Genomic DNA, 55172 nt, shown 5'->3' on the forward strand with positions numbered 1-55172 from the left:
CGGCGAGCTTGGTTGCCGGCTTGCCTTTCGCCGGCAGTTCTTTCGCAGGCTTGGGCGGCAGATCGGCGAGAATGGGCGTGTTGGGCAGGCTGTAGACCGGGCGCCGGGGCCCGAGATAGGGACCGACCGCAATCGGCGGCGCCGTCACCCAGCTCGCCAGCAACGGACTGGGCTCAGGCGCGGGTGCAGGCGCTCCGGGGCTGCCGGGCAGCACCTCGGCCGTATCGGCGCTCTCCGCCGCACCCGGACCGCCCTTCCTGGGCGAGCAGGCGATCTCACGAATATCGGCCGGACCTGGATAGGCCGAGGCCGGAAGCTGGGTGGCGAGCGGCGCCTTGCTGAAGAAGCCGCCACCCGAATTGGTGTAATTGGCCTCAAACAGCGCCACGGCCTGGTTGGTACGTACCTTCGGTGTAGGCGCCCCCATGACGACCGTGATCAGCTTGCGACCGTTGCGGGTGGCCGTCGCCACCACATTGAAGCCGGCCGCGCAGATGAAGCCCGTCTTCATGCCATCGGTACCGGGATAGCGGTAGACCAAGGCATTGTGGGTGCGCATGACCCGGTTGCCGGACTGGATGGTCTGGATCTGGAACAGCGAGGCATATTGCGGGAATTGCGTGATGATGGCATCCGCCATCACCGCCATGTCGCGTGCCGAGGTAATCTGGCGCGGATCGGGCAGGCCGTTGGGATTGACCCACTGGCTCTGGGCCATACCCAGCGCCCGCGAATTGGCGTTCATCTCGGCGGCGAAGGCATCCACCGAACCGGACACGCCCTCGGCCAGGGCCACGGCGATGTCATTGGCCGAATGCACAACCAGCATCTTGAGGGCATCGTCGATGGTAACCATCGTGCCGACCGGATAGCCCATCTTGGAGGGCGCCTGCCTGGCGGCGAGTGGCGAGATCGCGATCGGCGTGCCCAAGTCGACGCGTCCTGCCTTGATGGCCCTGAATACGGTGTAGGCCGTCATCAGCTTGGTGAGGGAGGCCGGATACCAGGGCCTGGTCGCATCCTGCTGCTGCAGCACCCTGCCGCTGGCGGCATCGACGACGATGGTGGGGTTCGCCATGGGATTGGCACGCGCAACGCCTGCCGCGAGTCCGAGGGCCAGGCCGACCACGAGCGTGGTGGCGATTGCGCGATTCGTAATACCCATCAGTTCCTCTTTCGGCTTCAGCGGCGGCGACACATCCACCTCAAGGGGGCATTTTAATGACCACCTGGAGCATTCGCGCGCCTGCATTGGCAGAGCGCCCAGTATCGCGGCAAAGCCTTAATGGATCAATGCGGGCGGGAGAGGATTGCAAAACACCCAATTCGAACCGGTAATACGCAGGCGCGGACATCGCAGCATGCGAGGACGTATTTGGTGTCGTTCCACTCGATTAAGCGCGAGCTTTATGATTGCCGGGCTTGACCCTGCAATCCGGACCCGGTCGAGAACTGGATGCCCGGGTCAGGCCCGGGCATGACAAAAGCCAGTGCCTTTATCTTTATAAATCAGACAAATGAGTACGATAGGCGCCTTCACATGCAAGCATGCCGCCGTGACACCCGCGCTCCGGGGGTACCTTCTTGTTTCAGGCGTCCTGGCGCCGGAGCACGGCCTGCAGCACGTCCTTGACGCCGATGGCACCGACGAAGCGGTTCTCGTCGTCGAACAGAGCGACAGGGGCCGTGTTCGCCTTGTGCATCGCCAGCATCACTGTCTTGAGCGAGGTGCCGGGGCTGGCCCAATAGCAGGGACGCTCTTCTTCGGGCACCGGCTTTTCGCATTCGGAGCAATGCACCCAGGCGCCATGCACACCGTCACGCTCGGCTTCCACGACGTGGCCGCCGTCATCGAGACGGAAACGCGTGGTCTGACGGGTGTCGAGCCAGATCCAGCCATCTTCACCGCGATGAAGATCGCGGGCGTCCTGCATCACGTGCCAGGCGGTGAGCACGCTGAGCGGATTCACATTGGCGATGAATTCCTGGACATACTCGTTGGCCGGACGCAGCACGATATCCTCGGGCGGCCCCGACTGCACGATGCGCCCGCTTTCCAGGATGGTGATGGTGTTGCCGATCTTGAGCGCCTCCTCGAGATCGTGACTGACGAAGATGATGGTCTTCTTCAGCTCCTTCTGCAACTGCAGCAATTCATCCTGCAGCTTGGTGCGGATCAGGGGGTCGAGCGCGGAGAAGGGCTCGTCCATCAAAAGGATCGGCGCCTCGGTGGCGAAGGCGCGGGCAAGGCCCACGCGCTGCTGCATGCCGCCGGACAGCTCATGGGCGAACTTCTTCTCCCATTGCTTGAGATGGACCAGTTCCAACTGCTTGTCGACCTTGGCCTTGCGCTCGGCCTCGGGCACGCCGGCAAGCTCCAGGCCGAAGCCGACATTCTCCGCCACGGTGCGCCAGGGCAGGAGGCCGAACTGCTGGAACACCATGGCGACGGAATGCTGGCGGACATGGCGCAGGGTCTGCTCGTTGCAGCTGACCACGTCGACCATCTTGTCGTCGGATTTTACCAGGACCTTGCCGCGCGTGACCTTGTTGAGGCCGTTGACCGCACGCATCAGGGTCGATTTGCCGGAGCCCGACAGGCCCATCAGCACGCTTATCTCGCCTTCCTGCACGGTGAGGTTGCCATCGGCGCAGCCCAGCACCGAACCAGTCTTCTCCAGGATCTCCGCCCGGGTCGAGCCGGCATCGAGCAGCTTTATCGCTTCGGCCTGGCGCGATCCGAAGATGATATCGACATTCTTGAAATCGACGGCGACGCTCATCAGTGCGCTCCCTTCGTACGGCACAGGCGATCCAGCACGATCGCCAGGATAACGATGCAGGCCCCCGCTTCGAAGCCGCGCGGAATGTTGAACTGGCCCATGGCGCGCACGACGTCCACCCCGAGGCCTTCGGCGCCGACCAGGCCGGCAATGACGACCATCGACAGGCTGAGCATGATGCATTGGGTGACGCCGGCCATGATGGTGGGCATGGCATGCGGTAGCTCCACCTTCCACAAGAGCTGGCTCTTGGTGGAACCGAAGGATTCGCCGGCCTCCTTGAGCGCTGTCGGCGTGGAGGTGATGCCGAGATAGGTCAGGCGCACCGGCGCCGGCAGGGCGAAGATCAGCGTCGCGATAAGGCCCGGAGCAAAGCCGAGGCGGAACAGGGCGACCATCGGGATGAGGTAGACCAGGGTAGGCAGGGTCTGCATCATGTCGAGGATGGGATGCAGCACGGCGTAGAGCCTGGGCCGGTGCGCCGCCATTACGCCGAGGGGAATGCCGATGGCCATGGCGATGGCGGCCGACCACAGCACCAGCGAGACCGTCTTCATCGTGTTGGCCCAATAGCCCTGGTTCCAGATGAACAGGCAGCCCAGGAAGACGAACAGGCACAGGCCCCAGGAACGGTGCCGCCACCAAGCAAAGGCGAGGACGAGGAGGATAATGACGATGGGCGGCGGATATGTCAGGAGCACGGATGTGCCGCTGACCGTCTTTTCAATCCCGATACGAAGCGGATCGAACAGCCAGGTCGTGCAGTATTTCTGCAGAAACTCGATGACGAGCTGCATGAACTTGCCGAATGGCAGCTTCGTATCAGTCACCCAATCGAACATTCTTTCCCCCGCGCTATGCCCTGGGACATCGGGCTCCGCCGTGGCCCGACCACGACAGGTTCCGGCCGCCCCCTGCGTCATCATTGCTAGAGCAAAGCGCGTTTAGACGGAAACGCCTGCCTGCTCTAACTCTTTGGTTCGACGCGTCTTTACGATTCTTGGCATAACCGCCAAAACGCAAAACGCTCCAGGCCAAAGCGCGTTCAAACAGAACCGCACTTTTGCTCCACCCCCCCTGTTCGGGCGCGTCTATGCGGTTCCCGGCCAGGCCGCCAAATCGCAAAACGCCATTGCCCCATAGAAAGCATGGTTTTGTCGAAGGCCGATCTTGCGTCGGCTCGGCTCGGCGATCCGGCGGGGCATTCCCCGCCGGGCTTTCACTCAGATTTAAGTCGGAAGGGATGGCCGGCCTCAGAGGCCGAGGCTCTTCTTTACGGCATCGATGCCGGGCTGGCCGTCGAGGGTGGTCACGCCGGCAAGCCAGGCATCGAGCACACCCGGATTGGCCTTGAGGTATTTCTCGGCAGCAGCCTTACCTTCCATGCCGTCACCGGTGATCATCTGCATCACCTTGTTCTCGAGATCGACGTTGAATTTAAGGTTGGAGACGAACTTGCCGGCGTTGGGACATTCCTCGGCCCAGCCCGCCCGCTCATTGGTATAGACCTTGGCTGCCCCGAAATTCGGGCCGAAGGTCTCGTCGCCGCCGGTCAGATACTGGATCTTGAAATTGACGTTCATCGGATGCGGCGCCCAGCCGAGGAAGACGATGTCCTCGCCGCGAGCGATGGAGCCCTGGACTTGGGCGAGCATGCCCTGTTCGGAGGACTCGACGAGCTGGAACTCCTTCAGGCCGCTCTTGTTGCCGTCGATCAGGCTCTGCACCAACCGGTTGCCATCATTGCCGGGCTCGATGCCGTAGATCTTGCCCTGCAACTGCTCCTTGAACTTGGCGATGTCGCCGAAATCCTTCAGGCCCTTGTCATAGGTCGCCTGCGGCACCGCCAGCGTGTATTTGGCACCTTCCGGCAGATTGGCACCGGTTTCGACCACCGATTTGTCGGCGATATAGGCCTTGCGGTCATTCTCCATGCTCGGCTGCCAATTGCCGAGGAAAACGTCGATATCCTTGCTCTTCATCGAAGCATAGGTGACGGGGACGCTGAGGACCGTGGTCGTCGGGGTATAGCCGAGGCCTTCGAGGATGCGGGAGGCGATAGCCGTCGTCGAGGTGATGTCGGTCCAGCCCACATCCGCGAACTTCACCGTCTTGCAGGCTTCCGCATCGCCCGCGAAGGCAGCACCAGTGCCCAGGCCGATGGCCAGCGCGGCGCCCGCAATGATTCTACCAAGTCCCGTCATTTCATTTCTCCCGGAAAACACCGAAGGCCGAATCTGGGTTAACCCAGTTCGTCTTGTCTTTGTTAACCCCTCCCGGCCCCCAAGGGGACCGAACTCTTGCCACGGAGGCCTTCCCCTATGGCAATTCAGCACGAAAGACAGTGCTTGTCCCGTGAATTTACGGCGCTGGATGACACCGACGGCACGAAGCTACCCACCCGCGTCCAAGCCGATTTGCATCGATCCCGCAACGCTATGATATGGGCACTTTATTGATTGAACATATAATCAATTAAATCTGCATCCCGTGGATTTTGAATGCGCGCAAGCGACATTCTGTGTCACACCAGCGCCACTTTTCCGATCCGTGATGCAATGCAATATTCAAGCGATTTGCTTTTTCATTCGGCAGTCCCACAGCTGCCGCTCCCTGCCCGGCCCTCGTGAAGGACTCACCCCATGCTCAAGAACAAAGCTGCCGTCGTCACCGGCTCGACGTCGGGAATCGGCCTCGGCATCGCGCGCGCCCTGGCGCGCGAAGGCGCCAACGTCATGCTCAACGGGCTGGGCGACGCCGCCGAGATCGAGAAGACCCGGGCTGGCATCGAGGCCGAGTTCGGCGTCAAGGCCCTGTTCTCGCCGGCCAATCTGATGGAACCGGCCGCGGTGAAAGGGCTGGTCGGCGCGGCCGAGGCCGCCTTCGGCGCGGTCGACATCCTGGTCAACAATGCCGGCATCCAGTTCGTCTCGCCGATCGACGAATTCCCCGACGACAAATGGGAGGCGATCATCCGCCTCAACCTGCTCGCCTCCTTCTACGCCATCAAGGCCGCCTTGCCGGGCATGAAGAAGAAGGGTTGGGGCCGCATCATCAACACCGCCTCGGCCCATTCACTGGTCGCCTCCCCCTTCAAATCGGCCTATGTCGCTGCCAAGCACGGCATTGCCGGCCTGACCAAGACGGTGGCGCTGGAGGTGGCGCAGCAGAAGATCACCGTCAACGCCATCTCGCCCGGCTATGTCTGGACGCCGCTGGTCGAGGCGCAGATCCCCGACACCATGAAGGCGCGCAACATGACGGCCGAACAGGTCAAGAACGACGTGATGCTGGGAGGCCAGCCGACCAAGGAATTCGTCACCATCGACCAGGTCGCCTCCCTTGCCGTCTATCTGTGCTCGGATGCCGCGGCGAGCATCACTGGCGCCAACCTGTCGATGGACGGCGGCTGGACCGCGGCATGAGCCAGCCTCCCAAGACCTCCGCCGCCAAACCCGTCAATCTGGCGCTGCAGGGCGGGGGAGCCCATGGTGCCTTCACCTGGGGCGTGCTCGATGCGTTGCTCGAGGACGGCCGCCTCGAGATCAAGGCCATCACCGGCACCAGCGCCGGGGCCATGAATGCGGTTGTCTTCGCCGAAGGCTATCTCGAAGGCGGGGCGCCGGGCGCCCGCCAGCAACTCGAGACCTTCTGGCGCGAGATCAGCCGCAAGGGCCGGCTGTCGCCGCTGCGTCGCCCACTGCTGGAGCGCTTCATGGCCGGCTGGTCGCTGGAAGATTCGCCCGGCATGGCCCTGTTCGAGAATTGGAGCCGGCTGTTCAGCCCCTATGACACCAATCCGCTCAATCTCAATCCGCTGCGCGATTTCATCGCCGAGTTGATCTCCTTCGACAAGCTCAAGGCGAGCGAGGCGATCAAGCTGTTCGTCTCCGCAACCAATGTGCGCAGCGGTCATATCCGCATCTTCGAGAATGCCGAGCTGAACGCCGATGTGGTGATGGCTTCGGCCTGCCTGCCCCAGATCTTCCAGGCCGTCGAGATCGGCGGACAGGCCTATTGGGATGGCGGCTATCTCGGCAACCCGGCCCTGTTCCCGCTGCTCGACGACGGTACGCCCGATGACACCATCCTGGTGCAGATCAACCCGGTGCTGGTGCGCGAGGTGCCGCAGACGGCCGGCGCCATCGCCAATCGTCTCAACGAGATCACCTTCAACGCCTCCCTCGTCGGCGAATTGCGTGCCATCGCCATGATGCAGCGCCGTGCCCGGGGCGCCGACCGTTTCGGCGACATCCGCCTGCATCGCGTCGCGCTGAGCCCGAAGGAAGGGCTGAATGCCACCTCCAAGCTCAACACCGAATGGGATTTCCTGATCTTTCTGCGCGACCAGGGCCGCAGGGCGGGGAAGAGCTTCCTCACCCGACATTTCGATGCCATCGGCACGACGGCGACACTCGATCTCGAAGCCATGCTGGGCTGAGCGGAGGCGACGCCGCCTGCCCGGGACGCAGTCCTGACATGCCGGCCCGCCCCTTGATTTTGGGACGGAGTCCGGCACAATGCCGCCCATTCGCAGGCTTGAACACTGCGACCGAGGAGGCCACGCCCTCCCCCATGATGGGTTTGATGTCCGGGACGGCCCGGGCCCTTTTAAGAGGAGGGCCTGATGGCCTGGGTCTATCTTGTTATCGCCGGCATCTTCGAAGTGGTGTGGGCCTTCTACATGAAACAGTCGGAAGGCTTTTCGAAGCTGGTGCCGACCGTGATCACCTTCGTCACAATGGCCATCAGCTTCGGCCTGCTGTCGATCTCGATGCGCAGCCTGCCACTCGGCACCGCCTATACGATCTGGACCGGTATCGGCGCCGTCGGCGCCTTCATCGTCGGCGTGCTCGTGCTCGGCGAACAGGCCAACGCCATGCGCATCGTCGCCGCTGCCCTGATCGTCACCGGCCTGACCATGATGAAACTGTCGACACCGGCCTGACTTCTTGTCGGAGCGCGGACATCGCGAAATGCTCGCATGTCGCTGTGGAGTCCGCGCTCCATTTCTCTCAGATCAGAACCTGCGTGCCGATCTCCACCACTCGGTTGGAGGGGATGGAGAAATAGTCACTGGCATCGTCGGCGTTGCGGGCAAGGATCATGTAGAGCCTGCGCTGCCAGCGCCACATCAACGGCTGCGCCCCGCCGCGCAAATGCCGGCGCGACAGGAAGAAGGAGGTATCCATGATGTCGAAGGACCAGCCGGCCCTGCGGCTGAGCGCCAACGCCTTGGGCACATTCGGGCTTTCCATATAGCCGAACTGCACATGCATCTTGGTGAAGGAGGCCGAGATCTCTTCGAGGGTGATGCGGCCGCCACCCGCAACCACCGGTTCCTCCACGGTCTGGATGGTGAGGATCGCCACCTTCTCATGCAGGGCCTTGTAGTGCTTGAGGCTGTGCAGGAGCGCAGTGGGGGCGTAGTCGGGATCGCTGGTCAGGAAGATCGCCGTACCCGGCACGCGGGCGACCGAGCCCTTCTCCAGGCTCTTGACGATGGTCATCAGCGGCACCTCGGTGCGCCGTGTCTTCTCCAGCACCAGCCGGGTGCCGCGCCGCCAGGTGATCATCAGGATCATCAGGGCCGCCGCGATCATCAGCGGCACCCAGCCGCCATCATGCACCTTGAGCAGATTGGCGGAGAGGAAGACGAGATCGATCAACAGGAAGGGCGCGATCACCAGGGCCGCGGCCAAGGCCGACCAGCGCCAGACCTTCCAGATTACCAGGAAGGCCATCATCGCCGTCACCACCATGGTCGTCGTCACGGCGATGCCATAGGCCGACGCCAGGCGCGAGGAACTCTCGAAGGCCAGCACCAGGATCAGCACACCGACCAGCAGGATGCCGTTGACCTGGGCGATATAGATCTGGCCCGACTGGTGCTCGGAGGTATGCGCCACCTTCATGCGCGGCAGGAGGCCGAGTTGGATGGCCTGGCGCGTCAACGAATAGGCCCCGGTGATCACCGCCTGGCTCGCGATGATGGTGGCGATCGTCGCCAGAACCACCATCGGCACCAGGAAGAGCGGGTTCTGCGGCACCAGCATGTAGAAGGGGTTGGCGAGAATTTCCGGAGATGGATTGCTCAGCACCAGCGCGCCCTGGCCGAGATAGTTCAGCGCCAGCGAGGGCAGCACCAGCGTCATCCAGGCCATCTGGATCGGCTTGCGGCCGAAATGGCCGAGATCGGCATAGAGCGCCTCGGCCCCGGTGACCGCCAGGAACACCGCACCAAGCGCCACGAAACCGATATGGCCGTGGCTGAGCATGAATTCCACGGCATGCCAGGGATTGAAGGCTGCGAGGATCACCGGCGCATCCTTGATGTGCCATAGGCCCGCCAGGCCCATCACCACGAACCACAGCGCCATGATCGGCCCGAAGAAGGCGCCGACACGGGCGGTGCCATGGCTTTGCACCGCAAACAGCCCCACGATGATCGCCACGGTAATCGGCACCACAAAGGGATCGAAGGCCGGCGTCACCAGCTTCATGCCCTCCACCGCCGAAAGCACGGACACAGCGGGCGTCAGGATGGCGTCGCCATAGAACATGGCCGCCCCGATGGTGCCGAGCAGCAAGAGTACGGTGCCGGAGCGCCCGAGCGCGCGCTGGGCCAGCGCCATCAGCGTGAGTGTGCCGCCCTCGCCCTTATTGTCGGCCCTGAGCAGCAGCAGCACATATTTGAGCGTGACGATGACGATGAGCGCCCACAGGATCAGTGAAATCACGCCGAGCACCGCTTCCTGGCTCATCAGCCTGCCGCCCTCGGTCGCCGCATGCAGCGCCTCGCGGAAGGCATAGAGCGGGCTGGTGCCGATATCGCCATAAACGACGCCGATCGAGCCGAGCGTCAGCGCCCAGAAGCCATTGCCACGGCTGCTGGCTTCCTCGCCGGTGTCGGCGCTATGCGTAAGCCCCATACGGGCCTCCGTTGGATAATGTCGGAGTTGGGTAGAGTGACGATCAAGAGCGCGAATGCCCTCGTCAGGCAAGCCCATCCCCCGTTTGTGCAGTGCAACAAACGCGCTCTCTTACACTTTCCCGGCTTTGCGGCATAGGGGACCTGCAGCGCCGCATAGCAGATCTGCTTCTTGGCTGCTCAGGCAATACACCGTCCTCGTGAAGGCAGGAAAATAGCGCGTGCGCGATGCATCGCCCTGCCTTCAGACCCTGAAGGCTCTCAGATCAGCACCTGCGTACCGATCTCCACCACCCGGTTGGACGGAATGGAGAAATAGTCGCTGGCATCGTCGGCATTGCGGGCGAGGATCATGTAGAGCCGGCGCTGCCAGCGCCACATGCTCGGATGCTTGCCGCCGCGCAAATGCCGGCGCGACAGGAAGAAGGAGGTGGACATGATGTCGAAGGACCAGCCGGCCTTGCGGCACAGCGCCAGGGCCTTGGGCACGTTCGGGCTTTCCATATAGCCGAACTGTACCTTCATCTTGGTGAAGGAAGCCGAGATCTCCTCGATCGAAACCCGCCCGCCCCCCGGCACGATCGGATCGTCCGTGGTCTCGATGGTCAGGATCGCCACCTTCTCGTGCAGCGCCTTATAGTGTTTGAGGCTGTGCAGCATGGCGGTCGGGGCATAGTCGGGATCGCTGGTCAAGAAGATAGCCGTGCCCGGCACACGGGCAACCGAGCCCTTCTCCAGGCTCTTGACGATGGTCATCAGCGGCACTTCGGTGCGCCGCGTCTTCTCCATCACCAGCCGGGTACCGCGTCGCCAGGTCACCATCAGGGTGATCAGCCCAAGGGCGATCAGGATGGGCAGCCAGGCTCCTTCGAACAATTTGAGCAGATTGGCCCCGAGGAAAATCAAATCGATACACAGGAAGGGCACGATGATCGCTGCCGCTGCCCAGGGCTTCCACAGCCAGACCCGCCAGATCACCACGAAGGCGAGAATGGCATCCACCACCATGGTCGTGGTCACGGCGATGCCATAGGCCGAGGCGAGGCGCGAGGAGCTTTCGAACACCAGTACGAGCAGCACGACGCCGGCGAGCAGGATGCCGTTGACCTGCGCGATGAAGATCTGGCCCGACTGGTGTTCCGACGTATGCGAGATGCGCACGCGGGGCACCAGGCCGAGCTGAACGGCCTGCCGGGTCAACGAAAAGGTGCCGGTGATCACCGCCTGGCTGGCGATGCTGGTGGCGATCGTTGCCAGGATCACCAGCGGCACGACGAAATAGGGCGAGGCCGGCACCAGGCGATAGAACGGGTTCTCGAGCGCACTGAAATCGTTGAGCACCAGCGCGCCCTGGCCGAGATAGTTGAAAGTCAGCGCCGGCAGAACCAGGCTGAGCCAGGCTGTCTGGATCGGCTTGCGCCCGAAATGGCCGAGATCGGCATAAAGCGCCTCACCACCGGTGACGGCCAGGAACACGGCTCCCAGCGTGACGAACCCGATATGGCCGTGAGTGAGCAGGAATTCGGCGGCGTAAAAGGGATTGATCGCCGCGATGATGCTGGGATGCTGCAGGAAATTGATGAAGCCGATGACGCCGATCAGCGTGAACCATACAGCCATGATCGGACCGAAAAGGGCGCCGACCCGGGCGGTGCCATGGCTCTGCACCAGGAAGAGGGCGACGATGATAACGAGCGTCAGCGGTACCACGAAGACATCGAAACCAGGCGCCACCAGCTTGAGGCCTTCCACCGCCGACAACACCGAGACGGCCGGGGTGATCATCGCGTCGCCGTAGAACATCGAGGCGCCGACGATGCCGAGCAGCACGATGGGCGCGCCGGTACGGCCGAGGGCGCGCTGGGCCAGCGCCATCAGCGTGAGCGTGCCGCCCTCGCCCTTGTTGTCGGCGCGCAGCAGCAGCAGCACATATTTGAGCGTGACGATGATGATCAGCGCCCACAAAATCAGCGAGATCACACCGAGCACGGCGGCGGAAGTGACGTTCTTGCCGCCATCGGTGGCAGCATGGGCGGCTTCGCGAAAGGCATAGAGGGGGCTCGTACCGATATCGCCATAGACGACGCCGATAGAGCCAAGCGTCAACGCCGCAAAGCCGCCGCTATGCTTGTGTTCCGTGGTGTCTTCGCCATTCTCGACGGCGTTCGCGAGCCCCATGCGGGCAACTCCGTTTTGACCTGTTGGGATGGTTTCGATCGGTCGATCGCCACAAATGCGATCTTCGCTCTCCAAAATGCGGCATTCCGGAGCGTTCCACTCCAGAGGCCGCCGATCACATCAGGGCCGAACGGCAAATGGCGACACGCCGATCGAACGCAGGATATCCACCAAGATACGCTATCTGGGGGCTGGGCCTCATACACTCTTCTGCCGGACGGGCATAGAGGGCTGCAACCCCTTTGACCAACAACTCCCCAGTCAATCGGTCTGAGACAAGGCGCAACCTACAATCTTCCGGCGTGCATCATCGCGAAGGCGACACATCCTGTGACGGTTTCGGACAAGCCGATTCGATTGCGATCGGCTACCTATCTCTTATGCGACGCCGCGTCGCATTCGGAACAGCTTCTCTCTTAATTTTTCCGCAACCACCGCATTCCACGCAGCTACTGCTAAGAAAGTTATTTTCATTTCCGTGAAAATATGTCTCAACTGAGCAGAACAACCGCCCCAGAGGGAACCAGCATGGCCCAAGACCCGAAAAAGCCACTGAGCGACATTGAAATCGCGCGTCAAGCCAAGATGCAGCGCATCGAGGCGATTGCCGAGAAAGCCGGCATTCCCGACGAAGCCTTCGAGCCCTATGGCAAGCATATCGCCAAGATCGATCTCGACAAGATCCCCGGCCTGCAGGATCGTCCCGACGGCAAGCTGATCCTGGTCACCGCCATCAACCCGACCCCGGCCGGCGAAGGCAAGACCACCACCACTGTCGGCCTCGGCGACGGCCTCGCCCGCATCGGCCGGAAGACCATGATCTGCCTGCGCGAGCCCTCGCTCGGCCCCTGCTTCGGCGTGAAGGGCGGCGCGGCCGGCGGCGGATATGCCCAGATCGTGCCGATGGAGCAGATCAACCTGCACTTCACCGGCGACTTCCACGCCATCACCTCGGCGCATAATCTGCTGTCGGCGATGATCGACAACCACATTTATTGGGGCAATGCGCTCGGCATCGACACCCGCCGCGTCACCTGGCGCCGCGTGCTCGACATGAACGACCGCTCGCTGCGCGCCATCAATTCCTCGCTCGGCGGCGTTTCCAACGGCTTCCCGCGCGAAGACGGCTTCGACATCACCGTGGCCTCCGAAGTCATGGCCGTGTTCTGCCTCGCCAAGGATCTGGCCGATCTCGAGGCGCGCCTCGGCAAGATGATCGTCGGCTATACCCGCGACAAGAAGGCGATCACGGCCGCCGACATCAAGGCCTCCAGCGCCATGACGGTGCTGCTCAAGGACGCGCTGAAGCCCAATCTGGTACAGACGCTGGAAGGCAACCCCGCCTTCGTGCATGGCGGCCCCTTCGCCAATATCGCCCATGGCTGCAACTCGGTGACCGCGACCCGGGCCGGTCTCAAGCTCGCCGACTATGTGGTGACCGAAGCTGGCTTCGGCGCCGATCTCGGTGCCGAAAAGTTCTTCGACATCAAGTGCCGCAAGGCCGGCCTTACCCCGGCTGCCGTGGTGATCGTCGCCACCGTGCGCGCCCTCAAGATGCATGGCGGCGTGCCGAAGGACCAGCTCGGCAAGGAGAATCTGGAAGCCTTGCGCAAGGGTCTGGCCAATCTCGGCCGCCATGTCGAGAATGTGCGCAAATTCGGCGTATCGGCCATCGTCGGCATCAACCACTTCATTGCCGACACGCCGGCCGAGCATGAGCTCATCGCCCAGGTCTGCAAGGAACAGTTCGGCGTCGACGCGGTGGTCTGCAGCCACTGGGCCGAGGGCTCGAAGGGCACCGAGGAGCTCGCGCGCCGCGTGGTGGCGCTGGCCGAGGCACCGCATCCGCTCGACGGCCGCGGCTTCCGCACCCTCTACCCGGACGAGATGCCCCTCTGGGACAAGATGAAGATGATCGCCAAGGAGATCTATCGCGCCTCGGACATCATCGCCGACCAGAAGGTGCGCGACCAGTTCAAGGACATCGAGGCCGCCGGCTTCGGCCATCTGCCGATCTGCGTGGCCAAGACGCAATACTCCTTCTCGACCGATCCGAACCACCGTGGTGCGCCTGTCGATCATGTCGTGCCGATCCGCGAAGTGCGCCTGTCCGCCGGCGCCGGCTTCCTGGTGGTGGTCTGCGGCGAGATCATGACCATGCCAGGCCTGCCACGCGTGCCCTCGGCGGAATTCATCCGCCTCGACACCAAGGGCCAGATCGAAGGCCTGTTCTGAGCCAGCATTTGCCATGCCGGTCGTTTGGTGCGACCGGCATGGCAACTCCGGCTCGAGCAACGTTTCCACGTGTGCCCTCAGCCTCCGACACGGGCTTCGTTCAGGCCATGGGCGGCGTCTGGCAGGTTGCATCGATCAGTTGCAAAACAAGAGGTGGCCAAGCGGATGAAAGCATCAGCATCTGCGATGCCTTCCCGTACTGCCATACCCCACCAGCCATGAAAAACCCCGCGGTCCAGTGAACCGCGGGGTTGGTATTTTCAATCGTTGCAGGCGTAAGAACTACCTGGGAAGCTCAAGCTTCCGACTGTGCCAGGATCGTTCGGCACAGCGTGGTTCCCACCTCAATATTCACGATAATACCGGCGGGGACGTTCACGATAACCCCAGCCGCCGTCACCACGCCAACCACCACCACGCCGGTAACCGTAGCCGTAGCCGCGGTCACGAACACAGCCATAAGGGGAGCGGTGCATTCCATAGGGGCACAAACGACGAGCTTGCTGGACGAGGCCGTTGTCAGCCTGTGATTGCGCGGCTGGTGCCATCGGCATTGCCGAGGCCAGCTGCGGAGCAAACATCATGCTTCCGGCGGCCAGGCCAGCTGCCATAAACAGCTTCAAGGATAGTTTCATAGCTGCCTCCCTCAATTTCAATATTCAATGTCTAGCAGCATGATCTGAATGCAAGGTGAACAGAGGGGGCTATGCGGGAAACCGGCGCTCTGCTCTCATGCTCTCCTTGCCGATTTCTGATGACGCGCCGGCAATTAATCAGCAGCTGTCGTACTGAGTCGGCAGGGGACGGCCGGTCTAAAGACCGGCCCACCCGGAGGGCCTAGAGCCGGCTCTTCTTGAAGCCCAGTTCGTAAACCTGCCAGGCGAGCACGGCCAGCATGGCGACTGTGACGATCCAACGGCCGTAGACCGGCAGCAGATGGTCGCTGAGAATCGGCGAAAAGATCTGGAAATAGGCTGCGGCGGGCAGGATGAGCGCCAGCTGCGCCGGCCGCCCCAGATCGTTGTAGCGCTTGGCGCCGACGAAATAGATACAGACCGAGACCAGCACCATCACCACATAGAGCACGTCGATCGCGAACAGCGACAAATAATAGGGGATCGTCATCAGCCTGGTATGTTCGCGCGCGACCTCGTCGACCAGGGCTTCGGCCGCCGCCGGATTGCGCGGCAGGACATGGTTCAGCCCAAAGGCTGCTGCCACCAGCGCAACCAGGATCAAGGCCAGCACCGCCATGCCACGCCACCAAGTCTGCCTGTTGATGCTACCCTTGTCGTCACGAAACAGGAAACGGGCGCTGTGAGCGCCCAATAGACCAGCCATATCTCCTCCGCAGCCTGCCATCCCGCCGGCTTCTAGAGCAAAGCGCGTTTAAACGGAAACGCTGCTTTACTCTCGCTGTGTGGTTCCAAGCCAATCCAATGGATTGGCCAGAGCGTCTTTGCGGTTCTTGGCGATGCCGCCAAATCGCAAAACACTCTATTCGACCACGCCGACGAAAGGCAGCTGACGATAGGAATGGGCGACATCCATGCCGTAGCCGACCACGAACAGATCGGGGCACTCGAAACCGATGAAATCGGCCTTGATGTTGACGGCGCTCTTGCCTGGCTTGTCGAGCAGCACGCAGCTCAGCACCTGCTTGGCGCCACGCGCGGCGAGCAGGTCCTTGGCGAAAGCCAGGGTGCGGCCCGATTCGAGGATGTCGTCGACCAGGAGGATGTTGCGCCCGCGCACGTCGCTTTCGACGTCATGCAGAATGTTCACCGTGCCGGTCGACACGGTCGCTTCGCGATAGCTCGACAGATGCACGAATTCCACCTCGGGCGCCATGCCCGCTTCGTGCATGGCCCGAAGGAGATCGGCCGCAAACACGAAGGAGCCTTTCAGCACCGCCACCACGAGCAGATTCTCGAGATTGCGTGCCTTGATCTCCTGCACCAGCGACGCATTGCGCTTGGCGATCGTCTCGGCGTCGAACAAAACTTTGATATTACGCGACGTGGCCATCGAACTCCTCATTTCTGCCGGCACCATAACCGCAGGAGGGCATGGGCGACAATGGCGTTGGAGTCCCGTCCACCGGCCACCCACAGGCGCCCGATCGCAACGGCCCAACGTCATCGGGAGGCGCATGGGATAAGGGGGATCTCGCGAAGGTTAAATTCGTTGTCATTTCGTTAACGTTAACACCTCGTTAACGCCCTCCCGGCAGAGTGCAGCCGAGGCGGTCGGGGCCGTCTTGGGGAGATTCTGTCTTGGTTCGGTTCGAGAATGTGGGATTGCGCTACGGGATGGGCCCGGAAGTGCTGCGCGACGTCAGTTTCGACCTGCCCGCCAATTCCTTCCAGTTTCTCACCGGTCCTTCCGGCGCCGGCAAGACCACGCTGCTGCGCCTGCTCTTCCTCACGCTCAAGCCAACCCGCGGCCTCATCCACACCTTCGATCAGGAAGTGACGACCCTCTCCAAGCACGCACTTGCCGAGACGCGGCGGCGTATCGGCATCGTCTTCCAGGATTTCCGCCTGCTCGATCACCTCACCACCTACGAGAACATCGCCCTGCCCCTGCGCGTTCAGGGCCAGGATGAGGCGCGCTACCGGCCCGAAGTGGTCGAATTGCTGCATTGGGTCGGCCTCGGCGAACGCATGCATGTGCTCCCCCCGGTGCTGTCGGGCGGCGAGAAGCAGCGCGCCGCCATCGCGCGCGCCTTGATCGTGCGCCCCGAACTGCTGCTCGCCGACGAGCCGACGGGCAATGTCGATCCCGCTTTGGCACGTCGCCTGCTGCGCCTGTTCATCGAACTCAACCGTTCCGGCACCTCGGTGGTGATCGCCACCCATGACGAGAGCCTGATGGAGCTCTTCCCCGCTCGCCGCCTGCGCCTCGAGGACGGCCATGTCACGGTGCAGGAGCCGGCGTCATGGTCTTGAACGACAGAGCGCAGCCTGCCGGCCGGCGCGCGGAGACACTGATCCGCCCCGCGGCTCCGATCGTGCCGTCGGGCTCGATCGCCGGGCGCTCTTTGATGGCCGTGGTGGCGATCATGACCTTCCTGGTCGCCCTCACGGCCGGCGGCGTGCTGCTGATCGCGGGCGCCGCCGCCGATTGGGGCTCGCAGATTTCCCGCGAGGTCACCATCCAGGTTCGCCCCGTGGAGGGCCGCGACATCGAAGCCGAGATCGCCAAGGCCGTCGTCGCCGCCCGCGCCACCGAAGGGATCAGCGACGTGCAGGTCTATTCGCGCGAGGAAACCGAGCGCATGCTGGTGCCCTGGCTCGGCGAAGGCCTCGACATGGGCGACCTGCCGATCCCGCGCCTCATCGTGGTGAAGATCACCCCGGGCAGCCTGCCGGACTTCGCCACGCTGAAGAAGACGCTGACCGAGACCGTGGCCGGCGCCAGCCTCGACGATCACCGCTTCTGGATCGCGCGCCTGGCGGCCATGGCCCGGGCCATGGTGCTGGCAGGCCTCGCCATCCTCGTGCTGATGGTCATCGCCACGGCCCTGTCGGTGGTGTTCGCCACCCGCGGCGCCATGGCTGGGAACAAGGACGTGGTGGAGGTGCTGCATTTCGTCGGCGCCCATGACAGCTTCATCGCCAACGAATTCCAGCGCCATTTCCTCTGGCTCGGCCTCAAGGGCGGGCTGATCGGGGGCGGTGGGGCGGCACTGACCTTCCTCGTCGCCCATATGCTCGCCTCCCGCTTCACCGCCACCGCGGCGGGCGACCAGATGGAGGCCCTGTTCGGCTCCTTCAACATGGACTGGCGCGGCTATGCCGCCATCGTCGCGGCAGTCGCGCTCATTGCCATCATCACCGGCGTCACCTCGCGCATGACGGTTCACCGTGTGCTGCGAGGACACATATAGGGGTTATCCATGAGCGTCTGGCAGGGCTCCGCGCCTATTCCGCTACACACCCGCGCCGCCGACCCCATTTTTGCCCAAACCATCCGCAAGAATTTCGGCTACGGCAGATTGGCCAGGTTTGACAAACTGGTATGGGCGCGTCCGATGCGGCAGGCCTCGGCGATCACTGGCATGGTTTCCCCGGCCCAGGCGGAGCACCCGCCGAAGCGGCCACGGCGCTGGCTGCGCTGGATCCTGGAGATCACCGGTGCCTGCCTGCTGTTCTTTACCGCGGCCGTGGTGACGGATTTCGCCTATTTCGTCTCCAGCCTGCAGAACCAGACGCCCAACCCTGCCGTGAGGGCCGATGGCATCATCGCTCTCACCGGCGGCGCCGACCGCATCAGCGAGGCTTTCGACCTGCTCAATCAGGGTCGCGCCAAGCGCCTTCTCATCACCGGCGTCAACAAGGCAACCAGCCAGCAGGCCCTGGCCGGGCACACGGCCGGCGGTGTCGAGGTGCTCGATTGCTGCGTGGATATCGACCGCAATGCCCTCAACACCCTCGGCAATGCCCTGGAAACGGCACGCTGGGTGCGCGACAAGCAGTTCAAATCGATCATCGTGGTGACCTCGAACTATCACATGCCGCGTTCGCTCTTGGAACTGCGCCGGGTGCTGCCGGATACCACCCTGATCGCCTATCCCGTGATCTCGCAAAATCTCAAGCTCGATTCCTGGTGGATGGATCCGGTCAGCGTCCGCCTGCTGCTGTCGGAATATGTGAAATATGCGAGCGCCACCTTCCAGCTCCGGATGGAACGGGCCACGGCGGACAGGGTTACGGCGCGAGCCGAATGAGGAGCGTTTCGAAGGAAATATCTTGCGCTCTTCAATGCCAGAAAACCGCTGGTGTCACCGACATTTGAAACAGGGAGCCATGCCATGCGCTTCACCAGAACGATATGCATTCGTTTGCTGGCGGCGACTTTTCCGTTGTTCCTCGGTGTCGCGGCACAGGCCGATGCCAAGGAGGGTGCGCTCGAGGCAACCGTTACCGGAAACGACCAGCAGGTCGGTTTCCGCGCGGCCGTCATGAAGCAGGCGATCAAGTATAATCTTGCAGGCTCAGCCAAGAACGAAGCCGACGAAATCGTTCACTTTACCCTGCAGGGCGACAAAAAGCGGATCGACGCAGCCCTTGCGACCATTCGAAAAGGCACCAAGAGATCATCCGGAATCAACGTCGCCACAAAGCCTGCGGCGGTGGACCCCGCCCTGAATTCATTCACGATCGTGGATTGGACGTCGTCGAGCCGAAATATCACCAATAAATACACGCTCGTCTTCAAACGACGGACAGACGACACGGTGATTTCAAAAAAGGACGTCAAGGCGGAGTGGCATCAGATACTCGAAAACACCCTCGCCCCCGAGGACAGGCAGAAACTCCGGCCCGATGACTGACGCTTGCAGCACCATGCGTCGACCTGTTGAATAGCTGCCAGTCCAGGCGGAAAATTCGTTGGATCCAGCCAATCCCCGGCGGGCGAAGTGGCGGATTTCGCTCCCTTGCAAATGGCTGCTATGACGGCATCGTCGTCGGCGCTCGATCCGCTATTCGGGCAGTGGCGCTATCTGTCGGACCACGGTGGAAGAAGGAGGCAGGCGCCGACAATTCTGCTATAGCCGCTGCAGCATCCCTCGAATGACCCCACTCCATGCTCGTCCTGCGCTCGCTCCTGTTCAACCTGGCCTTCTATGTCAACATCGTCCTGTGGATGATTCTGGCGCTACCGACTCTACTGATGCCGCGCCCTGCTCTGCTCTGGATCGTGAAGAGCTGGGCGCGGGTGAACATCTTCCTGATGCGCCATATCGCCGGCATCACCTGCGAGATTCGCGGGCGGGAGAATTTGCCGCCCGGGCCGGTTCTGGTCGCGGCCAAGCACCAGTCCACTTGGGACATCTTCGCCATGTTCCTCGTGTGCGAGGACCCCTGCTACGTGCTCAAGCGCGAACTGATGTGGCTGCCCATCTTCGGCTGGCTCGCCGCCAAGGCGCAGATGATCGCCGTCAACCGGGGGGCCCGCTCCAAGGCCATGAAGCAGATGAAGGCGGATGGCGAGCGCGAACTCGCCCGAGGCCGCCAGATCGCCATCTTCCCCGAAGGCACCCGCCGGGCGCCCGGCGCCGAGCCAGCCTACAAATATGGCGTGGTCTATCTCTACAGCGAGTTCAATGTGCCCTGCGTCCCCGTGGCGCTCAATTCCGGCCATTTCTGGCCGCGGCGCCAATTCATCCGCCAGCCGGGCAGGCTGGTGATGGAGATCCTGCCCGCCATTCCGGCCGGCCTGGACAAGGCCGCCTTCTTCGATCGCCTGGTTGATGATATCGAGACAGCCTCGGACCGGCTCCTGGCTGAAGCCCAGGGCCAAAGCGTTTTGCTATTTGACGAAGTCAGCTAGGGTCGCAAAGACGTTTCTGGCCAACCCGTTGCTTTGGCTTGGAAACAAGGAGCTGAAGCAATTGGGCGTTTCGCCACGGACACCGTTGCTCTAAGCATCGGATCCGATTTCGGCATCGTGTCCGACGCTGTAGGTTATTGTTATCACATCGTTTTCGCCGAAAATCGGCATCCCCTTTTCGGCACGATGCTCCAGGTGAGGCGGAACAAACCCGAATCGCTTGACGCCGCAATGCGCGATGTTCTAGATTTGTTCCATGACACAGATCGCGATTCGTTCTCGTTCTCAGCCCGATCACCGCCTGTGTACGACGCTGGCCGCATTGGGCCGCGACGCACCGGCAGCGGCATCACGTTTCCGTCGCTGGGTCGGTATTTCAGGCCGTTCCTATCTGGTCTCGGTCTATCCGATCTCCCAATGCCCCGATTATGTCGATGCCGTCTTGATCGCGGTCGGTGCAGGCGGCGCCTGCGTATGGATCGGCGAGGCCGGTCAAGGTGGCGATGACCTTGCCGCCACGCTCGCGGCCGCCGCCCAGGCCGGCGCCTGCGAAGTTCACGTGCATCTCCTGGCGGGGAACCCGGCAGCACGGGCCGCAGCCATTCGCGATCTCGACGGCCGGCACTGACAAGCCCTCCGTGAATATGGGTTCGGCCTTCGTCGGCTAAAGCAAGACGCTTTAGCCCCCCAAACTTCTTTGCCACCAGACCGACGGATTTTCCTGGCGCTGCCGTTCAAGCAGAGTCCCTTCGCGCCGAATGCCCGCGCGATCTGTCCCAGGAGATGCCCATGATCGGCCGTTCGATCCTTGCCTTGATGCTGGCCCTGCCGGCCGCCGCCGCTATGGCACAGACGTCTGAGCCGGCGCCGGCCCAGCCGGCCCAGACACCGGCTCCCCAGGCAACGATATCTCAAGCCCCGGCACAAACCGCGGCACCGGCCAAGGCCGGCCTCAGCCTCGCCGAGTTCCAGGCCCGCCGCGAGAAGGCAATCATGAAGGCCGATACCGACGGCGACGGCAAGATCAGCTCGGCGGAATGGAGCGCCTTCCAAACAAAGCGGAACGCCAAGACCGACCCGGCCAAATCGTTCGCCCGGCTCGACGCCGACAAGGACGGTTTCGTCGACAAGGCCGAGCTCGACGCCTTCTTCGCCAAGCGCTTCGCCAAACTCGATGCCAACAAGGACGGCGCCCTTGCCCGCGATGAAATGCCGGGCCACAAATCGGCTGCCAAACCGGCGCAATGATGCGGGACCATGCCCCTCGATGAATCCCGGGAGCGCGCCTGGTTATGGGGTCCGATCCAGACGAGGAGTTGGTGCGCCGGATCGGTTCGGGCGACGATGCTGCCATGCAGGTCCTGGTCTCACGCAAGTTGCCGCGGCTGCTCGCCCTGGCCCGCCGTATGCTCGGCGATGCCGCGGAGGCTGAGGATGTCGCGCAGGAGGCCTTCCTGCGGATCTGGCGCAACGCCGCGCGCTGGCGGCCCGGGGCGGCCCGGTTCGACACCTGGATCCACCGTGTCGCGCTCAACCTCTGCTATGATCGCCTGCGCCGTCGCAGGGAATGGACGGGCCTCGATCTGCCCGAACTGGCCGCTCCCCCGGATCACCCCGCGGCGGGCGGCACGGAGGAGGCCAGCGACCATGTGGAGCAAGCCTTGCAGGCCATCGCGCCGCGGCAGCGGGAAGCGATCGTCCTGACCTATTATCAGTCGATGTCCAATATCGAGGCCGCGGCAGCGATGGAAGTCAGCGTCGAGGCTCTGGAGAGCCTGCTCGCCCGCGGACGCCGTTCTCTGCAGTCGATCCTGATCAGGAAGGCCGATCATGACTGAAGCTCCCTTCACGATGAGTGCAGAGCTTTTCGCTGCCCTTGCCGCCGCCTATGGCGCGGTGATCGAAGCATGGCCCGCACCCGGGCGCAGCGCCGGGCGTTCCTTCGCGCAGACCCCGCAGGGGCGGCACATTCTCGCAAGGGCTGGTCGCCTCGACCTGGCATTGCGCAGCATCGAGGGACATGGCTGCATACGCGTCTCGCCCGAAGGACGCAGCAATGCCGCCGTCCTCACGCTCCCGGGATCAGCCGCTGCCAGCCTCCCTCATCGCCTCGCAGCGCCTGTCCGCCGCTCCCGTTCGGATAAGCTGGAAGCCCTCTTGTCGGGGAGCGTTTCCCATGCCTGACAGGCTCGTGCCAATGGATGCCGGGCGTTTTGCCGCCCTTGCCGACAACTATGGCAGCCGCCTGCAGCACTGGCCGGCAGCCGAACGGGCCGCGGCCACGGCTTTTGCATCAAGCCCGGAGGGGGAGGCCATCCTGCAGGCTGCCGCCCAGCTCGACAGCATGCTCGATCGTTACGCGGTACCGCCTCCGAGCGCCGATCTCCACGCACGGATCGTGGCGGCCGGGACCGCCGGCCTCGCGCCCCGCCGGCGGGCCCGCCGCTGGTGGCTCGGGCTCGGTCTGGCGGGTGTCGGCCTTGCCGGCGCCCTGGCCGGAACCCTGGCGATCGCCATGCTCGATACGCCAACGAGGGCCGAGCATGGCGGGCTGGGAGCGACAATCACGGCTTTCGGTGATGCCGGACCCGAGACGGATATCAGCGAGGAAGGATCGTGATCATGGCCGGCTCGCGCATCCCCCTGATCGCCTCGATCGCCCTCAACATCTTCCTGGCCGGAGCGATCGCCGGCGGCATCGTCTGGTTCGAAGCCCGCAGATCCATGCCGCGCGCCTCGCTGCAAGCCCTGGGCAACCAATTGCCGGCGCCAAAACGCGATGCCTTCTACAAGACCCTGCGCGAGGCGCGCCATCAGGCCCGACAGACCATTCTCGACGGACAGCAGGCCCGGCGCGACGCCGCCGCTTTGCTGCGGCAGCCGACGCTGGATGCCGCGGCCCTGCTCGCGGCCCTGGAGCGCGCCCGCACGGCCGACGCCGCCATGAGGGCCGGGCTGGAACAGAGCATCGTGGAATTTGCGGCCGCGAGTTCGCCCGCCGATCGCGCCATCCTGGCCGAAGGGCTGAGCCGCTATATCCACGCGCCGCCCCCGCCGAAGAAACCAGCCCAATAAAGCATTTTCCAAGGAAGTCGGCAGGCTTACTGGCTGAGAAAACACGCCAAAACAACGAGTTAGAACAAGGTGCAATTCAAGGAAATCGTACTTTACGCCAGCGACGGATTTCATTGCGGCCTGCGTTCAAGCTTGCAGGAGGCCGCGCCGGCCTTCCGCAAGTAGTATCCGGTGGAGTTCCATCATGAAGCGTATCATTCAAGTTGCCGCCATCGCCACGCTCGGCCTGCCCGGCCTGGCCGCCGCTACGACGACTGCCTCGGCCATGCCGCTGGCTGCCTCCGCCCCTGCCGCCACACCTTTGGTGCAACAGGTGGCCTGGGGCTGCGGTCCGGGCTGGCGCCCCAATATCTGGGGACGCTGCGTGCCCCAATATCCGGTCTACAGCTATGGCTGGAGCCGTCCCGTCTACTATCATGGCTGGGGCGGGGGCTGGCATCGCCCCTATTACGGGCACGCCTGGCATCGCTGGTAGATCCAGCGGCGGCAGCCTGATCACTTAGAGAGTCGTGCCGAAAACCGGAAGCCGGTTTTCGGCAAAAACGATGCGCCAACAAGGACCTACGGCACCTGCCACTCAGTCGTGACCGTGCTTGCCGTGGTGTCCATGTTCATGGTCGTGCCCACAGCCGCAAGCTTCGCCATGGCTATGATCGTGATGATGATGATCATGGTCGTGGCCATGCTCATGATCGTGCTTGTGCCCGTGATCATGCTGATGGCCATGATCGTGCCCATGGGCTTCATGGCCGTGATTGCCGCCCTCGGGCTGGAACGGCCCCTCGATCGCCACGACCTTGGCGCCGAGCCCTTTCAGGAGGTCGGCGATCTCGGCATCCTGACGGACGCGCAGCCATTTCGTCCCGATCTCGGTTTCGCGGTGGCTGTCGCCGAGATGCCAGGCGAGGCGCATCAGGTGCAGGGGATCGCGACCCTTGATCTCGAACAGAGGCTCGGCCTCGGCCACGATCTCGATCAGCCGCCCGTCCTCCAGCCGGTAGGCATCGCCATGGGCGAGCGCCGGCGCCTCGGTGAGATCCACCTGGATGTCGAGGCCTCCCACCGTATGCACCAGGCCCTGTCGCTGGCAGCGGTCCTCGAAGGTCAGCACGACGCTGTCGGCAATGGACTGGGCTCCGACCTCGGGGGCGGGCACGAAGGAATGGGCGTGAAGCATGGATGTTTCCTGCAGGGATGTTCACTGCCTCATATAGACTGCTTCGTGCCGATATGCAGGCGGGAAATCGTCGCTCAGGCCGCGTCGCGCTTCGCCAGGCAGTCGCCCTCGCGCAGCACACGCTCCGTCGAGGGCGGATATTTGGCCAGCAGGGCAGTGGGACGGATCGGCCGGCGCACGAGGTCGCCACCGCAATTGGGGCAGGTGCCGCCGAAGACATCCGCCGCGCAACCGGCGCAGAAGGTGCACTCGAAGGTGCAGATCATCGCCTCACGCGTGTCGGGGGGCAGGTCCCTGTCGCAGCATTCGCAATTGGGGCGCAGTTTCAGCATGGGTCACCTCAAGGAACGGCACGAAACAGCATCATCTTGCGCGACCGGGCGATCAAGGCAAGCCCGATCAAGAATCGACACGCGTCCTCTTGAAACGGCTGGAACCCGCACCAAATCAAGGTCTGTGCAGGCCCAGACGGGATGCACATGTCAGCTCCGGCCCGATGGCGGAGCGTTTTCCACGGCTTGTCGCTTCAAAGGAGGATAGCCATGCGTCAGTTTGATTTTTCGCCCCTTTACCGTTCCACCGTTGGTTTCGACCGCCTGTTCTCGGCGCTCGATCAGGTCGCCGGCTTCGATGCTTCGGCCACCACCTACCCGCCCTACAATATCGAGCGCACCTCGGATAACACCTATCGCATCTCGGTTGCCGTCGCCGGCTTCGCCGAGAATGACATTGCCATCGAAGTGAAGGAAAACGCCCTCACCATTCGTGGCGAGAAGGCCGATAGCAAGGAAGCCAGCAAGGGTGAGGTCCTGCATCAGGGTATCGCCGCCCGCGCTTTCGAGCGCCGCTTCCAGCTCGCCGACTATGTCCAGGTGACCGGCGCCAGCCTCGAGAACGGCCTGCTCCATGTCGACCTTATCAGAGAGATCCCGGAGGCCAAGAAGCCCCGGCTGATCCCGATCAACGGTTCGGCTCCCCGGCAGGTCGAAGCCAAGGCTGCCTAAGCCAACAGGACAGGACGGAAAGTCGAGGGCGCTCCGGGAAACCGGGGCGCCTTTTTGCATGGGCGGCAACCAAGCCGCCTGGCGATCGCCTCTTCCCAGGAAGAGATGTCCATAGGCGCTAACTTTGCGGCAGGGCTCCGAACTCAGGTTAATGACGCGCATCTTCACCCTCCCCTGGAGGGGGAGGGTCGATGCGAAGCATCGGGGTGGGGTGGCTTGCTCGCAATAAAGCAAGCCACGAAGCATCATGACTGGCGCATTTTCACCCCACCCCGGCCTTTCAGGCCGACCCTCCCCCTCCAGGGGAGGGTAAAACATCCCGCCCCGTCCTCTGAAAACAATGCTTGTTAACCCGAGGTCGGAGCCTTGAACTTTGCGGCCAGAGGCGCGGATTGCGTGGAGGGTCGATCTCCACAGCTCCATCAATTGATGGAGCGAGATCGACCAGCTTTGTCCTCTATCTCGCTCGACATTTCCAAGATGGTCGATCTGGAGATCGACCCTCCAATCTGGCGCCGCCACCCAAAGTTAGCGCCTATGGGAAGAGATGCCCGCGATCCCGGAAAAGTCAGCAGCCCGGTGCGATCTGGCGGTAACGGCACCAGCCCGGCGTCAACTGTCCGTTCGAATTGAGAGGATAGGCATAGCGCCCCGGCGTTCGCAGCGCGGGAGGCGGCCGATTGAGCGGCACGATGCGGGGCACCGGCTTGATCTCCACCTTCTGCAGCGGGGCCATCGGCCGCAGGGATGTCCCGGCCGGCAGAGCCGCGCCGCTGCCCCGCAGCGGGACCACGGCGACGATCTTGCCGGTCTGGTCGTCGACGGTCACGCGCACGCGCCGGCGCTTGGCGTCGACAGCGGCTGCGTAATAGAAATTGAGGTCATGCGTTACGCCGCCGACGCCGGAATAGCCGGCCTGCGTCATTGCTCGCATCGCCGCTTTCGGCGTCAGCGTGTCGGCAAGAGCCGGCACGGCCGCGGCCAGGGGCACAAGCACCAGAAGGACCCCGACCAGCAGGCGCGGCAGCGCTGTCGTCTTGTTCAAGGCCATCTCCTCGATTCCTGTGCCCATTCCCACCATCTCAACGCCGACCGGGGCTGCCAGGTTCACGACTATCTGGTTCAGGGCTGCCAGGTATTGTTCTTCTCCAAAACCGGCTTTTCGATGATGTCATCGGCCGCCTTGGCCGCGCCGATCACCTCGAAAAGCTGGCGTAGCGCCTCCTGCACGCCCGAACCGGCGATGGAGGACAGCACGATCGGTGTCTTCTTCGCGGCCCGCTTCAGCCGCGCCACCTGTTCCTTGAGCAGTTCGGGTGAGAGCGAATCGGTCTTCGACAGCGCCACGATCTCCGGCTTGGTGGCCAGATCACCGCCATAGGCGGCGAGCTCGTTGCGAATGACCTTGTAGGCCTTGCCGGCATGCTCGCAGGTGCCATCGACCAGATGCAGCAGCACGCGGCAGCGCTCGACATGGCCAAGGAAGCGATCGCCGAGGCCATGCCCCTCATGCGCGCCCTCGATCAGGCCGGGAATGTCGGCGAGCACAAATTCGCGCCCGTCCACCCGAACGACGCCGAGACCGGGATAGAGGGTGGTGAAGGGATAGTCGGCGATCTTGGGCTTGGCGGCGGTCACCGTAGCCAGGAAGGTCGACTTGCCGGCATTGGGCAGGCCGACGAGGCCGGCATCGGCGATCAGCTTCAGGCGCAGCCAGATCGTCTTCTCCTCACCGGGCAGGCCGGGATTGGCCCGGCGCGGCGCCTGGTTGGTCGAGGTCTTGAAATAGGCGTTGCCGAAGCCGCCATTGCCACCCTTGCAGATCAAGGCGCGCTGGCCGACCTCGGTGAAGTCGGCGATCATGGTCTCGCCGTCCTCCTCATAGACCTGGGTGCCGACCGGCACCTTCAGCACCACGTCGGCTGAATTGGCGCCGGTGCGATTGCGCCCCATACCATGGGTGCCGACGCGTGCCTTGAAATGCTGCTGGTAGCGATAGTCGATCAGCGTATTGAGGCCGTCGACGCATTCGGCCACGACCGAGCCGCCCCGCCCGCCGTCACCGCCGTCGGGTCCGCCGAACTCGATGAATTTTTCGCGCCGGAAGGATACGGCTCCCGCGCCGCCGTCACCGGCTTTGACATAGATCTTGGCTTGATCGAGAAACTTCATGGCTCGGCTCTATTTCCAATGGAAGATGGTCAAGCCAGATCCGAAACGAGGTCTCCCGGCCAATTCTCCCGTCGCGCAAGCCGAACGGCCCACGCCCACACTGTCGATGCTGTCACGCTGATGGCGCTGACATAGTGCGTTTGTGGGGAAAAAGCGAGGGATTTCATATCGCCGCCTTCCCTTGCTCCACTCCGGGCAATCGGCCCGCTTCGGATCGGCCTCGATGCCCCTGCTTTCACGCTTGCCATCGCCCAGACGGCAATGATTACCGGAAATACACTTGCAACCAACCCGGCATGTCCCCACATTCCTCACGCGGGCCGGGCCCCTCTGACGTCGCGCTTGATGCGCACGTGATGTCGGACCGCTGAAAAAGGGCCCGCTAGCTGACATCGAAGCGGGCGACTGGAGATTAGGTTGCCGATCATGCGCTTCAACAAGACCCGACTATTCGCCGTTGTGGCCAGCCTGTTTGTGGCGGCGGCACTGGTATCGACCGATTTCGCCGAGGCCCGCCGTGGCGGCAGCATCGGCAGCCGCGGCGCGCGCACCTATGATTCCGTGCCGGCCACCCGCACCGCGCCAGACCAGGCCGCGCCGGTCCAGCGTTCGATGACGCCCAATCCCGGTCCGAGCGCGACACAACCCGCCTCACCGCTGGCGCAGGGCGCCGCGCAGCAGCGTCCCGGCCTGTTCGGCGGCGCCGGCGGCCTGATGCGCGGCCTGCTGGTGGGTGGCCTCATCGGCGCGCTGCTGGGCTACGGCTTCGGGGGCCTCGCTGGCATGCTCGGTTTCCTGCTGCAGGCGGCCTTGATCGCCGTGATCGCCTTCTTCGCGATCTCCTGGTGGCGCTCGCGCCGTACACCGGCAGCGGCAGGCGGCCCGCAAATGTCGCGTGGCTTCGACTTCGGCAACCAGGGCTTGGGCAACCAGGGCCTGAACCGCGACGCGCAGCCGACCACGAACGGCCGCACCGGCTTCTTTGGCCTATCGTCTCCGGCGGCAGCCAGCCCAGCCCGTGGCGAAGCCATCGAGGCCACCCAGGCCGACCTCGACACCTTCGAGCACCGGCTGACCGAGGTCCAGGATGCCTTCGCCAAGGAGGATCACGCCGCCCTGCGCCGCCTGACGACGCCTGAAATCGTGTCCTACTTCTCCGAGGAGTTGGCCGACAATGCCAAGCGCGGCGTCCGCAATGACGTGCGCGATACGCGCCTGCTCCAGGCCGATATTGCCGAGGCCTGGCGCGAAGGTGACGAGGACTACGTCAGCGCCGCCTTCCGCTACCAGTCGGTCGATGTCCTCAGGGATCGTACCACCGGCGCGATCGTCGAAGGTAAGGACGAGCCCAGCGAAACGACCGAGATCTGGACGTTCGTTCGGCGCAAGGGTGAAGACTGGAAGCTGTCGGCGATTCAGGAAGCCTGAGCGGCAATAGCGAGCGCTTGAGGTAGGCGCTCGCTATTCCGGCGCCTTAGAAACACGGAGATGCGAGTTTGATGACCGCTATGGTGCGTTCATCGCCTTGAGCTGAAGCTCTTTGTCCGTCACGGTCACGTTAAAGCGCGCTAGGAACGACATGCCCAACAGACCGTCTACGCCTTTGCCGAGCGAAGGCTCCTGTACCACAAGGGCGACCTTTTTGGCCTGAGCATGACCAAGTCTCACGCTGTTCGCAATACCCAAATCCGCGATGATTTGGCCATTGGCGGTCTGGAGGGACACGGCATCGGCCCCGGTAATATCGACTTTCGCTCGTTTGGCAAAATCACGTGTGAGGCTGACAAAAGTCGCCCCGGTATCCACGATGAACGTTCCCCCGGTATCATTGATCTGAGCTTTGACCAACATGACGCCACCCGAAGCCTTGGGAACATGCTCCACGCCCTTGGCCGTGTCGCTCTCGCATTTCCCTTTTCTGGAGAAGTCATTGACCATCTTCCTGGTTTGCGGACTATCGCGACTTGCCGGGTCGGCCAATACCCAGGTCTGAATCGCGGTGATCGCGTCGCAAGCGCGCCCAAGATGATCATAGATATTGGCAAGCTGCGTGAAGACCGTCGCGTTGATGTCTTTGGGGCTGCCGAGCAATTCGATCGCGTTGATATAGAAAGGCAGCGCCTCGGCCCATTGTTCCTTGGCGTTTGAGGCCTGCCCCCGCAAATATTGGATCTGCCCGTTATAGGGGCTGGCCTTGACCAGCTGATCACCAAGCACAGCAGCCTTGTCATAATCGCCAAGGGCGAAATAGAGATCTGCGGCCCGATAGAGCTCGCCGCCTGTATTTCTGCAGGCCGCGGCAAAGCCTTCCAGGGCTTGAGCCGCAACGCGTAGCTTACCGGCTTGTTCAAGAGCCCGCGAAAGCTGAAAAATACCATTCCTATCGCAATCTTCCGCACGCAATCGCTTCAGAGCGGTTTGAACATCGCTTTGATAGGCAATGTTGGCCTCCAGAGGCGCGATACCAAGATGCTGATAGACGGGATTGAAATCGGTACTGCGGTCTCCGTTGAACGAACTCGCGGCCGTTTGCTTGCCGTAATTCACAAGGCCTTCGATATCGCGATAGAAATAAAGACCGCCGCAAACCAGAAGAACGCTCGCGATCAAGCCGACGATCGGTCCACCCACCCATTGTTTACGTGGGGGGCCACCAATGCGGTCGTTCTGGTCAAGCTGCATGACAGTCTAGGACACGAGAGATGAGTATAAGGTTTGTCCCGCGTCTCAAAGACTTTTGCAACCAAGCCTACCGCAGTAGTTGCAAATAATATTCTCCGAACCCCATCCAGCCTACCTCTGCTTCCTCTCCCAATCCTTCGCCCGGTAGAAGGGCGCGTTGGACGGCGGCAGCAGCGGCTTGCCGAGAATGTGGTCGGATGCCTTCTCGCCGATCATGATCGAGGGGGCGTTGAGGTTGCCGTTGGTGATCAGCGGGATGATGGCTGAGTCGGCGATACGCAGATTCTCGAGGCCCACCACCCGGGTTTCGGGATCCACCACCGTCATCGGATCGGAAGGATCGCCCATCCGGCAGGTGCCGGACGGGTGGAAGGCACTCTCGACATGCTGGGCGATGAAGGCATCGATCGCCTCATCCGAGGTGACGTCGGCACCCGGCGAGATCTCGCGGCCGGCAAAAGGTTCGAACGCCTTCTGCTGGAAGATCTCGCGCGTCAGCCTGACGCAGGCCCGCATCTCCGCCCAGTCCTCGGGGTGGCTCATATAGTTGAAGCGGATCAGCGGTGCCTCCCGCACATCGCGCGACTTCAGGCGGATATGGCCGCGGCTCTTGGAGCGCATCGGTCCGACATGGGCCTGGAAACCATGTTCGGTGGCAAGCGAATTGCCGTTATAGCTCACCGCCATCGGCAGGAAATGATACTGGATGTCGGGATAGGAGATACCGGCGCGCGAGCGGATGAAGCCGCAGCTCTCGAAATGATTGGTGGCGCCCAGCCCGTCCTTGCGCAGCAGCCATTGCAGGCCGACCATGCCCTTCGCGATCGGGTTGGTTACTGAATAGAGGGTGATCGGCTGCGTGCTCGCCATCTGAAAATAGAATTCGAGATGGTCCTGCAGGTTCTCGCCGACGCCTGGGAGATCGTTGATGACCTCGATGCCGAAGCCCTTGAGTTCGGCGGCCGGCCCCACGCCAGACGCCTTCAGGAGCTGTGGATCGTTGATCGGCCCGGCTGCCAGGATCACCTCGCGCCGCGCCATCACGCGCTTGAGCTGCGAGCCCTGCCAATATTCGACGCCGACAGCTCGCCTGCCCTCGAACAGGATGCGGCTTGCCAGCGCATGCGTCTCCACCGACAGATTGGGCCGCTTCATCGCCGGCTTGAGATAGGCGTTGGCGGCGGACCAGCGGCGGCCTTTGTGGACAGTCATGTCCATGCGACCGAAGCCTTCCTGCTGGTAGCCGTTCACATCGGCCGTGGCGGGATAGCCGGCCTCGACGGCGGCATCGATGAAGGCCTGGTAGAGCGGGTTGGCGAGCCGGCCATAGGACGTCTTGAGCGGGCCATCGGCGCCGCGATATTCGTCGCCGCCTTCCTCGCGACCTTCCGCCCGGCGGAAATAGGGCAGCACCCCCGCATAGTTCCAGCCGCGCGCGCCCGCCTCCTGCCAGGCCTCGTAGTCCATGGCATGGCCGCGGATATAGACCATGCCGTTGATCGAGGAGGATCCACCCAGCACCTTGCCGCGCGGTGTATGGAGGCTGCGGCCGCCGAGCGCGGGCTCGGGCTCGGCATGATAGCGCCAATCATAGCGCGGCGAGTTCATCGGGATGGAAAGGGCGCTCGGCATCTGGATGAACACCGAGCCGTCCTTGCCGCCGAATTCCAGAACCTTGACGCGATGCGTGCCGTCCTCCGTCAGGCGGCTCGCCATCACGCAACCCGCCGAACCGGCGCCCACGATCACATAGTCGAATGTTTCGGTCATGGTTTTCCGGGTGCGCGGACGTCCCGTCCGCCTCTTCCCGCCCTTCGAATGTCGCGTTTCCAAGAGCGGACATCCCCCCATGACTTCATGGGGCTGCGATGTCCGCGCTTCCAGACCTCAGTACGGTGCGTCGATATCGCCGAGGGCGACGTAGACGCTCTTGATCTGGGTGTAGTGCTCGACAGCGGCGCGCGAATTCTCGCGCCCGAGGCCGGACAGCTTGACCCCGCCGAAAGGCAGCTCGATCGGCGTGACGTTGTACTGGTTGATCCAGCAGGTGCCGGCCTCGAGATTGGCGATGACGCGATGGCCACGCGAAAGATCGTTGGTGAACACGCCGGCCGCCAGGCCATATTCGGTATCGTTGGCGCGGGCCACCACCTCGTCCTCGTCGTCGAAGCTCAGCACCGTCATCACCGGTCCGAAGATCTCCTCGCGCACGATGGCCATGTCGTCCCGGCAGCCGTCGAAGATGGTGGGGGCAACGAAGGCGCCCTTGGCGAGCGCGCCGGTGGTGACGCGATAGCCCCCGGTGAGCAGCTTGGCACCTTCCGCCTTACCCTTCTCGACATAGGACATCACCTTTTCCAGATGCTCCTGGTTGACGAGAGCGCCGACATGGGTGTTGGGATCGAGGGGATCGCCGATCACCATCTTTTCAACCCTTGCTTTGAGCTTGGCGAGGAAGGCGTCCTTGACCTTGCTATGCACGAACACCCGTGTGCCATTCGAACAGACCTCGCCGGCCGAATAGAAATTGCCGAGCAGCGCGCCGGAGACGGCATTGTCGAGTTTGGCGTCCTCGAACACGATCAAGGGCGACTTGCCGCCGAGCTCGAGCGTGACATGCTTCAGCGTCTTGGCGGCATTGGCCATGATGATGCGGCCGGTGCCGGCCTCGCCCGTCAGCGAAATCTTCTTGATCGAAGGGTGGGCGACCAGCGCCTTGCCGACGCGGGCATCGCCCTGCACCACGTTGAAGACGCCGTCCGGCAGACCGGCCTCCTTGAAGGCTTCGGCGAGGTAGGGCGCGGTCAGCGGCGTCACCTCGGACGGTTTGAAGATCATGGCATTGCCACAGGCAAGCGCCGGAGCCGATTTCCAGCAGGCGATCTGGAGGGGATAGTTCCAGGCGCCGATGCCGGCGACAACACCAAGCGGCTCGCGCCTGGTATAGCCGAAGGCGGCGGGGCCGAGGTCGACATGCTCGCCGGTGAGGGTGGCGGCGATGCCGGCGAAATATTCCAGGCAATCGGCGCCCGATAGTACGTCGACGGCGATGGTCTCCTGGATCGGCTTGCCGGTATCGCGCGTCTCGATCTCGGCCAGGGCCGCGTTCTTCTCGCGCAGGATGTCGGCGGTGCGCTTGAGGATGCGGCCGCGCTCGGCGCCCGTCATGCGCGACCACACCTTGAAGCCGGCCTTGGCGGCCTCGACCGCCCGCTCGATGTCGGCATCACCGGCCTGTTCCACCTCAGCGATGGTCTCGCCGGTAGCCGGATCGACCGAAGCAAAGGTCTCGCCCGAGGTCGCGTCGACGAAGGCGCCGCCGATATGGTTCTTCACAACGCCGTAGCGCATTCTTCAAACTCCCCGCCTGGAACGGCCGCCGCTTGATCGGCGCCGTTTCCGCTTTTCGATATGAACTCAACTTCCAAATGCGAGCCGGCGCCCCTGCGTCCGGCCAAAGCCTCAGTGCGAGATCGCCGCCCAAGACCTCAACGACTGAGGCCGAGCAGCATGAACTGACTGTCGACGAAGCCGGTCGCCACACTTCTGGCCATCCGGCCATCAGGATCATTGGCGAGGGTGGCACGCAGCCACAGCCCGTCGATCATCGCCGAGATGGTTTCGGCAAGCGCCCGGGCCGGTTCCGGCCTCAGGACGGGATGCAGCGCATGGGCGAGATTGCCGGCAATGCGGCGATGATAGGCGCGCTGCACCCGGGCAAAGCGCGGCGAATGTGGCACCTGCCCCCAGAAAGCCAACCAGACCGTACCGATGCGCCGCTCGAACTGGCTGACACCGAGCATAGTCTCGATCACCGCCTGGACGCGAGCCCGCGGCGTGCTGGCGTCGCGCAGGCGGGCCGCCGCCCCCCGCGACAACTGCCGGGCGAGATGGCGCAGGGTCGCTTCCAGCAGCCCGTCCTTGTCACCGAAATAGAAGGAGACCAGGCCGGTGGAGACGTCAGCGCGGCGGGCGATCTCGGCGATCGTCGTGGCATTGAAGCCGAGTTCGGCGATCGCCTCGATGGTGGCGTCGATCAACTGCCGACGCCGAACGTCTCCGGCGTCGACGCGGCGCAGACGTATCGGACGTTCATTGGACGAGGTGAGCTGAGCGGCCATGACCTCTACAATATTTTGAACGTTCAATCAGTCAAGAGCGGATCGCATTCCCGCAACGATTCTTGGCGGCGAGGAGAACTGGAGGAAGCCCAGCCGATCCCCTTTCCATTTTCCTGCAAAGTCGGGCATGCTGGCTTGCGATCAGCCCGAACGTTTGCGACTTGCCGGGACCACCCGGAATCGCAAAAACACGTCGAAACAAGGAGTTAGAGCGAACAGGCATTCAGTCATGAACGCGTTTTGCTCTAGAGAATCAGGCGGGAGGAACAACCGGATGCGCGACAAGTCGACCGAAGGCCAGCTCGTACCAGGGCTTAATGTCATCGAGACGACAGAGACGGACAACATCCTGCGCTGGGACGGCCATATGGTCTATGTCGAGCACAAGGTCTTCCATAACGGGCAGGTGGTCCACGAGCGCTACAAACGCCGTGTCACGACCGAAGTCGCCAGGGCCTTGCTGACCACGATCCAGCTGAACGGCTGATCGGAGCACGAACCTCACGGCGAGACCGCATCATGTCGCGCTGCCGTGTTCAAAAAGAAAAAGCGCGCCGAAGCGCGCTTTTCAGAAGAAATGAGTGAACGTATTCAGCTCAGGGCTTTCTGCAATTCCTTGATCTGGCCGAGCTTGAGATCGGCCAAGGCCTTGGCGGCGTCGTCGACAGCCGCCTGGACCGCTGCCTCGGCGGCTGCAATTTCCAAGCTGACCTTGTCTGGCGTCATTTCCTCGATCGGAACGGCTTGTTCGGCCAGGATCGTGAGCCCCTGCGGATTGACGTCCGCGAAACCACCCCGCACGAACAGATGACGGGACGAGCCGCCCGCGGTTTCCTTGACCACAATGATGCCGGGCCGGATGGTCGACATCACCGGAGCGTGCTGGGACAGCACCTCGAAATCGCCTTCGCTGCCCGGCACGACGACGGATTCGACAGGGCCGGAGAACAGCAGCTTCTCAGGCGTGACGAGTTCGAATTGGAAGCTGGCCATCGATGCGGTCCTTGATTTCCAGAAGAGGGGCGCCTGACGGCGCCCCAGTCAGCATTGTTACGCAGCCTCGGCGGCCAGGCGCTTGCCCTTCTCGACGGCCTGCTCGATGGTGCCGACCATGTAGAAGGCGGCTTCCGGCAGATAGTCGTACTGGCCTTCGGCAATGCCCTTGAAGCCCTTGACGGTATCCTCGATGGCAACCTGCACGCCGTCCGAACCGGTGAACACCTTGGCGACGTCGAAGGGCTGCGACAGGAAGCGCTCGATCTTGCGGGCGCGCGCCACGGTCAGCTTGTCCTCTTCAGACAGTTCGTCCATGCCCAGAATGGCGATGATGTCCTGCAGGGCCTTGTAGCGCTGGAGGATCTGCTGCACCTGGCGGGCGACAGCGTAATGCTCTTCACCGACCACGGCCGGGGTGAGCATGCGCGAGGTCGAGTCGAGCGGATCGACGGCCGGGTAGATGCCCTTTTCGGCGATCGAGCGCGACAGCACGGTCGTCGCGTCAAGATGGGCGAAGGAGGTGGCGGGTGCCGGGTCGGTCAAGTCGTCGGCCGGCACGTAGATGGCCTGCACCGAGGTGATCGAACCCTTGGTGGTGGTGGTGATGCGCTCTTGCAGCGCGCCCATGTCGGTGGCGAGCGTCGGCTGATAGCCCACGGCCGAAGGAATACGGCCGAGAAGCGCGGACACCTCGGAACCAGCCTGGGTGAAGCGGAAGATGTTGTCCACGAAGAACAGCACGTCCTGGCCCTGGTCACGGAAATGCTCGGCGACGGTGAGGCCGGTCAGAGCGACGCGAGCGCGGGCGCCCGGCGGCTCGTTCATCTGGCCGAACACCAGGGCGCACTTCGACTTGACCGACGAATTGGCGTCATGCGGATCGGCATTGACGCCCGATTCGATGAACTCGTGATAGAGGTCGTTGCCCTCGCGGGTACGCTCGCCGACACCGGCGAACACTGAGTAGCCGCCATGGGTCTTGGCGATGTTGTTGATCAGTTCCTGAATGAGCACGGTCTTGCCGACGCCGGCGCCGCCGAACAGGCCGATCTTGCCGCCCTTGGCGTAGGGGGCGAGCAGGTCGACCACCTTGATGCCGGTGACGAGGATCTGGGCTTCCGTGGACTGCTCGGCATAGCTCGGAGCAGGCGCATGGATCGGGCGCACGCCCTCGCCATTGACCGGGCCGGCTTCATCGATCGGCTCGCCGATGACGTTCATGATGCGGCCGAGCGTGGCCTCGCCCACCGGCACCGCGATCGGCTTGCCGGTATCGGTGACGGGCTGGCCGCGCACCAGGCCTTCGGAAATGTCCATGGCGATGCAGCGGACCGTGGATTCGCCCAGATGCTGTGCGACTTCCAGCACCAGACGCTGGCCGTTGTTGGTGGTTTCGAGGGCGTTCAGGATCTCGGGCAGATGGCCGTCGAACTGTACGTCGACAACGGCGCCGATGACCTGCGAAACGCGTCCGGTCGGGTTGGCCATGGGTTTCTCCAAAGTCTCTTGTCTGTTTGACAAATTCTTGTCTGTTTGAGAGCTGCGATCAGACGACGGTCAACGTGACGGGCACGTTGTTCCGGGTCGCCCGGGAATAGGGGCAGATCTGGTGAGCTTCCTCGACCAGCGCCTTGACCTTGTCGAGGTCGGCGCCGGGGACATGCACCTTCATCTCCACCGAGAGGGCGAAGCTGATATCGTCCTTGGCCAGCGTCACCTGGCAGGTGATCTTGGCGGTGGCGCCGTCAATGCCATGCTTGCGGCCAAGCGCCACGATGGCCTGGCCATAGCAGGCCGAATAGCCCAGCGCGAAGAGCTGCTCGGGGTTATGGCCTTCGCCATTGCCGCCGAGTTCCTTCGGAAAGGCCATCGCCAATGCCAGGCCGCCATTGTCGAGGATCGCGCGGCCCTCGCGGCCACCCTTGGTCGAGGCAGAAGTTGCGTAAGACATCACGATACCCCTATGGCTGACCTCAGAGCGCTTCCGCACCCGAGATGATTTCGATCAGTTCCTTGGTGATCATCGCCTGGCGCGTGCGGTTGTAGGTGATCGTCTGCTTCTTGATCATCTCACCGGCATTGCGCGTGGCGTTGTCCATGGCGCTCATCTGCGACCCGTAGAAGGACGCATTGTTCTCGAGCAGAGCACGCAGCACCTGCACCGAGATGTTGCGGGGCAGGAGATCCGCGAGGATGGCGCCCTCATCCGGCTCATACTCATAGGCGATCTTCTGCGTGCCTTCCTTGACGGCCGGCACTTCGGCCGGGATCAGGCGCTTGGCGGTCGGGATCTGCGAGATCACAGACTTGAAGGTCGAGTAGAACAGGGTGCAGACGTCGAAGCCGCCCTCTGCATAGAGCTTGCGGACCTTCGCACCAACCTGATCGGCGTGCTCGAAGCCGAGCTGGCGCACGGAGCGGAAGTCCACGAGCTCGATGATGTGCTTCTCGAGCTGACGCTTGAGCACATCGTAGCCCTTGCGCCCGACGCAGATGATCTTGACGGTCTTGCCTTGGCCGAGCAGGGCCAAGGCGTGCTCGCGGGCCAGACGGGCGATCGAGGTGTTGAACGCCCCGCACAGGCCACGCTCGCCGGTGCAGACCACCAGCAGATGGGTTTGATCCTTGCCGTTGCCCGCCAGCAGCGGCGGGGCCTGGCGTGGATCGGCGATCGAGCCGGCGAGATTGGCGAGCACACCGTCGATGCGTTCGGCATAGGGGCGCGCAGCCTCGGCCGCCGACTGGGCGCGGCGCAACTTGGCGGCCGCGACCATCTGCATGGCCTTGGTGATCTTCTGCGTCGCCTTGACCGAGGCAATACGGTTTCTGAGGTCCTTAAGCGATGCCATCGCTTCGCCTTCCTATCGAGAGCGAGAGCGTTTTTCGATCTGACCGGATCGGAAAGACGCGTCTATCTCCTTGAAATTCTGAGTATTATTCGATCGACATAATCGAATAATACTCTCGCGATCAGCCGAAGGTCTTGGCGAACGCCTCGACCTGGTCCTTGAGCTTGGCGGCGACATCGTCGCTGAGATCGCTGGAAGTGCGAATCGCCTCGAGGATCGAGCCCTCGGCACGCAGCTTGGCGAGCAGGCCCGTTTCGAAGGACCGCACCTTGCCGACTTCGATCTTGTCGAGATAGCCGTTGACGCCGGCATAGATCACCACGACCTGCTCTTCCATCTTCAGCGGGGAGAACTGGCCCTGCTTCAGGAGCTCGGTCAGGCGGGCGCCGCGAGCGAGCAGGCGCTGCGTCGAGGCGTCCAGATCGGAACCGAACTGGGCGAAGGCCGCCATTTCGCGATACTGGGCGAGCTCACCCTTGATCTTGCCGGCGACCTTCTTCATCGCCTTGGTCTGGGCGGACGAACCGACGCGCGAAACCGACAGGCCGACGTTCACCGCGGGGCGAATGCCCTGGTAGAACAGGTCGGTCTCCAGGAAGATCTGGCCGTCGGTGATCGAGATCACGTTGGTCGGAATGTAGGCCGACACGTCGTTGGCCTGGGTTTCGATGATCGGCAGCGCCGTGAGCGAGCCGAGACCGGCATCCTTGCCCATCTTGGCGGCGCGTTCGAGCAGGCGGGAGTGGAGATAGAACACGTCGCCCGGATAGGCTTCGCGGCCCGGCGGGCGGCGCAGCAGCAGCGACATCTGGCGGTAGGCGACAGCCTGCTTGGACAGATCGTCATAGACGATCACGGCATGCATGCCGTTGTCGCGGAAATATTCACCCATGGCGCAGCCGGCGAACGGTGCCAGGAACTGCATCGGGGCCGGATCGGAGGCGGTGGCGGCGATGATGATCGAATAGTCGAGCGCGCCGTTCTCTTCCAGCACCTTCACGAACTGTGCGACGGTGGAACGCTTCTGGCCGACGGCGACATAGACGCAGTAGAGCTTCTTGGTCTCGTCGTCGCCCTGGTTGAGCGGCTTCTGGTTGAGGATGGTGTCGAGCGCCACGGCGGTCTTGCCGGTCTGGCGGTCGCCGATGATCAGCTCGCGCTGGCCACGGCCGATCGGGATCAGGGCATCGATGGCCTTGAGGCCGGTCGCCATCGGCTCGTTCACCGACTTGCGCGGAATAATGCCGGGTGCCTTGACGTCGACGCGGGCGCGCTGCTCGGCGACGATCGGGCCCTTGCCGTCGATCGGATTGCCGAGGGCGTCGACCACACGGCCGAGCAGGCCCTTGCCGACCGGGACGTCGACGATGGCGCCGGTCCGCTTGACGGTGTCGCCTTCCGAGATGCCACGGTCGGAACCGAACAGCACGATACCGACATTGTCGGCTTCGAGGTTCAGCGCCATGCCGCGCACGCCGCCGGGGAACTCGACCATCTCACCGGCCTGAACGTTGTCGAGACCATAGACGCGGGCAATACCGTCACCGACGGAGAGAACCTGACCGACTTCGGAAACTTCGGCTTCCTGGCCGAAATTCTTGATCTGGTCCTTCAGAATGGCGGAAATTTCTGCGGCGCGGATGTCCATCAGCCGACCTCTTTCATGGCGATCTTGATCGATTGGAGTTTGGTCTTGAGCGAGGCGTCGATCATGCGGCTACCGATCTTGACGATCAGACCACCGATCAGGCTCGGGTCGACCTTGACGTTGAGGGAGACGTCCTTGCCGGTCGCGCTCTTGAGCGAGTCCTTGAGGACGTTGAGATTGTCGTCGGAAAGCGGCTGGGCCGCCGTGACTTCGGCCGTGGCCTGCCCACGCGCCTTGGCGACCAGCACGGTGAAGGCCTGGATCATCTGGCCAACCGCGAACAGACGGCGGTTATGGGCGGCAAGCTTGATGAAATTGGCAGCAAGACCACCGATGCCGGCGCGCTCGAGCAACGCCGTGATCGCCTTGGTCTGCTCTTCGGAGGAAAAGACGGGGCTGCGGACGAGGCGCTTGAGATCAGCGCTTTCCTCGACGAGGCCATTGAAACGGCCGAGATCGGCTACAACGGAATCGATGGCGTTCTGCTCGCTGGCGAGCTCGAACAAGGCATTGGCATAGCGGCCTGCCATGCCGGATACGATCGGTTCTTCCCCTGCCACCGCGTGTCTCTCTGCTGAAACCACTTCGGGAGAACAGCAGCCCAGCCGGGTTTCCCCGCACCTGACCGCCCAACCCCTTGGCGGATATGTTGAATTTCCTCACGGTTGCAGGAAGGAGCTGGCTCCGGCCCCGCAACACGAGCGCTCACCTAACACACAGGCTTGGCCGACGCAACATGAGGGAAACACCCAAAACGTCGCGAAAAAATGCCAATCCTCCAGCAGAACCCGCCCCGTTTGTCACCGTTCTCGAATGAGAGCGGCAAGCGCGCCTTCCGCCATCCCGAATAGGAGGTAGGATTCGGCTGCATATGCGCGAACTGCGTACCGTGTTTCAGTGCACGATAAAGTTTCGGGCCCGCCCCCGGCACCCGTACTCAAGACAAACAAAAGGGCCGGCAATCAGCCGGCCCGGACGAGATGCCGCGCGGAAGACCGCGCAGGCTCTCAGGCGTCGGACTTCTGGGTCAGGATCTGGCGACCGCGATACATGCCGGTCTTCAGATCGACATGGTGCGGACGGCGCAGTTCGCCCGAATCCTTGTCCTCGACATAGGTCGGGGCCTTGAGGGCATCAGCGGAACGGCGGAAGCCGCGCTTCATGCGGGAGGTTTTTCGCTTCGGAACAGCCATTGGGGTATCTTCTTCGTGGCGTGCGGATGCCGTGACAGTCACGACAGGCCGATGACAAAATCGATTGAAGGCGCAGCCTATACAGGAAGAGAACTCAGGAAGAAAGAGGCTGGAGCGAGATTCTTTCGCACCGGAAACCCCGCAGCTGGGATCTCGATACCTTATTTCACGCAATCGAAATAGCCGGAAGAGTTGCGGGCGCGATTGACGATCAGCCCGGCAAGGTTGCGCAGGCGCCTTGTCGGCGCGCCGGCACTGCGGCGGATCGGATTGGGCAGCACCACGGCGAGTTGCGCCGCCTCTCGGGCATTGAGCCTGGAGGCCGGTTTCTTGAAATAATGCTGGGCCGCCGCCTCGATGCCATAGATGCCGTCCCCCCATTCGGCCACGTTGAGATAGACCTCCAGCACCCGCTTCTTCGACCAGACCAGATCGGTCCACACGGCCAGCGGCACCTCCAGCGGCTTGCGGGCGAAAGCCGGCAGCGGCCACAGATAGAGGTTCTTCACGGTCTGCATGGCGATGGTGGAGGCTCCGCGTGAAGGCCCCTTCTCCCCGCCCCGTTCCAGGACATCGGCGATCGCGCCGAAATCGACGCCCCAGTGGCGGCAGAACTGGCCATCCTCGGAAGCCATCACCGAAAACCGGGCAACCGGGGCGATATTCTCGATCGGCGTCCAGCGCCGGTCTACGGATTGGCCGGTGAGGTAGCGCCCCAGCATGGGCAGCGACATCGGCGGCACCACCGTGTAGAGGATGGTGAGCACCACAGGCAGGGCAGCGAGCACGATGGCGACTTTGACAAGGCGCCGCCATAGCGTGCGCGAACTTTTCCTGACCGGCATCGCAACCCCAAGTTCCGGCCTGTCTCCGGGCGCTGCCGCGTCAGCCATCACCCCTGCCCGATCTCCTGAAACAAAGCGCGTTCCTGGCGGAAACGCGCTTTGTTTTAGCATTTTGTTTCGACGCGTCTTCGTGATTCTCGCCGATAGCGTCAAATTGCAAGACGCTTTGGTTTCGATCTTTTCTTAACCCAAAGAGTCTTCCAGCGCATCCGGCTCGTAAGAAAGAGTTAATATCCTGACGCAAGGGATCGAGGTCCGAAGGTCCGCGCTGGGCAAGAGAACGGGTCACCTCCATATTAAGATTCACTGCTTCGCCAGGCCCCATCGACCATGCATCCCAATATCACCTTCACCCAGTTGCGCTGTTTCGTCGCCGCGGCAGAAACCGGGGGTTTCACCGCCGCCGCCCAGCGCATCCATCTCACCCAATCGGCCGTGAGCCAGGCCATCGCCGGGCTGGAGGATGCCCTCGGCGCCAAGCTGCTGACCCGTACGCGCGTGGGCGTCAAGCTCACGGACCTCGGCGAGGCCGCACTCGTGGAAGCGCAAGCCCTGCTGGCGGGCGCCCAGCGCCTGGCGACCATCGCCCAGGCCAGCGACAAGCTGGCCGGCACGACGCTGCGCATCGGCTCGGTACAGAGCGCCGCCGCCAAATTGCTGCCTGGCTGGCTCAAGCCGTTCCGGGCGCTCTATCCACGGGCCGGCATCACCCTGCACCTGGGCACCGACGAGGAGGTGAACGACTGGGTGCTTGCCGACGCCGTCGATGTCGGCATCAGCGGCGAGTCTCACCCCGAACTCGACAGTGCCATCGTCGCCAATGACGATTTCGTGCTGATCCTGCCCGCTGCCCATCCTCTGGCCAAGAACGCTTCGATCGGCCTGGAAGCGATCGACGGCGAGCGCGCCATCTTTTCCGGCGGCGGCGGCAACCGCCAGTTCGAAGAGGCCCTGCTGGCGGCCGGCAGCAGGCCGAATGTGCTGTTCCTGGCCCGCGACAACGCCACCATCTTCGGCATGGTGCGCGAGGGCATCGGCCTCACAGTCATGCCCGACCTCACGCTGCCGGACGATACCAGCGGCCTTGCCGTGCGCCGGCTGACGCCGCCGCTGCGCCGCGACCTTCACGCTTCCGTCCGTAAGCAAGGCCTCAGCCCCGCCGGCCAAGCCTTCCTGGAACTGCTACGGATCGGGAAGTAAGCACGGTTCAGTTCGAGGGCGCGGGCACCAGCCCGTATCGCCGCATGATCGCGCCCATCTGGGCGAGATCGGGCGCGTCGGCGGCCAGCAGCGCCGCCACCTCGCGAAAATAGTCGATGCCAAGCACGCCGGGCGTCAGTACGACGAGACAGCTCGCAGGGCCCTCCCCGTCATTGCGGAAAGCATGGACAATGCCGCGCGGAATGAAGAGCGTCTGCCGTGCCGCAAGAGTAACCTCGCGGTCGTCGACCCGAAAGGTCATCGCGCCCTCCAGGCCATAGACCGTTTCGTCCCAGCTCTCATGATAATGGGCGACCGGCATGCGTGCGCAGGGCTGGACGGTCATCTCGAACATGTCGAGGCTGCCCTGCGTATCCGCCTTGCTGTGCAGGAAGCGGAGTTCGAGGCCTTTGATGCTGATGATCTCCGACATGGTGCGATCCCCCAGCCGCCTGCTCCGGGAGCAGAGCCTGGTGACGACCGGCCTGCAGCTTGCTCCCCAATCCTCTCCTTCACAAGCACGGCTTTCCGCTTCCCGGCACGATCCTCATGCGTCCTCGCCCGCGGCCTCCAGCAGCCAGGCCAGGAAGAGCTCGGCGCCCCGGCGGATGGGCGGCCGGGCGCGTACCCAATAGTTGCCGAGCTGCAGCCCGTCCTGCAAGCCGACGATGGTGAGCAAACCATTGCGCAGTTCCCGCTCGATCAGGCGCGGCGAAGCCAGCGTCATGCCAAGCCCCGCGCTCGCCGCCTCCCAGGCCGCATCGTCGATCTCGAACCGGCTGGCCATGCGCACATCGCGCCAGTCGACGCCATTGACCTCGGCCCAGCGGCGCCAGTCCCAGTCGTCCTGCGTCGCCGAGATCAGAGCCCCAGAGGCCGCCAGCGCCGTGGCGTCGGCATCGCGATAGCGTGCCGCCACATCCGGCGCAGCCACCACGACGCAGATATCGTCGAACAGGATCGTTCCCCCTTGAGCGGGGCCTTCGGCGCGCGAATAGCCGATCACGAGATCGATGTCGTCATGATCAGCCATTGCTGAGACCGGTGTTTCCAGCCGGACGCGGATGGAGGGATGGGCCTGGCGGAAGCTACCGAGGCGCGGAATCAGCCAGCGCAGGGCCAACGACACCGAGGCGCGCACCAGGACCTCGTTGGCATCCCGCTGCAGGGCCGAGGCCGCCGCTGCGATGATGTCGAGCGCCGGCGCGGTAGCCGCCGCGAAACGCGCGCCCTCCGCCGTCAGCTCGATGGCATTGTTGCTGCGCGCGAACAGGCGCACGCCGAGCCCTTCCTCCAGATGACGGACCTGATGGCTGACGGCGCTGGCTGTCACGCCCAATTCCTCACCCGCCGCCTTCAGGCTGCCGAGGCGGGCGGCTGCCTCGAAGACGCGCACGGCATTGAGGGACGGAAGGCGACGAGGTGTTTGCATTAGATTTTCTCACGCAACGATCAAAAAATGCATTTGTTTGCGGGTATGAAATCTGTGACGCATCAAGCATGACGATTGCAGCAAAATCAACGCCGCTGGCTGGAACGACCGGCATGAGCGCCAATGCCAGGGGTGCCCTGTGGCTCCTGGTCGGCACCGCCTTGTTCACCCTGATCTTCGCCTCGGGGCGCTTCGCCGGCCCGCTTCTCGCCATCCCCCAGATCCTGCTGCTGCGCTACGCCAGCGGCTTCGTGACCGTGCTCATCGTGGCCAGGGCCGGCGGGCAACCTTTCGTCGCCCTGCACAGCCCGCGGCCCGACCAACATTTTCTGCGCGCCTGCTTCGGTTGTTTCGGCGGCCTGTCTGCGATCTATGCCGCCGCCCATATGCCGGTCGCCGCCGCCAGCGCCATCGGCCTGCTCGAAGGCATCTTCGTGGTTGCCCTCGCCATGGTCATGCTTGGCGAGGCGGTAGGCTGGCGCCACTGGCTCGCCGGTCTCATCTGTGGCCTCGGCGCGCTCGCGGTGGTACTCGGCCAGCACGCGGCGGCCGCTCCCTTCGGCGACGTCAGCATTCCCGCTGCGATGGCCCTGCTCGGCGCCGTACTGATGGCCTTCGAGATCATTTATGTGAAACGGCTAACCAAGGGCGACACGCCGCTCTCCATGCTGGCCCATGTGAACCTCTTCAGCTTCCTCTTGATGCTGGTACCGGCCTGGCTGAGCTGGAAGAGCGTCGGCCCGGGCCCGATCCTGGCCTGCCTGATGCTCGGCCCCGTTGCGATCCTCGCCCAATATTGCAACATCCGAGGCTATCGGCTTGCCGACATCGCCGTGGCCGGGCCGATCGGCTATAGCTGGATCGTGTTCGCCGCGCTGCTCGGCCTCCTCGCCTTCGGCGAGGTTCCTGATCTCAAGGCCGGCATCGGCTGCCTGCTGATTCTCGCCGGAGGCTATTGGTTGACAAGGCTGCCCGCGACCAGCGGGGGCTGAGAGGCGAATTCACCCTCCGGTCTGGGTGATCACCATCTCCAACATTTGCGAAGCCTTGGTGCGGTAGCGCTCGCGATGGCGCAGCATGCGGAAAGCGCGAGGCGGCATGTCGAAGGCGATTCGCACCAGCCGTCCCGCCTGCAGGTCGGGCGCCGCCACCAGTTCGGACATCACCGTCGCGAAGGGGCCCGAGCGCACGGCCGAACGCACGGCCTCGTTGGAGGGCAGCACCAGGGCAATCTCAAGCGCGGCGGGATCGACGCCCCGCCCCCGTAACGCCTCCTCGAAGACCGATCGCGTGCCGGAGCCCTCCTCGCGCATGATCCAGCGCGCTGTGGCAATGTCGTAGGGCCGCACCGTGCGCCCATCGGCCCAGGGATGGCCCGGCGCCACCACCACGATCAGCCGGTCATGCGCCACCGTCTGCACCGACAGGGCCGGCTCATCGACGGCACCTTCGATGAAGCCGATCTCGGCCACCCCTTCCAGCACGGCCTGGGTGACGCTCTGGGTATTACCGATTTCCAACCTCAGATCGACACGCGGATGGACATCGTGGTAGCGCGCCAGGAAAGGCGCGACCCAATAGCTCGCGATGGTCTGACTGGCATGCACGACAAGCGAGCCGCGTGCGCCGCTGCCGAGCTCGGACAGAGCGAGCTCCGCTGCCTTGGCGGAGGCGAGCGTCGCCCGCGCCGTCGGCAGGAATTCCCGCCCACCGGGCGTCATCTCGATGCGGCGGCCGACACGATGAAACAGTGCCGCGCCATAGCGATCCTCCAGAACGCGGATGGCAGAACTCACGGCCGATGGCGTCAGATGGAGTTCGCCTGCGGCCTGCGTCAGGTGCTCACGCTCCGCCACGGCCACGAAAATCCTCAACTGTTCCAAAGTCATGGCAGCGTGGCCTTGCCATCGCCGGGCTTGCCCTCCACCAGACAAATTGTCCGGTGTCGATCCAGTCTGGATGCTCGGGTCAGGCCAGGACATGACAAATCCCAACCGTTAGCGTCGCCGAAGAAGACCCAAATTTCAGTCATCTGCTTACGCACAATCCAATCATTCGATTCAATCGAATGATTTCTACACTATTTTGAAATGGATTGAACAGACCCAATAAGGCAGAACAAACCTGTGAATTGCAGGTGGATCATGAGCAGCAAGGTCGGCAGCCGGTTGGGCGATATGACGGGAATTCGCGGGATTCTCCCCGGCGCGGGCCTGTGCATCGTCGTCACCGCCCTCGCCATGGGGGCCGAACTCGTCGAAGCCAGCCTGTTCGGCAAGGCCTGGCTGGAGGCTCTGGTCCTTGCCATCCTGATCGGCGCCCTGATCCGCACCTTCGCCCAGCCTGAGGCCCGTTTCGACCGCGGTATCACCTTCGGTGCCAAGACGCTGCTGGAGGTCGCCGTTGTCCTGCTCGGCGCTTCCGTCAGCGCCGCCGCCATCGCCGATGCCGGCCTCGGCTTGATGGCTGGCATCGCCGGCGTCGTCATGGTGTCGATCATGCTGAGCTTCGGCATTGGTCGCGCCCTCGGCTTGCCGCACAACATGGCCCTGCTGGTCGCCTGCGGCAATTCGATCTGCGGCAACTCGGCCATCGCCGCCACCGCGCCCGTGATCGGCGCCAACGGCAAGGATGTCGCCGCCTCGATCGCCTTCACCGCCGTGCTCGGTGTGGTCGCCGTGATCGGCCTGCCGCTCCTGGTGCCTGCCCTCGATCTCACCCCGGGCCAGTATGGCGTGTTCGCCGGACTGACCGTCTATGCCGTGCCGCAGGTCCTTGCCGCCACCGCGCCCGTCGCCGCTCTCAGCGTGCAGATCGGTACCCTGGTCAAGCTCGCCCGCGTACTGATGCTTGGCCCGGTCATCGTGGTTCTCGCTTTGATCAGCGAAAGCCAGCGCAAGGCCGCCACGACCGAGGCCGGGGCGGCTAGCCGCGCACGTCCCCGCCTCGGCCAGATCGTGCCTTGGTTCATCATCGGCTTCCTGGCCATGATGGCGCTGCGTTCCTTCGGCCTCCTGCCTCAGGGCTCGCTTCAGCCGATCTCATCGGCCGCCAATACGCTCACCATCATCTCGATGGCCGCGCTCGGTCTCACCGTCGACATCCGCGCCGTCGCCAAGGCCGGCCCGCGGGTGACCTCGACGGTGATTCTCTCCTTGCTCGCTTTGGGCGTGATCAGCTACGCGCTGATCGTGCTGCTCAAGGTCGCCTGATCCTTGAGAAAAAGTGCGATTTCTCTGAATCGCACTTTTTCTCTAACTCCCTGTTCCGCCGCGTTTTCTCAATCGAAAAGTCTATCAACTTTTCTGGAAGACGCTTTAGTTTTCAGCAAGGCGCGCGCCTCGTCCCAATTCCCCGTCGCCAGCGAATGCGGCGAGGCGCCATCTTCGGGCGAGAGCCAGCGCAGTGGCAGGGCACCCGGCCGCAGCACGATCTGCTTTGGCCTAAAGCGCAGCAATTGCTGGGCGCCTTCGAAGGCCGCGATCTCCGGTCCCTCCAGGATCACCTCGCCGTCTCCCGTGAGCTGAAGCAGGTCTCCCGTCTCGAAATCGACGAAGGTGAATCCGCAGCGCGGATCCACCAGGATATTGCCCAGCGTATTGAAAAACAGGTTGCCGGCGAAATCCGGCATCAGCAGGCTGCCATCGGCCTGCACTGCCACGAAGCCGGGCCTGCCGCCGCGGTGGGAGACATCGACCTGCCGATGCCCGTTCGCACGCTCGACCGAGGAGGCGATGAAGAGTGTCTCCGCCTCGGCGATCAGGGTAGCCGCCCGGCCCTCGAGGCGGTCGAGGATCTGGACCGGTATCGTGGAAGCGGTGGCCGGATCGCGTGTGAAGTTGAAGTCGCGCAAGCGAATATAGCGCGGACAATTGCCGAAGCTCTCCCCGACAACCACCTCGAAGCTAGCCGGATCGCTGCGACGCACCGTGCCGTTCAGCCGGTTGCGACGCCTGGTGTGCAGTTCGATGCCGAGCAGGCCGATCGCAGCACCATCCTCCAGGCCTGAGGCCGCAGGGTCGGCGGGATCAACCGCAGCCGCGACATGCAGCGTGTGAGGCTCGGGAGAATTGAGAAAGCCCGGCTGGCCGGCGAGGATCGTTGCCCAAATATCGCCGGCGCGATCGGCAGTGCCGACGACGATGAAGGGAAGCAGCGGGTAGAAATCACGATGCTGCTCGATCAGATAGTCACGCAGTACGCGTCGGCCCACCGCATCCATGCGCTCGGCCGCTCCCGCCCGCTGCTGCAGGGCGAGTTCGCCTTCGTGCCACGGCGAATCCGTCGCAACAGGCACATTGCCATCCATGACATTTGCCCTCCGATAGGATGAAAGCTCTAGGCCGCCAGCCCGACCGCCGTCTTCTGGAACGGCACGAAGCCCGGCAGGGCCTCGACCCGTTGCAACCAGGCGCCAATCTGCGCATAGGAAGACAGATCTACATTCCCCTCCGGTGCGGAGGCGATATAGCTGTAGAGCGCCACATCGGCAGCGGTCGGGCGATCGAGAACGATCCAGTCGTGCCCGATCAATTCCTGGTCAATCAGCTTGAGAATGGCGTGAGCCGCCGCCAATGTCTGCTCGACATCGTATTTGGCACCGAAAACCGTGATCAGGCGAGCGGCCGCGGGGCCCATGCGAAGCTGGCCGGCTGCGACCGAGAACCAGCGCTGCACGGCGGCCGCAGCGATCGGTTGGGTCGGCAGCCAGTTCTCCAGGCCGAGCTTGCGGGCGACATAGACGATGATGGCGAGCGAATCGGGCACGATCACGCCGCCATCGTCGAGAACCGGCACCTGGCCCAGCGTATTGAGCTTGAGGAAATCCGGCGTCTTGTGCTGGCCGGTCTTGAGGTCCACGTCGACCAGTTCATGCGGCACGCCCACCAGCGACAAAAACAGGTGAGCGCGATGGGAGTGACCCGACAGGGGAAAATGATAGAGCTTCATGGATGATCTCCTCGCCGATACCGGCACTGTCGGAGGATCTTCATCATTTCGATGCAGATAGAGAATATTGATTGATTGAAAGGCATCATTCCAGATACTGGAATAATTGGAATTTGGGGGCATCATGGATCGCTGGCAGGCCATGCGGGTCTTCGTGAAGGTGGCCGAGAGCGGCGGTTTCGCCGAGGCCGCCCGCCGTTTGTTCATGAGCCCGCCCGCGGTCACCCGGGCCGTCGCCTTTCTCGAAGATGCCATTGGCGCCCAGTTGCTGGTGCGCACCACCCGATCGCTCAAGCTCACCGAAACGGGCGAGCGCTATCTGCATGACTGCCAGCGCATCCTGGCCGATCTCGCCGACGCCGAGGCGGCCGCCGCCGGTTCCTATACCACGCCGACGGGCACGCTGATCGTCACCGCGCCCGTGATGTTCGGTCAGCTCCATATCCTGCCCGTGGTGATGGACTATCTCGGCCAGCATCCGGTCGTGAGTGCGCAAACCCTATTCCTCGACCGCATCACCAACCTTGTGGAGGAGGGCATGGATGTCGCCATCCGCATCAGCCACTTGCCGGATTCGGAGCTGACGGCGATCCGGGTCGGCAGCATGCGGCGGGTGGTCTGCGCCTCTCCCACCTATCTCGCCGAACATGGCGAGCCGCGCAGTCCCGCCGACCTTGCCGGCCACAGCGTCATCGCCAGGATCGGCGCCTGGCCGCGGCTGGAATGGCGCTTCGGCCGTGACGAGAAGACCCATGTCGGCATCCAGCCACGGCTGATGTGCAATCTCAACGAATCGGGGATCTCGGCGGCCATCTCCGGCTGGGGGCTGGTGCGCGTCTTTGCTTACCAGGTCGACACGGCCCTGCGCGAAGGCACGCTCCGCACCGTGCTCACGGAATTCGAGGAGGCACCGGTGCCTGTACATATCGTCCATGCCGGTGGCCGGGCTCCCTCCGCCAAGGTGCGCTCCTTCGTCGATTTCGCCGTGGAACGCCTGCGGGCAAACCCGATCTTCGGAGACCTTGCGCAAAGCCGCCTGTCTTCCTAGATTGGCGCGGTATCGTTTCAACCGAAAGTTCGCAGCAATGGATCTGAACCTGAACGCAACGCCGCTTTGCCTTGTGTCAGGGATCATCCATTCTCATGCCTTCTTCGATCACGCTTTCCAATCTCTCCTGGTCCACGCCTGACGGGCGCGCGCTGCTCTCTGGGCTCGATCTGAGCTTCGGCCCCGAACGTGCCGGCCTCGTCGGCCGCAACGGTGTCGGCAAGACGACCCTGCTCAAGCTGATAGCGGGGGAGCTCCCGCCCCGCTCCGGCCACGTCATCGTGCATGGCAGCCTGGGACGGCTACGCCAGGCCGTCCAGCTCGGGCCGGACGAGACCATCGCCGACCGGTTCGGTGTAACGCAAGCGCTCGCCTTGCTTGCCCGGGCGGAAGTCGGCCTTGCCTCCGCCGAAGATCTCGTCACCGCCGACTGGACCCTGGAGGCCCGTCTCGCCACGGCCTTCGCCCGGGTCGGCTTGCCTGTGGATACCGACACGCCGCTGACGACATTGTCGGGTGGGCAGCGCACCCGGGTTGGCCTGGCGGCGCTAGTCTTCGCCGAGCCGGACTTCCTGCTGCTGGACGAGCCGACCAACAGTCTCGACCGCGAGGGCCGGAAGGCCGTCATCGACCTCCTCGCCGGCTGGCGCGGCGGCGCGGTGGTGGTCAGCCACGACCGCGAATTGCTCGAGGCCATGGATGCCATCGTCGAGCTGACCTCGCTCGGCGCCAGCGTCTATGGCGGCAATTGGAGCCAATACCGGGCACGCAAGACCCTGGAACTGGCGGCCGCCCGCCATGATGTGGGCGAGGCCGAGAAGCGGCTTGATGAAGCCGAGCGCAAGGCTCAGATCGCCGCAGAACGCAAAGCGCGTAAGGACAGCGCAGGCCGCAAGGCACGAGCCAGGGGCGACGCGCCCCTGCTGCTGCTCGACGCGAAGAAGGAGCGCAGCGAAAAGAGTGGAGGCGCGGGAGCCCGTCTGGCCGAACGGCAGCAGCGAGCGGCCAGCGATACGCTCGCCAAGGCACGCAAGCGTCTTGAAATCCTGCAACCCTTGTCGGTGAAGCTCGCGTCCACGGGCCTGCCCGCCGACAAGGTGGTCCTGCGCCTCGATGCACTGCGTTTTGGCTACGAGCCGCTTCGACCGGTCCTGGACGGCCTCTCCTTCACCCTCGCCGGACCGCAGCGCGTCGCCCTGACCGGCGCGAATGGCAGCGGCAAGACGACGTTGCTCGGCCTGATCACCGGGCGACTGCAACCCCAGGCCGGCCATGTCTGGGTCCTGCCCGGCTTCGCGCTGCTCGACCAGGAGGTGAGCCTGCTCGAGCCGAGGGAGACGATCCGCGACAATTTCAAGCGCCTCAACCCGCAATCGGACGAGAATGCCTGCCGTTCCGCCCTGGCCCGTTTCATGTTCCGGGCAGACGCGGCCCTGCAGAGTGTCGGCAGCCTCAGCGGCGGCCAGATGCTGCGGGCCGGGCTCGCCTGCGTTCTGGGCGGAGAAAGGCCGCCGCCATTGCTGATCCTGGACGAACCCACCAACCATCTCGACATCGAGGCTATCGAGGCGGTGGAGGCGGGACTGCGCGCCTATGATGGCGCCCTGCTGGTGGTCAGCCACGACGAGAGCTTCCTCGACGCCATCGACATCTCGCACAGGCTGGAGCTGTTGCCGGCGACTTGACCCCGCTGCAACCCTGGCCGTAATGTGGGCTATCGCTATGGGGATGGAGTCCCCCCAAACCGCCGCAAGGCTGATGACTCCTACCAGGTGCTTCGCGCCGGTAGGAGGTCGTCCCCGTCTCCCGCTTTCATCGAAGTGCCGCTGCAATCTCTCTGGAGGTATGCCATGCGCCCTTCGCGACCGGGACGGCCGATATCCTTTCTCCTGCTTCGTATCTGGCTCATGCTGGCCCTTCTCGGCCTGATCGGGCTTGCCATCGCCTGGCGTCTGGGGCTGATTCCTCCATGAGCCTTAAAGCACTGCCGGGATTTCGGATTGGTGGGGGCTTGAGCCCTGCCTATCCTGACTGGACAACCCATTCGCAGCCGCGGCCTTCATCTCTTCCCACTTGTCTTCGGAGCATCCATGTCACCCGTGCTCGCCAACACCGTCATGATCGCCATCGGCGGAGCCATCGGCTCCGTGGGGCGCTATTGGATCGGCTTGTGGATGGCGCCCTATAGCGAAAACCTGCCCTGGGCGACCATCCTCATCAACATCGCCGGCTCCTTTGCCATCACCTTCTTCGGCACGCTGACCCTTGCCAATGGCCGCGCACCCCTGCCGGATCTGTGGCGGCTGTTCTTCATGGTCGGCATCTGCGGCGGCTTCACCACCTTCTCGTCCTTCAGCCTGCAGACCTTCGAACTCCTGCACATGAACATGCCCCTGCGCGCCCTGATCAATGTCGGTGTGTCCGTGGTGCTCTGCGTCGCCGCCTCGGCGCTCGGCTTCTATGGCGCGGCGGCGATCAACGGCACGCAGCAGGTGGCACAGGTGCAGGTCGACGAGGAGGCGTCCTGACCTCGGATCTCACGCCAGGTGTCATTGCCAACGCCCCTTGGCCAACGAGTCCTGGCATCAATTGCCGATCTCGATGTTGGAGACGTCGAAATCCTGATGGTGGGCAATGGTGGCGGCGCCGATGGCGCATTCCATCTCGCCCAGGGTCGAAAGACGGATCTGCGGCTTCGTCATCCCCGGCACGATGCCGGCACCGACGGCTTGCGACAGCCGGTCGAGGCGGGCGGCGAGCACAGGACGCATGGCGCCACCGAGTACGATCGTCGATGGATTGAAGATGTTGGCGAGCGAGGTCAGACCGATGATGAGGTGGCTGGCGAGTTCGTCCATGGCCGCGCCGGCGCCGCTGTCGCCGGCATGGGCGGCGGCCGCCACCATCGCCGGCAAGGCGGAAAGAGAATCGACGCCGAAGCCCTGCCCCGGCCGATAGAAGCGATCGAGCGCAGCGATGTTGACGAAGCTCTCCAGGCAGCCCTGCTGCCCGCAGGAGCAGCGCGGCCCCGCTTCGCGGATGCGGATATGGCCGAACTCGTTGCCGGTGCCCTCAGCCCCACGGACGAGGCGCCCGTTGACGATGGCCGCCCCGCCGCACCCGGCTCCGAGCTTGAGATAGACGATGGCATCGGCCTGCAGCCCGGGCTGGGTATAGACTTCCCCGAAGGCGGCGGCATGGGCATTGTTCTCGACGAAAACAGGCGCACTAAGCGCCTTCTCGGCCAATGCCTTCAGATTGAGGTCCTTCCAGCCCAGCATGGGCAGATGCACGACATAGCCGTCCGAACGCACCAGGCCGGGCACGGTGATGCCAATCGAGCGCAGCGGCTGCGTCAGGCCGCGGGCATAAGTGGCGATGGCATCAACAGCCGCGTCCGGGCCGACAGGATGAGCCAGGCGCGCCGTGCGGCTGTCGACCACCCCGAGCGCCAGATCGATCAGGGCAAAGCGCACCACACCGACGCCGATCTCGGCCCCGAGAAAGTAGCCACCGCTCGGATTGAGGGCGATGTCGACGCCCGGCCGGCCGACATCCCGGCGCGCGCTCTCCTCACGGGAGGCCCGCCGCTCGACCAGGAGGGAGCTGGCCGTGAGGTTCTCGACCAGGTTGGTGATGGTAGCGGGGGTCAGGCCGAGGCGGCGGGCAAGTTCGGCCCGGGGCATCGCCCCCTGCAGGCGCAATTGGGTGAGGATGCGCCGCTCGTTCACATAACGCGCGAAGGTCTGGTCAGCCATGATGTCGCCTCTGCCCGAATCTCTGGAATGGCTTTGCGATTCGGCCGAATCACCTGGATACACAAAGACGCACCGATACAGACAGTTAGAGCAAAAAGAGGATATTCGCTGAAACACGCCTTGTCCCAAGGCCGTCGAGTTAAGCGTCTTCGAGTTTGCACGGCCTTTATCACTGCCGGGCTTGACCCTGCGATCCCGGGAAGAGGCGTCTTCCCAGCTTCGCTCCCGGTTATTTGAGCGGCTTCTGGATCTGCAGCGAACAACTCATCCGGTGGGGGCAAACCCGGCTATGACAAATCGGAGCGCTTTCTACCTCAAGTCAACGGCAATGATAGCAGCAAAGGCCTTGCACATCCTATTTGTTTAGATAATAAATAAATTATAGAAACCCCGCAGGAATCCCGCCATGCCGAAGAAGGAAGATCGCCGCCTCAAGGTCGGTGTGCTGGGCTGCGGCCCGATCGCGCAGGCCGCGCATTTCGAAAGCTGCACCAAGGCGCGCAATGCCGATCTCTACGCCATCTGCGACATCGCGCCTGACCTGCTGGAGCGCATG

General features: G+C 63.5%; 58 protein-coding genes and 1 riboswitch (2 of these 59 only partly in view). Of the genes, 27 read left to right on the forward strand and 31 right to left on the reverse strand.

Annotated features, from left to right (window positions below; genetic code table 11):
* The 4 genes from ACZYTC_RS17620 to ACZYTC_RS17635 all read right to left on the reverse strand — a co-directional run.
* A protein-coding gene (locus ACZYTC_RS17620) for a D-alanyl-D-alanine carboxypeptidase family protein (RefSeq protein WP_434959198.1) crosses the window boundary here: on the reverse strand, positions 1–1165 show its 5' portion. The gene continues 176 nt to the left of window position 1, outside the view; the window shows 1165 of its 1341 coding nt (coding positions 1–1165); it begins with the start codon at positions 1163–1165; its stop codon lies off the left edge, out of view.
* A gap of 424 nt (positions 1166–1589) precedes the next feature.
* Positions 1590–2783, reverse strand: coding sequence for a choline ABC transporter ATP-binding protein (gene choV, locus ACZYTC_RS17625; protein WP_434959197.1), 1194 nt, complete (start codon positions 2781–2783; stop codon positions 1590–1592).
* Positions 2783–3613: a choline ABC transporter permease subunit gene (gene choW, locus ACZYTC_RS17630; RefSeq protein ID WP_441774305.1), complete on the reverse strand. Its 831-nt coding sequence runs from the start codon at positions 3611–3613 to the stop codon at positions 2783–2785. Before choW ends, choV begins: the two co-directional genes overlap by 1 nt.
* 423 nt (positions 3614–4036) lie before the next feature.
* The gene (locus ACZYTC_RS17635) at positions 4037–4987 is read right to left on the reverse strand and encodes a choline ABC transporter substrate-binding protein (RefSeq protein ID WP_434959195.1); all 951 of its coding nucleotides are present in this window, start codon (positions 4985–4987) and stop codon (positions 4037–4039) included.
* Between the two features lie 438 nt (positions 4988–5425).
* Between ACZYTC_RS17635 and ACZYTC_RS17640 the strand changes: the two genes are divergently transcribed.
* The 3 genes from ACZYTC_RS17640 (at position 5426) to sugE (ending at position 7731) form a co-directional block, all read left to right on the forward strand.
* The gene (locus ACZYTC_RS17640; protein ID WP_441774306.1) at positions 5426–6208 is read left to right on the forward strand and encodes a 3-hydroxybutyrate dehydrogenase; all 783 of its coding nucleotides are present in this window, start codon (positions 5426–5428) and stop codon (positions 6206–6208) included.
* Positions 6205–7224: a patatin-like phospholipase family protein gene (locus ACZYTC_RS17645; RefSeq protein ID WP_488990199.1), complete on the forward strand. Its 1020-nt coding sequence runs from the start codon at positions 6205–6207 to the stop codon at positions 7222–7224. Before ACZYTC_RS17640 ends, ACZYTC_RS17645 begins: the two co-directional genes overlap by 4 nt.
* Before the next feature lie 186 nt (positions 7225–7410).
* Positions 7411–7731: a quaternary ammonium compound efflux SMR transporter SugE gene (gene sugE / locus ACZYTC_RS17650; protein ID WP_434959192.1), complete on the forward strand. Its 321-nt coding sequence runs from the start codon at positions 7411–7413 to the stop codon at positions 7729–7731.
* A 67-nt stretch (positions 7732–7798) separates the two neighbouring features.
* Here sugE and ACZYTC_RS17655 read toward each other — a convergent pair whose 3' ends face one another.
* Together ACZYTC_RS17655 and ACZYTC_RS17660 are read right to left on the reverse strand one after the other, a co-directional pair.
* Positions 7799–9715 carry a potassium transporter Kup gene (locus ACZYTC_RS17655; protein ID WP_434959191.1) on the reverse strand — a complete coding sequence of 639 codons (1917 nt, stop codon included), beginning with the start codon at positions 9713–9715 and terminating at the stop codon, positions 7799–7801.
* Between the two features lie 260 nt (positions 9716–9975).
* The gene (locus ACZYTC_RS17660; protein WP_488990200.1) at positions 9976–11892 is read right to left on the reverse strand and encodes a potassium transporter Kup; all 1917 of its coding nucleotides are present in this window, start codon (positions 11890–11892) and stop codon (positions 9976–9978) included.
* Between the two features lie 528 nt (positions 11893–12420).
* Between ACZYTC_RS17660 and ACZYTC_RS17665 the strand changes: the two genes are divergently transcribed.
* The gene (locus ACZYTC_RS17665) at positions 12421–14127 is read left to right on the forward strand and encodes a formate--tetrahydrofolate ligase (protein ID WP_488990201.1); all 1707 of its coding nucleotides are present in this window, start codon (positions 12421–12423) and stop codon (positions 14125–14127) included.
* A 344-nt stretch (positions 14128–14471) separates the two neighbouring features.
* Here the strand turns inward: ACZYTC_RS17665 and ACZYTC_RS17670 are convergent, their stop codons facing one another.
* The 3 genes from ACZYTC_RS17670 to hpt form a co-directional block, all read right to left on the reverse strand.
* Entirely contained in the window at positions 14472–14762 is a 291-nt protein-coding gene (locus ACZYTC_RS17670; RefSeq protein ID WP_434959188.1) for a hypothetical protein, read from the reverse strand.
* A gap of 202 nt (positions 14763–14964) precedes the next feature.
* Positions 14965–15468: a hypothetical protein gene (locus ACZYTC_RS17675; protein ID WP_488990202.1), complete on the reverse strand. Its 504-nt coding sequence runs from the start codon at positions 15466–15468 to the stop codon at positions 14965–14967.
* A 156-nt stretch (positions 15469–15624) separates the two neighbouring features.
* Positions 15625–16155 (reverse strand): hypoxanthine phosphoribosyltransferase, encoded by a 531-nt coding sequence (gene hpt, locus ACZYTC_RS17680; protein WP_434959186.1) that lies wholly within the window; start codon positions 16153–16155, stop codon positions 15625–15627.
* Between the two features lie 248 nt (positions 16156–16403).
* Between hpt and ftsE the strand changes: the two genes are divergently transcribed.
* The 12 genes from ftsE to ACZYTC_RS17740 all read left to right on the forward strand — a co-directional run bounded on the left by ftsE (position 16404) and on the right by ACZYTC_RS17740 (position 24016).
* Complete coding sequence (gene ftsE / locus ACZYTC_RS17685) at positions 16404–17078, forward strand: cell division ATP-binding protein FtsE (protein ID WP_434959185.1); 675 nt, start codon at positions 16404–16406, stop codon at positions 17076–17078.
* Positions 17069–18019 (forward strand): cell division protein FtsX, encoded by a 951-nt coding sequence (locus ACZYTC_RS17690; RefSeq protein WP_441774309.1) that lies wholly within the window; start codon positions 17069–17071, stop codon positions 18017–18019. The genes ftsE and ACZYTC_RS17690 overlap by 10 nt, the downstream gene beginning before the upstream one ends.
* 9 nt (positions 18020–18028) lie before the next feature.
* Positions 18029–18859, forward strand: a complete 831-nt coding sequence (locus ACZYTC_RS17695) for a YdcF family protein (protein WP_488990203.1) — start codon at positions 18029–18031, stop codon at positions 18857–18859.
* Between the two features lie 84 nt (positions 18860–18943).
* Complete coding sequence (locus ACZYTC_RS17700; protein ID WP_488990204.1) at positions 18944–19465, forward strand: acylphosphatase; 522 nt, start codon at positions 18944–18946, stop codon at positions 19463–19465.
* Positions 19466–19719: 254 nt separating this feature from the next.
* On the forward strand, positions 19720–20466 hold the full coding sequence (locus ACZYTC_RS17705; RefSeq protein ID WP_434959181.1) for a lysophospholipid acyltransferase family protein: 747 nt from the start codon (positions 19720–19722) through the stop codon (positions 20464–20466).
* A 256-nt stretch (positions 20467–20722) separates the two neighbouring features.
* Positions 20723–21094: a hypothetical protein gene (locus ACZYTC_RS17710; RefSeq protein ID WP_441774312.1), complete on the forward strand. Its 372-nt coding sequence runs from the start codon at positions 20723–20725 to the stop codon at positions 21092–21094.
* Positions 21095–21255: 161 nt separating this feature from the next.
* Complete coding sequence (locus ACZYTC_RS17715) at positions 21256–21714, forward strand: EF-hand domain-containing protein (protein ID WP_434959179.1); 459 nt, start codon at positions 21256–21258, stop codon at positions 21712–21714.
* A gap of 44 nt (positions 21715–21758) precedes the next feature.
* On the forward strand, positions 21759–22304 hold the full coding sequence (locus ACZYTC_RS17720) for an RNA polymerase sigma factor (protein WP_434959178.1): 546 nt from the start codon (positions 21759–21761) through the stop codon (positions 22302–22304).
* The gene (locus tag ACZYTC_RS17725) at positions 22297–22650 is read left to right on the forward strand and encodes a hypothetical protein (RefSeq protein WP_488990205.1); all 354 of its coding nucleotides are present in this window, start codon (positions 22297–22299) and stop codon (positions 22648–22650) included. Before ACZYTC_RS17720 ends, ACZYTC_RS17725 begins: the two co-directional genes overlap by 8 nt.
* The gene (locus ACZYTC_RS17730; RefSeq protein ID WP_434959176.1) at positions 22643–23086 is read left to right on the forward strand and encodes a hypothetical protein; all 444 of its coding nucleotides are present in this window, start codon (positions 22643–22645) and stop codon (positions 23084–23086) included. The genes ACZYTC_RS17725 and ACZYTC_RS17730 overlap by 8 nt, the downstream gene beginning before the upstream one ends.
* Positions 23087–23088: 2 nt before the next feature.
* A complete protein-coding gene (locus ACZYTC_RS17735; protein WP_488990206.1) occupies positions 23089–23541 on the forward strand; it encodes a periplasmic heavy metal sensor in 453 nt (150 codons plus the stop codon).
* Between the two features lie 184 nt (positions 23542–23725).
* The gene (locus ACZYTC_RS17740) at positions 23726–24016 is read left to right on the forward strand and encodes a GCG_CRPN prefix-to-repeats domain-containing protein (RefSeq protein WP_488990207.1); all 291 of its coding nucleotides are present in this window, start codon (positions 23726–23728) and stop codon (positions 24014–24016) included.
* Between the two features lie 102 nt (positions 24017–24118).
* On the opposite strand, the gene ACZYTC_RS17745 is transcribed toward ACZYTC_RS17740, so the two are convergent.
* Both ACZYTC_RS17745 and ACZYTC_RS17750 read right to left on the reverse strand, forming a co-directional pair.
* On the reverse strand, positions 24119–24718 hold the full coding sequence (locus ACZYTC_RS17745; RefSeq protein ID WP_488990208.1) for an urease accessory protein UreE: 600 nt from the start codon (positions 24716–24718) through the stop codon (positions 24119–24121).
* Positions 24719–24792: 74 nt separating this feature from the next.
* A complete protein-coding gene (locus ACZYTC_RS17750; protein ID WP_488990209.1) occupies positions 24793–25050 on the reverse strand; it encodes a DUF1272 domain-containing protein in 258 nt (85 codons plus the stop codon).
* 210 nt (positions 25051–25260) lie between these two features.
* On the opposite strand from ACZYTC_RS17750, the gene ACZYTC_RS17755 reads away from it, so the two are divergent.
* Positions 25261–25722, forward strand: coding sequence for an Hsp20 family protein (locus ACZYTC_RS17755; protein ID WP_488990210.1), 462 nt, complete (start codon positions 25261–25263; stop codon positions 25720–25722).
* Between the two features lie 568 nt (positions 25723–26290).
* On the opposite strand, the gene ACZYTC_RS17760 is transcribed toward ACZYTC_RS17755, so the two are convergent.
* Positions 26291–26767: a hypothetical protein gene (locus ACZYTC_RS17760; RefSeq protein ID WP_434959170.1), complete on the reverse strand. Its 477-nt coding sequence runs from the start codon at positions 26765–26767 to the stop codon at positions 26291–26293.
* 77 nt (positions 26768–26844) lie between these two features.
* Positions 26845–27894: a GTPase ObgE gene (gene obgE, locus ACZYTC_RS17765; protein WP_149252659.1), complete on the reverse strand. Its 1050-nt coding sequence runs from the start codon at positions 27892–27894 to the stop codon at positions 26845–26847.
* Between the two features lie 426 nt (positions 27895–28320).
* Here obgE and ACZYTC_RS17770 point away from each other — a divergent pair, with 426 nt between their 5' ends.
* Entirely contained in the window at positions 28321–29322 is a 1002-nt protein-coding gene (locus ACZYTC_RS17770) for a Tim44 domain-containing protein (protein WP_488990354.1), read from the forward strand.
* Positions 29323–29400: 78 nt separating this feature from the next.
* Here the strand turns inward: ACZYTC_RS17770 and ACZYTC_RS17775 are convergent, their stop codons facing one another.
* From ACZYTC_RS17775 to betI, 4 genes are all read right to left on the reverse strand, one after another.
* Entirely contained in the window at positions 29401–30576 is a 1176-nt protein-coding gene (locus ACZYTC_RS17775; protein WP_488990211.1) for a TIGR02281 family clan AA aspartic protease, read from the reverse strand.
* Between the two features lie 111 nt (positions 30577–30687).
* Positions 30688–32346: a choline dehydrogenase gene (gene betA, locus ACZYTC_RS17780; protein ID WP_488990212.1), complete on the reverse strand. Its 1659-nt coding sequence runs from the start codon at positions 32344–32346 to the stop codon at positions 30688–30690.
* Positions 32347–32463: 117 nt separating this feature from the next.
* Positions 32464–33927 carry a betaine-aldehyde dehydrogenase gene (gene betB, locus ACZYTC_RS17785; protein WP_488990213.1) on the reverse strand — a complete coding sequence of 488 codons (1464 nt, stop codon included), beginning with the start codon at positions 33925–33927 and terminating at the stop codon, positions 32464–32466.
* Between the two features lie 137 nt (positions 33928–34064).
* The gene (gene betI, locus ACZYTC_RS17790; protein ID WP_434959166.1) at positions 34065–34697 is read right to left on the reverse strand and encodes a transcriptional regulator BetI; all 633 of its coding nucleotides are present in this window, start codon (positions 34695–34697) and stop codon (positions 34065–34067) included.
* A 274-nt stretch (positions 34698–34971) separates the two neighbouring features.
* Between betI and ACZYTC_RS17795 the strand changes: the two genes are divergently transcribed.
* Positions 34972–35184, forward strand: a complete 213-nt coding sequence (locus ACZYTC_RS17795; protein ID WP_488990214.1) for a hypothetical protein — start codon at positions 34972–34974, stop codon at positions 35182–35184.
* A gap of 104 nt (positions 35185–35288) precedes the next feature.
* Here the strand turns inward: ACZYTC_RS17795 and ACZYTC_RS17800 are convergent, their stop codons facing one another.
* From ACZYTC_RS17800 to mtgA, 8 genes are all read right to left on the reverse strand, one after another.
* The gene (locus ACZYTC_RS17800) at positions 35289–35690 is read right to left on the reverse strand and encodes a F0F1 ATP synthase subunit epsilon (RefSeq protein ID WP_434959165.1); all 402 of its coding nucleotides are present in this window, start codon (positions 35688–35690) and stop codon (positions 35289–35291) included.
* Positions 35691–35747: 57 nt separating this feature from the next.
* A complete protein-coding gene (atpD, locus tag ACZYTC_RS17805) occupies positions 35748–37181 on the reverse strand; it encodes a F0F1 ATP synthase subunit beta (RefSeq protein ID WP_434959164.1) in 1434 nt (477 codons plus the stop codon).
* Between the two features lie 58 nt (positions 37182–37239).
* Positions 37240–37644, reverse strand: a complete 405-nt coding sequence (locus tag ACZYTC_RS17810) for an organic hydroperoxide resistance protein (protein WP_434959163.1) — start codon at positions 37642–37644, stop codon at positions 37240–37242.
* 22 nt (positions 37645–37666) lie between these two features.
* Positions 37667–38542 (reverse strand): F0F1 ATP synthase subunit gamma, encoded by an 876-nt coding sequence (locus ACZYTC_RS17815; RefSeq protein WP_434959162.1) that lies wholly within the window; start codon positions 38540–38542, stop codon positions 37667–37669.
* A 121-nt stretch (positions 38543–38663) separates the two neighbouring features.
* Positions 38664–40190 (reverse strand): F0F1 ATP synthase subunit alpha, encoded by a 1527-nt coding sequence (gene atpA, locus ACZYTC_RS17820; RefSeq protein WP_434959161.1) that lies wholly within the window; start codon positions 40188–40190, stop codon positions 38664–38666.
* Positions 40190–40750 carry a F0F1 ATP synthase subunit delta gene (locus tag ACZYTC_RS17825; RefSeq protein WP_434959160.1) on the reverse strand — a complete coding sequence of 187 codons (561 nt, stop codon included), beginning with the start codon at positions 40748–40750 and terminating at the stop codon, positions 40190–40192. Before ACZYTC_RS17825 ends, atpA begins: the two co-directional genes overlap by 1 nt.
* Before the next feature lie 447 nt (positions 40751–41197).
* Positions 41198–41383, reverse strand: a complete 186-nt coding sequence (gene rpmF / locus ACZYTC_RS17830) for a 50S ribosomal protein L32 (RefSeq protein WP_068294749.1) — start codon at positions 41381–41383, stop codon at positions 41198–41200.
* Positions 41384–41544: 161 nt separating this feature from the next.
* Entirely contained in the window at positions 41545–42276 is a 732-nt protein-coding gene (gene mtgA, locus ACZYTC_RS17835) for a monofunctional biosynthetic peptidoglycan transglycosylase (RefSeq protein ID WP_434959159.1), read from the reverse strand.
* A gap of 282 nt (positions 42277–42558) precedes the next feature.
* Here mtgA and ACZYTC_RS17840 point away from each other — a divergent pair, with 282 nt between their 5' ends.
* Positions 42559–43428: a LysR family transcriptional regulator gene (locus ACZYTC_RS17840; RefSeq protein ID WP_488990215.1), complete on the forward strand. Its 870-nt coding sequence runs from the start codon at positions 42559–42561 to the stop codon at positions 43426–43428.
* Between the two features lie 7 nt (positions 43429–43435).
* Here ACZYTC_RS17840 and ACZYTC_RS17845 read toward each other — a convergent pair whose 3' ends face one another.
* Positions 43436–43861 carry a cupin domain-containing protein gene (locus tag ACZYTC_RS17845; protein WP_434959157.1) on the reverse strand — a complete coding sequence of 142 codons (426 nt, stop codon included), beginning with the start codon at positions 43859–43861 and terminating at the stop codon, positions 43436–43438.
* Positions 43862–43975: 114 nt separating this feature from the next.
* Positions 43976–44860, reverse strand: coding sequence for a LysR substrate-binding domain-containing protein (locus ACZYTC_RS17850; protein WP_441774322.1), 885 nt, complete (start codon positions 44858–44860; stop codon positions 43976–43978).
* Positions 44861–44928: 68 nt separating this feature from the next.
* Between ACZYTC_RS17850 and ACZYTC_RS17855 the strand changes: the two genes are divergently transcribed.
* Entirely contained in the window at positions 44929–45852 is a 924-nt protein-coding gene (locus ACZYTC_RS17855; RefSeq protein WP_434959155.1) for a DMT family transporter, read from the forward strand.
* Positions 45853–45861: 9 nt separating this feature from the next.
* Here ACZYTC_RS17855 and ACZYTC_RS17860 read toward each other — a convergent pair whose 3' ends face one another.
* Positions 45862–46749 carry a LysR family transcriptional regulator gene (locus tag ACZYTC_RS17860; RefSeq protein ID WP_434959154.1) on the reverse strand — a complete coding sequence of 296 codons (888 nt, stop codon included), beginning with the start codon at positions 46747–46749 and terminating at the stop codon, positions 45862–45864.
* A gap of 255 nt (positions 46750–47004) precedes the next feature.
* Here ACZYTC_RS17860 and ACZYTC_RS17865 point away from each other — a divergent pair, with 255 nt between their 5' ends.
* Entirely contained in the window at positions 47005–48072 is a 1068-nt protein-coding gene (locus tag ACZYTC_RS17865) for a YeiH family protein (protein ID WP_488990216.1), read from the forward strand.
* A 68-nt stretch (positions 48073–48140) separates the two neighbouring features.
* Here ACZYTC_RS17865 and ACZYTC_RS17870 read toward each other — a convergent pair whose 3' ends face one another.
* Positions 48141–49169: a flavin-nucleotide-binding protein gene (locus tag ACZYTC_RS17870; protein WP_441774325.1), complete on the reverse strand. Its 1029-nt coding sequence runs from the start codon at positions 49167–49169 to the stop codon at positions 48141–48143.
* A 29-nt stretch (positions 49170–49198) separates the two neighbouring features.
* Positions 49199–49810 carry a glutathione S-transferase family protein gene (locus ACZYTC_RS17875; protein ID WP_488990217.1) on the reverse strand — a complete coding sequence of 204 codons (612 nt, stop codon included), beginning with the start codon at positions 49808–49810 and terminating at the stop codon, positions 49199–49201.
* A 124-nt stretch (positions 49811–49934) separates the two neighbouring features.
* Between ACZYTC_RS17875 and ACZYTC_RS17880 the strand changes: the two genes are divergently transcribed.
* The 4 genes from ACZYTC_RS17880 (at position 49935) to crcB (ending at position 53386) form a co-directional block, all read left to right on the forward strand.
* The gene (locus tag ACZYTC_RS17880) at positions 49935–50858 is read left to right on the forward strand and encodes a LysR family transcriptional regulator (protein ID WP_488990218.1); all 924 of its coding nucleotides are present in this window, start codon (positions 49935–49937) and stop codon (positions 50856–50858) included.
* A gap of 95 nt (positions 50859–50953) precedes the next feature.
* Complete coding sequence (locus ACZYTC_RS17885) at positions 50954–52543, forward strand: ABC-F family ATP-binding cassette domain-containing protein (protein WP_488990219.1); 1590 nt, start codon at positions 50954–50956, stop codon at positions 52541–52543.
* A gap of 30 nt (positions 52544–52573) precedes the next feature.
* A riboswitch (Fluoride riboswitch) is annotated at positions 52574–52633 on the forward strand.
* 75 nt (positions 52634–52708) lie between these two features.
* On the forward strand, positions 52709–52831 hold the full coding sequence (locus ACZYTC_RS17890) for a hypothetical protein (protein WP_434959148.1): 123 nt from the start codon (positions 52709–52711) through the stop codon (positions 52829–52831).
* Positions 52832–52948: 117 nt separating this feature from the next.
* Complete coding sequence (gene crcB, locus ACZYTC_RS17895; protein ID WP_488990220.1) at positions 52949–53386, forward strand: fluoride efflux transporter CrcB; 438 nt, start codon at positions 52949–52951, stop codon at positions 53384–53386.
* A 57-nt stretch (positions 53387–53443) separates the two neighbouring features.
* Here the strand turns inward: crcB and ACZYTC_RS17900 are convergent, their stop codons facing one another.
* Positions 53444–54616 (reverse strand): ROK family protein, encoded by a 1173-nt coding sequence (locus ACZYTC_RS17900; RefSeq protein ID WP_434959146.1) that lies wholly within the window; start codon positions 54614–54616, stop codon positions 53444–53446.
* 406 nt (positions 54617–55022) lie between these two features.
* On the opposite strand from ACZYTC_RS17900, the gene ACZYTC_RS17905 reads away from it, so the two are divergent.
* Positions 55023–55172, forward strand: partial view of a Gfo/Idh/MocA family protein gene (locus ACZYTC_RS17905; protein ID WP_488990221.1) — the beginning only. Its footprint extends 927 nt past the window's final position; the window shows 150 of its 1077 coding nt (coding positions 1–150); the start codon lies at positions 55023–55025; its stop codon lies beyond the right edge, outside the window.

Source organism: Labrys sp. F242 (assembly GCF_057813875.1).

Bases quoted from the DNA above. Each gene is read 5' to 3' on its own strand.
- ACZYTC_RS17725 (WP_488990205.1), top strand. From the start codon at position 22,297: ATGACTGAAGCTCCCTTCACGATGAGTGCAGAGCTTTTCGCTGCCCTT.
- ACZYTC_RS17640 (WP_441774306.1), top strand. From the start codon at position 5,426: ATGCTCAAGAACAAAGCTGCCGTCGTCACCGGCTCGACGTCGGGAATC.
- ACZYTC_RS17770 (WP_488990354.1), top strand. From the start codon at position 28,321: ATGCGCTTCAACAAGACCCGACTATTCGCCGTTGTGGCCAGCCTGTTT.
- ACZYTC_RS17735 (WP_488990206.1), top strand. From the start codon at position 23,089: ATGGCCGGCTCGCGCATCCCCCTGATCGCCTCGATCGCCCTCAACATC.
- choV (WP_434959197.1), bottom strand. From the start codon at position 2,783: ATGAGCGTCGCCGTCGATTTCAAGAATGTCGATATCATCTTCGGATCG.
- ACZYTC_RS17815 (WP_434959162.1), bottom strand. From the start codon at position 38,542: ATGGCATCGCTTAAGGACCTCAGAAACCGTATTGCCTCGGTCAAGGCG.
- ACZYTC_RS17875 (WP_488990217.1), bottom strand. From the start codon at position 49,810: ATGAAGCTCTATCATTTTCCCCTGTCGGGTCACTCCCATCGCGCTCAC.
- ACZYTC_RS17700 (WP_488990204.1), top strand. From the start codon at position 18,944: ATGCGCTTCACCAGAACGATATGCATTCGTTTGCTGGCGGCGACTTTT.
- ACZYTC_RS17670 (WP_434959188.1), bottom strand. From the start codon at position 14,762: ATGAAACTATCCTTGAAGCTGTTTATGGCAGCTGGCCTGGCCGCCGGA.
- ACZYTC_RS17705 (WP_434959181.1), top strand. From the start codon at position 19,720: ATGCTCGTCCTGCGCTCGCTCCTGTTCAACCTGGCCTTCTATGTCAAC.
- ACZYTC_RS17900 (WP_434959146.1), bottom strand. From the start codon at position 54,616: ATGGCTGACCAGACCTTCGCGCGTTATGTGAACGAGCGGCGCATCCTC.
- ACZYTC_RS17865 (WP_488990216.1), top strand. From the start codon at position 47,005: ATGAGCAGCAAGGTCGGCAGCCGGTTGGGCGATATGACGGGAATTCGC.
- betA (WP_488990212.1), bottom strand. From the start codon at position 32,346: ATGACCGAAACATTCGACTATGTGATCGTGGGCGCCGGTTCGGCGGGT.
- ACZYTC_RS17870 (WP_441774325.1), bottom strand. From the start codon at position 49,169: ATGGATGGCAATGTGCCTGTTGCGACGGATTCGCCGTGGCACGAAGGC.
- ACZYTC_RS17730 (WP_434959176.1), top strand. From the start codon at position 22,643: ATGCCTGACAGGCTCGTGCCAATGGATGCCGGGCGTTTTGCCGCCCTT.
- ACZYTC_RS17840 (WP_488990215.1), top strand. From the start codon at position 42,559: ATGCATCCCAATATCACCTTCACCCAGTTGCGCTGTTTCGTCGCCGCG.
- ACZYTC_RS17710 (WP_441774312.1), top strand. From the start codon at position 20,723: ATGACACAGATCGCGATTCGTTCTCGTTCTCAGCCCGATCACCGCCTG.
- ACZYTC_RS17655 (WP_434959191.1), bottom strand. From the start codon at position 9,715: ATGGGGCTTACGCATAGCGCCGACACCGGCGAGGAAGCCAGCAGCCGT.
- ACZYTC_RS17715 (WP_434959179.1), top strand. From the start codon at position 21,256: ATGATCGGCCGTTCGATCCTTGCCTTGATGCTGGCCCTGCCGGCCGCC.
- ACZYTC_RS17750 (WP_488990209.1), bottom strand. From the start codon at position 25,050: ATGCTGAAACTGCGCCCCAATTGCGAATGCTGCGACAGGGACCTGCCC.
- ACZYTC_RS17645 (WP_488990199.1), top strand. From the start codon at position 6,205: ATGAGCCAGCCTCCCAAGACCTCCGCCGCCAAACCCGTCAATCTGGCG.
- ACZYTC_RS17795 (WP_488990214.1), top strand. From the start codon at position 34,972: ATGCGCGACAAGTCGACCGAAGGCCAGCTCGTACCAGGGCTTAATGTC.
- ACZYTC_RS17720 (WP_434959178.1), top strand. From the start codon at position 21,759: ATGGGGTCCGATCCAGACGAGGAGTTGGTGCGCCGGATCGGTTCGGGC.
- atpA (WP_434959161.1), bottom strand. From the start codon at position 40,190: ATGGACATCCGCGCCGCAGAAATTTCCGCCATTCTGAAGGACCAGATC.
- ACZYTC_RS17775 (WP_488990211.1), bottom strand. From the start codon at position 30,576: ATGCAGCTTGACCAGAACGACCGCATTGGTGGCCCCCCACGTAAACAA.
- hpt (WP_434959186.1), bottom strand. From the start codon at position 16,155: ATGGCCACGTCGCGTAATATCAAAGTTTTGTTCGACGCCGAGACGATC.
- ACZYTC_RS17755 (WP_488990210.1), top strand. From the start codon at position 25,261: ATGCGTCAGTTTGATTTTTCGCCCCTTTACCGTTCCACCGTTGGTTTC.
- ACZYTC_RS17885 (WP_488990219.1), top strand. From the start codon at position 50,954: ATGCCTTCTTCGATCACGCTTTCCAATCTCTCCTGGTCCACGCCTGAC.
- atpD (WP_434959164.1), bottom strand. From the start codon at position 37,181: ATGGCCAACCCGACCGGACGCGTTTCGCAGGTCATCGGCGCCGTTGTC.
- crcB (WP_488990220.1), top strand. From the start codon at position 52,949: ATGTCACCCGTGCTCGCCAACACCGTCATGATCGCCATCGGCGGAGCC.
- obgE (WP_149252659.1), bottom strand. From the start codon at position 27,894: ATGAAGTTTCTCGATCAAGCCAAGATCTATGTCAAAGCCGGTGACGGC.
- ACZYTC_RS17800 (WP_434959165.1), bottom strand. From the start codon at position 35,690: ATGGCCAGCTTCCAATTCGAACTCGTCACGCCTGAGAAGCTGCTGTTC.
- ACZYTC_RS17810 (WP_434959163.1), bottom strand. From the start codon at position 37,644: ATGTCTTACGCAACTTCTGCCTCGACCAAGGGTGGCCGCGAGGGCCGC.
- ACZYTC_RS17690 (WP_441774309.1), top strand. From the start codon at position 17,069: ATGGTCTTGAACGACAGAGCGCAGCCTGCCGGCCGGCGCGCGGAGACA.
- ACZYTC_RS17660 (WP_488990200.1), bottom strand. From the start codon at position 11,892: ATGGGGCTCGCGAACGCCGTCGAGAATGGCGAAGACACCACGGAACAC.
- ACZYTC_RS17745 (WP_488990208.1), bottom strand. From the start codon at position 24,718: ATGCTTCACGCCCATTCCTTCGTGCCCGCCCCCGAGGTCGGAGCCCAG.
- mtgA (WP_434959159.1), bottom strand. From the start codon at position 42,276: ATGGCTGACGCGGCAGCGCCCGGAGACAGGCCGGAACTTGGGGTTGCG.
- ACZYTC_RS17890 (WP_434959148.1), top strand. From the start codon at position 52,709: ATGCGCCCTTCGCGACCGGGACGGCCGATATCCTTTCTCCTGCTTCGT.
- ACZYTC_RS17850 (WP_441774322.1), bottom strand. From the start codon at position 44,860: ATGCAAACACCTCGTCGCCTTCCGTCCCTCAATGCCGTGCGCGTCTTC.
- ACZYTC_RS17880 (WP_488990218.1), top strand. From the start codon at position 49,935: ATGGATCGCTGGCAGGCCATGCGGGTCTTCGTGAAGGTGGCCGAGAGC.
- ACZYTC_RS17740 (WP_488990207.1), top strand. From the start codon at position 23,726: ATGAAGCGTATCATTCAAGTTGCCGCCATCGCCACGCTCGGCCTGCCC.
- ACZYTC_RS17635 (WP_434959195.1), bottom strand. From the start codon at position 4,987: ATGACGGGACTTGGTAGAATCATTGCGGGCGCCGCGCTGGCCATCGGC.
- ACZYTC_RS17665 (WP_488990201.1), top strand. From the start codon at position 12,421: ATGGCCCAAGACCCGAAAAAGCCACTGAGCGACATTGAAATCGCGCGT.
- ACZYTC_RS17860 (WP_434959154.1), bottom strand. From the start codon at position 46,749: ATGACTTTGGAACAGTTGAGGATTTTCGTGGCCGTGGCGGAGCGTGAG.
- rpmF (WP_068294749.1), bottom strand. From the start codon at position 41,383: ATGGCTGTTCCGAAGCGAAAAACCTCCCGCATGAAGCGCGGCTTCCGC.
- sugE (WP_434959192.1), top strand. From the start codon at position 7,411: ATGGCCTGGGTCTATCTTGTTATCGCCGGCATCTTCGAAGTGGTGTGG.
- betB (WP_488990213.1), bottom strand. From the start codon at position 33,927: ATGCGCTACGGCGTTGTGAAGAACCATATCGGCGGCGCCTTCGTCGAC.
- ACZYTC_RS17845 (WP_434959157.1), bottom strand. From the start codon at position 43,861: ATGTCGGAGATCATCAGCATCAAAGGCCTCGAACTCCGCTTCCTGCAC.
- betI (WP_434959166.1), bottom strand. From the start codon at position 34,697: ATGGCCGCTCAGCTCACCTCGTCCAATGAACGTCCGATACGTCTGCGC.
- ACZYTC_RS17675 (WP_488990202.1), bottom strand. From the start codon at position 15,468: ATGGCTGGTCTATTGGGCGCTCACAGCGCCCGTTTCCTGTTTCGTGAC.
- ACZYTC_RS17695 (WP_488990203.1), top strand. From the start codon at position 18,029: ATGAGCGTCTGGCAGGGCTCCGCGCCTATTCCGCTACACACCCGCGCC.
- ACZYTC_RS17855 (WP_434959155.1), top strand. From the start codon at position 44,929: ATGACGATTGCAGCAAAATCAACGCCGCTGGCTGGAACGACCGGCATG.